Source organism: Desemzia incerta (assembly GCF_900115825.1).
Lineage (GTDB): Bacteria > Bacillota > Bacilli > Lactobacillales > Carnobacteriaceae > Desemzia > Desemzia incerta.
Genome location: NZ_FOXW01000003.1, coordinates 173,014 through 230,684 on the forward strand (window position 1 = coordinate 173,014; position 57,671 = coordinate 230,684).

At 38.3% G+C, this 57,671-nt stretch carries 57 protein-coding genes, 1 other RNA gene and 1 riboswitch (1 of these 59 running past the window's edge); of the genes, 9 read left to right on the forward strand and 49 right to left on the reverse strand.

What is annotated here, in order from left to right; all coding sequences use genetic code 11:
• Nucleotides 1-621, reverse strand: the 5' portion of a protein-coding gene (gene parE / locus BM137_RS05000; RefSeq protein ID WP_092480066.1) for a DNA topoisomerase IV subunit B. It extends 1,377 nt beyond the left edge of the window; the window shows 621 of its 1,998 coding nt (coding positions 1-621); the start codon lies at nt 619-621; its stop codon lies off the left edge, out of view.
• Nucleotides 622-1,142: 521 nt separating this feature from the next.
• Between parE and plsY the strand changes: the two genes are divergently transcribed.
• A complete protein-coding gene (plsY, locus tag BM137_RS05005; protein ID WP_223155976.1) occupies nt 1,143-1,745 on the forward strand; it encodes a glycerol-3-phosphate 1-O-acyltransferase PlsY in 603 nt (200 codons plus the stop codon).
• Nucleotides 1,746-1,939: 194 nt separating this feature from the next.
• Here plsY and BM137_RS05010 read toward each other — a convergent pair whose 3' ends face one another.
• The 21 genes from BM137_RS05010 to BM137_RS05110 form a co-directional block, all read right to left on the reverse strand.
• Nucleotides 1,940-2,818, reverse strand: a complete 879-nt coding sequence (locus BM137_RS05010) for an aldose 1-epimerase family protein (RefSeq protein ID WP_092480067.1) — start codon at nt 2,816-2,818, stop codon at nt 1,940-1,942.
• Between the two features lie 108 nt (nt 2,819-2,926).
• Complete coding sequence (codY, locus tag BM137_RS05015) at nt 2,927-3,730, reverse strand: GTP-sensing pleiotropic transcriptional regulator CodY (RefSeq protein ID WP_092480068.1); 804 nt, start codon at nt 3,728-3,730, stop codon at nt 2,927-2,929.
• Between the two features lie 18 nt (nt 3,731-3,748).
• Nucleotides 3,749-5,170: an ATP-dependent protease ATPase subunit HslU gene (gene hslU / locus BM137_RS05020; RefSeq protein ID WP_092480069.1), complete on the reverse strand. Its 1,422-nt coding sequence runs from the start codon at nt 5,168-5,170 to the stop codon at nt 3,749-3,751.
• 44 nt (nt 5,171-5,214) lie between these two features.
• Nucleotides 5,215-5,754 carry an ATP-dependent protease subunit HslV gene (gene hslV, locus BM137_RS05025; protein ID WP_092480070.1) on the reverse strand — a complete coding sequence of 180 codons (540 nt, stop codon included), beginning with the start codon at nt 5,752-5,754 and terminating at the stop codon, nt 5,215-5,217.
• Between the two features lie 35 nt (nt 5,755-5,789).
• Nucleotides 5,790-6,689, reverse strand: a complete 900-nt coding sequence (gene xerC, locus BM137_RS05030; RefSeq protein ID WP_244887653.1) for a tyrosine recombinase XerC — start codon at nt 6,687-6,689, stop codon at nt 5,790-5,792.
• Nucleotides 6,690-6,804: 115 nt separating this feature from the next.
• Entirely contained in the window at nt 6,805-8,883 is a 2,079-nt protein-coding gene (topA, locus tag BM137_RS05035) for a type I DNA topoisomerase (RefSeq protein WP_092480072.1), read from the reverse strand.
• A gap of 255 nt (nt 8,884-9,138) precedes the next feature.
• The gene (dprA, locus tag BM137_RS05040; protein ID WP_244887654.1) at nt 9,139-10,011 is read right to left on the reverse strand and encodes a DNA-processing protein DprA; all 873 of its coding nucleotides are present in this window, start codon (nt 10,009-10,011) and stop codon (nt 9,139-9,141) included.
• Between the two features lie 150 nt (nt 10,012-10,161).
• Nucleotides 10,162-10,947, reverse strand: a complete 786-nt coding sequence (locus BM137_RS05045) for a ribonuclease HII (protein ID WP_092480073.1) — start codon at nt 10,945-10,947, stop codon at nt 10,162-10,164.
• Nucleotides 10,940-11,812, reverse strand: a complete 873-nt coding sequence (gene ylqF / locus BM137_RS05050) for a ribosome biogenesis GTPase YlqF (protein WP_092480074.1) — start codon at nt 11,810-11,812, stop codon at nt 10,940-10,942. Before ylqF ends, BM137_RS05045 begins: the two co-directional genes overlap by 8 nt.
• A 130-nt stretch (nt 11,813-11,942) precedes the next feature.
• Nucleotides 11,943-12,614: a signal peptidase I gene (gene lepB, locus BM137_RS05055; protein WP_280521784.1), complete on the reverse strand. Its 672-nt coding sequence runs from the start codon at nt 12,612-12,614 to the stop codon at nt 11,943-11,945.
• Nucleotides 12,615-12,636: 22 nt separating this feature from the next.
• Entirely contained in the window at nt 12,637-13,179 is a 543-nt protein-coding gene (gene lepB, locus BM137_RS05060) for a signal peptidase I (protein WP_092480076.1), read from the reverse strand.
• A gap of 116 nt (nt 13,180-13,295) precedes the next feature.
• Nucleotides 13,296-14,789, reverse strand: coding sequence for a S41 family peptidase (locus tag BM137_RS05065; RefSeq protein WP_092480077.1), 1,494 nt, complete (start codon nt 14,787-14,789; stop codon nt 13,296-13,298).
• Between the two features lie 78 nt (nt 14,790-14,867).
• Entirely contained in the window at nt 14,868-15,581 is a 714-nt protein-coding gene (deoD, locus tag BM137_RS05070) for a purine-nucleoside phosphorylase (protein ID WP_092480078.1), read from the reverse strand.
• Nucleotides 15,582-15,602: 21 nt separating this feature from the next.
• Entirely contained in the window at nt 15,603-15,824 is a 222-nt protein-coding gene (locus BM137_RS05075) for a YozE family protein (RefSeq protein WP_092480079.1), read from the reverse strand.
• Nucleotides 15,824-16,345, reverse strand: a complete 522-nt coding sequence (gene msrA / locus BM137_RS05080) for a peptide-methionine (S)-S-oxide reductase MsrA (RefSeq protein ID WP_177192499.1) — start codon at nt 16,343-16,345, stop codon at nt 15,824-15,826. The genes BM137_RS05075 and msrA overlap by 1 nt, the downstream gene beginning before the upstream one ends.
• 23 nt (nt 16,346-16,368) lie before the next feature.
• Entirely contained in the window at nt 16,369-16,995 is a 627-nt protein-coding gene (locus tag BM137_RS05085; RefSeq protein WP_092480081.1) for a YpmS family protein, read from the reverse strand.
• 41 nt (nt 16,996-17,036) lie between these two features.
• Nucleotides 17,037-17,876, reverse strand: a complete 840-nt coding sequence (locus BM137_RS05090) for a GDSL-type esterase/lipase family protein (protein WP_092480082.1) — start codon at nt 17,874-17,876, stop codon at nt 17,037-17,039.
• Nucleotides 17,877-18,091: 215 nt separating this feature from the next.
• A complete protein-coding gene (locus tag BM137_RS05095) occupies nt 18,092-18,586 on the reverse strand; it encodes a dihydrofolate reductase (protein ID WP_092480083.1) in 495 nt (164 codons plus the stop codon).
• 49 nt (nt 18,587-18,635) lie between these two features.
• Nucleotides 18,636-19,583, reverse strand: coding sequence for a thymidylate synthase (locus BM137_RS05100; protein WP_092480084.1), 948 nt, complete (start codon nt 19,581-19,583; stop codon nt 18,636-18,638).
• 43 nt (nt 19,584-19,626) lie between these two features.
• The gene (locus BM137_RS05105) at nt 19,627-21,519 is read right to left on the reverse strand and encodes an ABC-F family ATP-binding cassette domain-containing protein (RefSeq protein ID WP_092480085.1); all 1,893 of its coding nucleotides are present in this window, start codon (nt 21,517-21,519) and stop codon (nt 19,627-19,629) included.
• 190 nt (nt 21,520-21,709) lie between these two features.
• The gene (locus tag BM137_RS05110) at nt 21,710-23,380 is read right to left on the reverse strand and encodes a formate--tetrahydrofolate ligase (protein WP_092480086.1); all 1,671 of its coding nucleotides are present in this window, start codon (nt 23,378-23,380) and stop codon (nt 21,710-21,712) included.
• A gap of 233 nt (nt 23,381-23,613) precedes the next feature.
• On the opposite strand from BM137_RS05110, the gene BM137_RS05115 reads away from it, so the two are divergent.
• Nucleotides 23,614-23,817: a cold-shock protein gene (locus BM137_RS05115; RefSeq protein WP_092480087.1), complete on the forward strand. Its 204-nt coding sequence runs from the start codon at nt 23,614-23,616 to the stop codon at nt 23,815-23,817.
• A gap of 138 nt (nt 23,818-23,955) precedes the next feature.
• Here the strand turns inward: BM137_RS05115 and BM137_RS05120 are convergent, their stop codons facing one another.
• Nucleotides 23,956-24,393 (reverse strand): EbsA family protein, encoded by a 438-nt coding sequence (locus BM137_RS05120; protein WP_143084237.1) that lies wholly within the window; start codon nt 24,391-24,393, stop codon nt 23,956-23,958.
• A 106-nt stretch (nt 24,394-24,499) separates the two neighbouring features.
• On the opposite strand from BM137_RS05120, the gene BM137_RS05125 reads away from it, so the two are divergent.
• On the forward strand, nt 24,500-24,910 hold the full coding sequence (locus tag BM137_RS05125) for a ribonuclease HI family protein (RefSeq protein ID WP_092480089.1): 411 nt from the start codon (nt 24,500-24,502) through the stop codon (nt 24,908-24,910).
• 306 nt (nt 24,911-25,216) lie between these two features.
• Here the strand turns inward: BM137_RS05125 and BM137_RS05130 are convergent, their stop codons facing one another.
• From BM137_RS05130 to BM137_RS05145, 4 genes are all read right to left on the reverse strand, one after another.
• Complete coding sequence (locus BM137_RS05130) at nt 25,217-26,374, reverse strand: THUMP domain-containing class I SAM-dependent RNA methyltransferase (RefSeq protein ID WP_092480090.1); 1,158 nt, start codon at nt 26,372-26,374, stop codon at nt 25,217-25,219.
• A gap of 107 nt (nt 26,375-26,481) precedes the next feature.
• Nucleotides 26,482-26,856: RNase P RNA component class B (gene rnpB / locus BM137_RS05135), an RNA gene on the reverse strand.
• Nucleotides 26,857-26,888: 32 nt separating this feature from the next.
• Nucleotides 26,889-27,227 carry a cell division regulator GpsB gene (gene gpsB / locus BM137_RS05140; RefSeq protein ID WP_092480091.1) on the reverse strand — a complete coding sequence of 113 codons (339 nt, stop codon included), beginning with the start codon at nt 27,225-27,227 and terminating at the stop codon, nt 26,889-26,891.
• Nucleotides 27,228-27,365: 138 nt separating this feature from the next.
• Nucleotides 27,366-27,908, reverse strand: a complete 543-nt coding sequence (locus BM137_RS05145) for an SLOG family protein (protein WP_092480092.1) — start codon at nt 27,906-27,908, stop codon at nt 27,366-27,368.
• Between the two features lie 68 nt (nt 27,909-27,976).
• On the opposite strand from BM137_RS05145, the gene recU reads away from it, so the two are divergent.
• Nucleotides 27,977-28,594 carry a Holliday junction resolvase RecU gene (gene recU, locus BM137_RS05150; RefSeq protein ID WP_092480093.1) on the forward strand — a complete coding sequence of 206 codons (618 nt, stop codon included), beginning with the start codon at nt 27,977-27,979 and terminating at the stop codon, nt 28,592-28,594.
• 74 nt (nt 28,595-28,668) lie between these two features.
• Nucleotides 28,669-31,272 carry a PBP1A family penicillin-binding protein gene (locus BM137_RS05155; RefSeq protein WP_092480094.1) on the forward strand — a complete coding sequence of 868 codons (2,604 nt, stop codon included), beginning with the start codon at nt 28,669-28,671 and terminating at the stop codon, nt 31,270-31,272.
• Between the two features lie 51 nt (nt 31,273-31,323).
• Here the strand turns inward: BM137_RS05155 and nth are convergent, their stop codons facing one another.
• The 9 genes from nth to BM137_RS05200 all read right to left on the reverse strand — a co-directional run bounded on the left by nth (nt 31,324) and on the right by BM137_RS05200 (nt 40,369).
• On the reverse strand, nt 31,324-31,956 hold the full coding sequence (nth, locus tag BM137_RS05160) for an endonuclease III (RefSeq protein WP_092480095.1): 633 nt from the start codon (nt 31,954-31,956) through the stop codon (nt 31,324-31,326).
• Between the two features lie 17 nt (nt 31,957-31,973).
• Nucleotides 31,974-32,690 (reverse strand): DnaD domain-containing protein, encoded by a 717-nt coding sequence (locus tag BM137_RS05165; protein ID WP_092480096.1) that lies wholly within the window; start codon nt 32,688-32,690, stop codon nt 31,974-31,976.
• Between the two features lie 143 nt (nt 32,691-32,833).
• Nucleotides 32,834-34,132: an asparagine--tRNA ligase gene (asnS, locus tag BM137_RS05170; protein ID WP_092480097.1), complete on the reverse strand. Its 1,299-nt coding sequence runs from the start codon at nt 34,130-34,132 to the stop codon at nt 32,834-32,836.
• A 93-nt stretch (nt 34,133-34,225) separates the two neighbouring features.
• On the reverse strand, nt 34,226-34,702 hold the full coding sequence (locus BM137_RS05175) for a cell wall elongation regulator TseB-like domain-containing protein (RefSeq protein ID WP_092480206.1): 477 nt from the start codon (nt 34,700-34,702) through the stop codon (nt 34,226-34,228).
• A gap of 79 nt (nt 34,703-34,781) precedes the next feature.
• Entirely contained in the window at nt 34,782-37,586 is a 2,805-nt protein-coding gene (dinG, locus tag BM137_RS05180; protein ID WP_092480098.1) for an ATP-dependent DNA helicase DinG, read from the reverse strand.
• Between the two features lie 104 nt (nt 37,587-37,690).
• Nucleotides 37,691-38,050, reverse strand: coding sequence for a thioesterase family protein (locus tag BM137_RS05185; RefSeq protein ID WP_092480099.1), 360 nt, complete (start codon nt 38,048-38,050; stop codon nt 37,691-37,693).
• A 12-nt stretch (nt 38,051-38,062) separates the two neighbouring features.
• Nucleotides 38,063-39,259: a CCA tRNA nucleotidyltransferase gene (locus tag BM137_RS05190; RefSeq protein ID WP_092480100.1), complete on the reverse strand. Its 1,197-nt coding sequence runs from the start codon at nt 39,257-39,259 to the stop codon at nt 38,063-38,065.
• Nucleotides 39,256-40,044, reverse strand: a complete 789-nt coding sequence (gene dapB, locus BM137_RS05195; RefSeq protein WP_092480101.1) for a 4-hydroxy-tetrahydrodipicolinate reductase — start codon at nt 40,042-40,044, stop codon at nt 39,256-39,258. Before dapB ends, BM137_RS05190 begins: the two co-directional genes overlap by 4 nt.
• Nucleotide 40,045: 1 nt before the next feature.
• The gene (locus tag BM137_RS05200) at nt 40,046-40,369 is read right to left on the reverse strand and encodes a nucleotide pyrophosphohydrolase (protein ID WP_092480102.1); all 324 of its coding nucleotides are present in this window, start codon (nt 40,367-40,369) and stop codon (nt 40,046-40,048) included.
• A 252-nt stretch (nt 40,370-40,621) separates the two neighbouring features.
• Between BM137_RS05200 and BM137_RS05205 the strand changes: the two genes are divergently transcribed.
• Both BM137_RS05205 and BM137_RS05210 read left to right on the forward strand, forming a co-directional pair.
• Complete coding sequence (locus BM137_RS05205) at nt 40,622-41,038, forward strand: hypothetical protein (protein WP_092480103.1); 417 nt, start codon at nt 40,622-40,624, stop codon at nt 41,036-41,038.
• A 203-nt stretch (nt 41,039-41,241) separates the two neighbouring features.
• Nucleotides 41,242-42,129, forward strand: coding sequence for a YitT family protein (locus BM137_RS05210; protein WP_092480104.1), 888 nt, complete (start codon nt 41,242-41,244; stop codon nt 42,127-42,129).
• Between the two features lie 54 nt (nt 42,130-42,183).
• On the opposite strand, the gene BM137_RS05215 is transcribed toward BM137_RS05210, so the two are convergent.
• Nucleotides 42,184-42,759, reverse strand: a complete 576-nt coding sequence (locus tag BM137_RS05215; protein WP_092480105.1) for a ReoY family proteolytic degradation factor — start codon at nt 42,757-42,759, stop codon at nt 42,184-42,186.
• Between the two features lie 46 nt (nt 42,760-42,805).
• Nucleotides 42,806-44,071 carry a tetratricopeptide repeat protein gene (locus BM137_RS05220; RefSeq protein WP_092480106.1) on the reverse strand — a complete coding sequence of 422 codons (1,266 nt, stop codon included), beginning with the start codon at nt 44,069-44,071 and terminating at the stop codon, nt 42,806-42,808.
• Nucleotides 44,072-44,380: 309 nt separating this feature from the next.
• On the opposite strand from BM137_RS05220, the gene BM137_RS05225 reads away from it, so the two are divergent.
• Both BM137_RS05225 and BM137_RS05230 read left to right on the forward strand, forming a co-directional pair.
• On the forward strand, nt 44,381-45,220 hold the full coding sequence (locus BM137_RS05225; RefSeq protein ID WP_092480107.1) for a ComEC/Rec2 family competence protein: 840 nt from the start codon (nt 44,381-44,383) through the stop codon (nt 45,218-45,220).
• On the forward strand, nt 45,221-45,439 hold the full coding sequence (locus BM137_RS05230) for a DUF3006 domain-containing protein (RefSeq protein ID WP_092480108.1): 219 nt from the start codon (nt 45,221-45,223) through the stop codon (nt 45,437-45,439).
• Nucleotides 45,440-45,629: 190 nt separating this feature from the next.
• On the opposite strand, the gene BM137_RS05235 is transcribed toward BM137_RS05230, so the two are convergent.
• The 11 genes from BM137_RS05235 to BM137_RS05285 form a co-directional block, all read right to left on the reverse strand.
• On the reverse strand, nt 45,630-45,905 hold the full coding sequence (locus BM137_RS05235) for an HU family DNA-binding protein (RefSeq protein ID WP_092480109.1): 276 nt from the start codon (nt 45,903-45,905) through the stop codon (nt 45,630-45,632).
• A gap of 256 nt (nt 45,906-46,161) precedes the next feature.
• Entirely contained in the window at nt 46,162-47,475 is a 1,314-nt protein-coding gene (gene der / locus BM137_RS05240; protein WP_092480110.1) for a ribosome biogenesis GTPase Der, read from the reverse strand.
• A 175-nt stretch (nt 47,476-47,650) separates the two neighbouring features.
• Entirely contained in the window at nt 47,651-48,877 is a 1,227-nt protein-coding gene (gene rpsA / locus BM137_RS05245) for a 30S ribosomal protein S1 (RefSeq protein ID WP_092480111.1), read from the reverse strand.
• A 103-nt stretch (nt 48,878-48,980) separates the two neighbouring features.
• Nucleotides 48,981-49,652 (reverse strand): (d)CMP kinase, encoded by a 672-nt coding sequence (gene cmk / locus BM137_RS05250; protein ID WP_092480112.1) that lies wholly within the window; start codon nt 49,650-49,652, stop codon nt 48,981-48,983.
• A gap of 147 nt (nt 49,653-49,799) precedes the next feature.
• Nucleotides 49,800-50,441, reverse strand: coding sequence for a LysM peptidoglycan-binding domain-containing protein (locus BM137_RS05255; RefSeq protein ID WP_092480113.1), 642 nt, complete (start codon nt 50,439-50,441; stop codon nt 49,800-49,802).
• 59 nt (nt 50,442-50,500) lie between these two features.
• The gene (locus BM137_RS05260) at nt 50,501-51,958 is read right to left on the reverse strand and encodes a RecQ family ATP-dependent DNA helicase (protein WP_092480114.1); all 1,458 of its coding nucleotides are present in this window, start codon (nt 51,956-51,958) and stop codon (nt 50,501-50,503) included.
• Complete coding sequence (locus BM137_RS05265) at nt 51,951-53,018, reverse strand: YpbB family protein (RefSeq protein WP_092480115.1); 1,068 nt, start codon at nt 53,016-53,018, stop codon at nt 51,951-51,953. Before BM137_RS05265 ends, BM137_RS05260 begins: the two co-directional genes overlap by 8 nt.
• A gap of 168 nt (nt 53,019-53,186) precedes the next feature.
• Nucleotides 53,187-53,780: an ECF transporter S component gene (locus tag BM137_RS05270; protein ID WP_092480116.1), complete on the reverse strand. Its 594-nt coding sequence runs from the start codon at nt 53,778-53,780 to the stop codon at nt 53,187-53,189.
• A 128-nt stretch (nt 53,781-53,908) separates the two neighbouring features.
• Nucleotides 53,909-54,031, reverse strand: a riboswitch (FMN riboswitch).
• A 72-nt stretch (nt 54,032-54,103) separates the two neighbouring features.
• Nucleotides 54,104-55,930 carry a sensor histidine kinase gene (locus tag BM137_RS05275; RefSeq protein ID WP_244887655.1) on the reverse strand — a complete coding sequence of 609 codons (1,827 nt, stop codon included), beginning with the start codon at nt 55,928-55,930 and terminating at the stop codon, nt 54,104-54,106.
• A 12-nt stretch (nt 55,931-55,942) separates the two neighbouring features.
• Entirely contained in the window at nt 55,943-56,665 is a 723-nt protein-coding gene (locus tag BM137_RS05280) for a response regulator transcription factor (protein ID WP_092480118.1), read from the reverse strand.
• Nucleotides 56,666-56,901: 236 nt separating this feature from the next.
• On the reverse strand, nt 56,902-57,621 hold the full coding sequence (locus BM137_RS05285; RefSeq protein WP_092480119.1) for a pseudouridine synthase: 720 nt from the start codon (nt 57,619-57,621) through the stop codon (nt 56,902-56,904).
• Between the last annotated feature and the right edge of the window lie 50 nt (nt 57,622-57,671).

Consider the following 57,671-nt stretch of genomic DNA (forward strand, 5'->3'; position numbering starts at 1 on the left):
CAATTCGATCCGGACATCTTTCAATAAGAAGGCCGATTCTCTTAACCGTTCCGATAACACATCATAAGAAAATGTTGTGGTTGAAAAAATTGTCGGGTCGGGTTTGAAGTGAACCATTGTACCATTCTTTTCAGTCGTGTTTTTCTTTTTAGTCAGCTTTCCTTTTGGTTTCCCGCCTTCAACAAATTCTTGAGTGTACTGGATGCCATCGCGGTAAACGGTAACTGACAATTTCTCTGAAAGAGCGTTTACTACACTGGCCCCTACACCGTGAAGACCACCTGAAGTTTTGTATCCGCCTTGTCCGAACTTCCCACCGGCATGCAAAACAGTAAAAATGACTTGGATAGTGGGGATTCCAGATGAATGCATTCCAATTGGCATTCCGCGTCCATTATCTCGAACAGAGATGCTTTCGTCTTTATGCAATGTCACGACGATCTTATCTCCGTACCCGGAAAGCACTTCATCTACAGAGTTGTCTACTATTTCATAAACCAGATGATGCAATCCTCTTGTATCCGTCGAACCAATATACATCCCTGGTCGCTTACGGACAGCTTCCAAACCTTCTAATACTTGGATGGAAGAATCATTGTATTCATAATTATTTTTTGCCATATCTTTCAAAACTCCCTATACCATGCAATTTCTTATCGTATGTTCATACGACTAATGTTGACCTTCATCCACTCATAGACCAAATCATTTTAACACACTTATTGCGATTACAACGTAAAAAATAACAATCGATGCTTTAAAACAGCTGTATTTTCTACGGTCAAGACAAACTTTTGCACAAAATGATTCACTGTTGCATTTCTTTGATTCCTGTATCCAATAGCGGATCATGCAGCTTTTTGCTCCTTAGATCTGAGCAAAAAAGAACATTCAAATCATACCTATTTTATGAATAGTAGTCAATATCTGTTCGAAACCGAATAAGTGTTCGTATTATTATACCAAAAATTTCACCAAAATGGCAGCTTCTATTCAATAAGTCCTTTTTTCAATAGGTTATTCTTCATGCTCTTTCCCTCTTTCTTCCATGAAGCCGTTATTTCTATGATAGTATTTTAAAAAAATAAGTGGTAAAATGGTCGTACGCGACAAATCAAGTTGGTAAGGAGAGAAATGGATCGATGACAACAATACTAATGTTTGTGCTATCGTACCTTCTAGGATCGATTCCCTCAGGTGTATGGATCGGGGAAAAAATATACAATATTGACATTCGACAACATGGTAGCGGAAACATGGGAACCACAAACACATTTCGTGTATTAGGTGTAAAAGCCGGAATAGCTGTTTTAGCGGCTGATTTGCTCAAAGGGACTTTGGGTGCCAGCTTGCCTTACTTTTTTGATTCAAATTTAAGCCCGATGGTCGTTGGGCTTGCGGCAGTCTTAGGACATACTTATCCGTTATTTGCGCAATTTAAAGGTGGGAAAGCTGTTGCTACGAGTGCAGGAGTAGTTCTAGCTTACAATCCGCCGTTTTTTATCTATTGTATCTTAGTATTTGGTATTCTGTTATACTTTACACGCATGGTCAGCTTAAGCAGTATGACAGCTCTAGTACTGATTACGATTTCTTCATTGTTTATCAATGATTGGATCTTAACGGCCATCGCTTTTGTATTGACGATTTTTATTACTTATCGTCACCGAGAAAACATTGTTCGGATCAAAAATGGTACAGAAAGTAAAATTCCTTTTGGCTTTCGTTACAAAAAGGAACAGTAACCTTGATGCAACATACGCAATAGAATAGGTACCAAAATGAAGAAATAACCGTCCTAAATAAATTGGACGGTTATTTTTTTCTTTAGAAACCTTCTGCCTGTCGAATGTAGGAAAGACGTTCTAAAAAATCAATAAAAGACGGAGCACCTTTAGCCAACAAGGTGTTCCGTCTTTATGTATACTGAATCGTTTTATCAAGTCAATTGGATCGTATAACTCGTAGTAAAGGTTTCTTTACCAGGCAATGAACGACTCCCTAATTTATCTTCTAAATCACCTGAGGCATCCACTGTATCGGCGATTCCATGCCAAGGTTCGATACACACAAACGGGGCTTCTTTTCCAGGTACAGACCAGATTCCGACATATGGATAGTTTTCAAACATCACAGAGACAGAACGCTCTGTTTTGTCGGAGAGAATACTAAATGTATTTTTCTCTTTCACTTCAAACACCAAAGCATCGTTCTCAAACAACTCTCTGCTTAATCTAAGCGTTGTATTGGTTTGAGCTAGAGTTGTTTGTGCAGGATCGGCAAATGGTCCGCTCAAAGGAATTTGTTTGCGCGATTTTCTAGGTAAGAAACTAAGGTAATAGTCTTCAAATGCGGTATCTTCTGTTAATGGAACATTAAATCCTGGATGTCCTCCGATAGAGAAATAAAGTACTTCTGATTCATTGGTGTTTTGGACGGCATATTCTACAGACACTTTGTCCTCCATTACTGTATAGGTAATACAAAGGGAGAAATCAAACGGATACGCTTTTTTTGTTTCTTCATTAGCTTTAAATTGCAATGTAACGCGGTTTTCAGTTTCTTCAAGGACAGTAAAAACGGCATCTCTGGCAAACCCATGTTGATTCATCGTATACGATTGACCTTTATACGTGTATTGATTGTCTTTCAATCGACCTACAATAGGAAACAATACGGGAGCTTTTCGATTCCAATAAGTTGGATCTCCTTGCCAAAGGTATTCCGCACCCGTATCCGTTTTTTGGATACTTTGAAGCTCAGCTCCTTTTGTTGAAACGACTACTGTTAATTGATTGCTTTTTAGGATGATGGACATAGTTTTTCACCTCATAAGATAATTGGTTTTCGATAGAACAATTTTAATATAAGAAAATAGCCTCCACTACAGAGGCTTTTTCTATGGGATAAAAGTTCAAGAATCGAATCAGACGATTTCTTTCTCCAACATTTGGAGCAGTTTTTCGTTTTTGATTCGAATGTATGTCCCTTTCATACCTAAAGACCGAGATTCAATGATCCCGCCAGATTCTAATTTTCTTAACGCATTAACGATCACAGAACGGGTAACACCAACTTCGTCTGCGATGTTTGCAGCCGTTACTCGCCCTTCTAATCCGTCTAATTGCTCAAATATAGCCTTTATAACCTTGTATTCGCTATAAGACAGGGTATTTAAAGCTAATTGGACTGTAGCATCGTCACGAGCCTCTTTTTCGATTCCTTGCTTTTTGATATTCAAGACTTCGATGCCTACGATGATTGCCGCATGCTCCCCAAGAATCAAATCGCTGTTTCCGAATTCAGGTGTTTCTCGAGCCAAGATCAATGTGCCTAATCGTTCGCCGCCAACAAAAATCGGAATGATCGTCGTTAATCCCGAAGTCACTATTTCCCGCGACTCAATCGGGAACACAGTATAGTCGCTCTCAATCCCTATATTCGACGTTGTGCGTGTAATCTCCAACATACTATTTGCGTAATTCGCCGGAAATTGTTTTTCGATCAACATTTGTTTTACGCGATCATTGTTGATGGCATGTTTTTCAAAAAAGCCCAACAATTTACCTTTTTCATCAATCAAATAGGTATTCGCTTCTAATATATTGCCCAAATTTTTGGTCAAATTTGTAAAAGGCAGCTGATCATCTGCACTTTCTGAATCCACGATTCCTCCAACGGTTTGAAGGATGCGATTCATTTTACGCATTTTTTCTAATAATTCTTCCATCTTTCATTCACCACCAAGTTACAGGATATAACGGCTCAAATCTTTGTCCGCCACGATATGTTGGAGTTTGTCATCGATATATTTTTCTGTGATCGTGATTTCTCCCATTTGCATATCTGGAGCCTCAAATAATAAGTCTTCCAATACTTTTTCCAAAATCGTATGCAATCTGCGGGCTCCGATATTGTCTGTCTCTGCATTTACTTGGTAAGCGATGTCTGCCATTCTTTCAATCGATTCGAAAGTGAATGTTACTGTAATATTTTCTGTTTTCAGCAATTCACGGTATTGTTTGATCAAAGCATTGTTTGGTTCCGTTAAAATTTTGACGAAATCTTCTTTGGTTAAATCGTCCAACTCTACACGAATCGGGAAGCGTCCTTGCAGTTCGGGAATCAAATCGCTTGGTCTGGCAACGTGGAAAGCTCCTGAAGCAATAAACAGAACGTGATCTGTATTCACAGTACCGTACTTCGTATTGACAGATGACCCTTCAACGATCGGCAAGATATCTCTTTGAACACCTTCTCTTGAAACTTGTCCATCATTTTTCCCTTTAGAGGTGATTTTGTCGATTTCATCAATAAAAATGATCCCTGAGTTTTCTGCCAATTTGACTGCTTCTGCATTGATGTCTTCAGCGTTAACCAATTTTTCAGATTCTTCTTGGATGAAAATATCGATTGCTTCTTTAACCGTTACTTTTCTCTCTACTTTTTTCTTAGGAGACAAAGCACCAAAAGTATCAGATAAATCGATCCCCATTTGTTCCAAACCAGCATTCATTGGTGAATTCATCGGTTTCTTTTGTTCGTCTACTTTGATGGTCACTTCACGGGTATCTAATAAACCGTCGCGAATTTGCTGTTGGATCTTCGTCCGATTAGTAGAGATCTCAGGTGTGACTTCTTCAGATTCTTCTTCAGGATTTAGATCATTCGGATTGATGCCCATATTTTGGAACATAGCTCCAAAGGGATTGTTGTTCATGTTATCTTGGCGTTGTTCTTTTTTGATTCCTGGTACCAAGATTTTAGAAATGCGTTCAATAGCTCTTTTCTCTGCTTGCACATATACATTCGAGTATTGTTGTTTTTTGACGATTTGGATAGACGATTCTACTAAATCGCGGACCATAGATTCAACATCACGGCCGATGTATCCAACCTCTGTAAATTTAGTCGCTTCGACTTTGACAAAAGGAGCTTTTACAATAGAAGCTAAACGTCTGGCGATTTCCGTTTTACCGACACCAGTAGCTCCGATCATTAAAATGTTTTTTGGAGTGATTTCTTGCTGCATGTCTTCATTCAAATGTAAACGACGGTAACGGTTGCGCAAAGCAACAGCTACTGATTTTTTCGCATTGTGCTGACCGACAATGTATTTGTCCAACTCAGTCACGACTTGTCTAGGTGTAATATTATCTAATTGATTCATTGATCTTCACGTCCTTGTTTCATATTATCCAACTGTTTTGGTTTTTACAGCTCTTCAACGATGATGTTATGGTTGGTAAACACGCAAATGTCTGCAGCTGTTTCAAGAGCTTCTCGTGCAATCTCAACAGCAGAAAGATCTGCTCCATGTTTCTTCAAAGCTCTTCCTGCGGCCAAAGCGAAATTTCCGCCTGATCCGATAGCCAGTATGCCATCATCAGGTTGAATCACTTCGCCATTTCCTGAAACCAGCAGCATTTCATCTTTATTCATCACAATCAATAACGCTTCTAATTTTTGCAATGTTCTGTCTGTGCGCCATTCTTGTGCCAGCTCAACAGCTGCACGCGTCAGGTTTCCTTTATATTCATTTAACTTGCTTTCAAATTTCTCTTCCAAAGTGAACGCGTCTGCTACACTGCCGGCGAAACCCGTAACCACTTCATCGTTGTATAAGCGTCTTACTTTGCGAGCTGTTCCTTTCATGATGACTTGCTCGCCCATTGTGACTTGACCGTCACCAGCCATAGCACTTTTTCCGTTATGTTGGATCGCAAATATAGTTGTAGAATGAAACTCTGTCATGTTAAATTCCTCCATTTACTTTAACCAAGAGGTTCTTACGCTCTTGGATGAAATTGACGATAATTTTTTTGTAGTTTTTCTTTGGTCACATGAGCATAAATTTGAGTAGATGATAAACTCGAATGTCCTAACAATTCTTGAACCGTACGCATGTCTGCACCGTTGTTCAATAAGTGAGTTGCAAATGTGTGACGAAGCATGTGTGGGTGTATATCTGAAGTAAGACTGCTTTTTTTGATGACTTGGTTCAGCACGTATTCGATCCCTGTTGAAGTGATCCCATCTCCGTGGTGGTTCACAAATAAAACAGAATGTCCTTTTTGATATTTTTTCATTAATGGGTCACGCGCTTTTTTGATGTATTGTTGAATAGCAACTGCAGCGTAATGACCAAATGGAACATATCGTTCTTTGTTTCCTTTTCCACGAATCAATAAGACATTCAATTCAAAATCAATGTCTTTCATCTCAATCCCTGCACATTCACTGACTCGAATTCCAGTGCCGTACAACACTTCTAAAATCGCTTCGTTTCTATAATCTAATGGGTTTTCTCCTTTGACTACTTGGAATAAAACGTCCATCTCTTTTTCGTAAAAAAAACGAGGCAACCGTAAATTCTTCTTTTTTAAATGCACATAGGAAAAAGGATTATCTTCCGCTAGGTTATTTCGCAGTAAAAATTGATAAAAAGCACGTAAACTGGATATTTTTCGTGAAACACTATTTCGGCTTAATTTATTTTCGTTTAATTCGCCTAAGTAAATCCTGACATCTTGGATCGTCACTTTACTAAAGTCCGAATCTCCTGTCTGTTGCAAGAAAACATTGAATTGCTCAATATCTTCTTGATAGGCTTTCTTAGTGAGGACGGAATAATCACGCTCTGAAATCAAATAATTTAAGAAAAGCTCAATCAACTTTTGATTGCTCAAAAAAATCCCTCCACTCGTATGACAAAGTAACTTTATCATACCAGAAAAGGGATTACAATCGATTGAGGATTCTTTAAACGAAACTTAATAGCAGATTTTATCCTCATTTATCCAATTATTTTTGAAGTTCTTCTTTATAATCACAGTTGCTGCAAATGACTTGTTTGCCCTTAGCGACTTTCTTTTCTTCTAAGTGATGCTCACACTTAGGACAGTTTCGGCCAACTGGTTTATTCCAAGAGATGAACTCGCAGTCTGGGTAACGGTCGCAGCCATAGAAAATACGGTTTTTCTTCGATTTTCTTTCGATGACGTTTCCTTTATTACACGTTGGACAAGTCACTCCAATATCTTTAACGATAGCTTTCGTATTTCGACATTCAGGGAAATTACTGCATGCATAGAATTTTCCATATCGACCCATTTTGATCACCATCGGATGACCACAAACTTCACAGTCAAAACCAGCCGGTTCATCTTTGATTTGAATTTTTTCCATTTGTTCTTCTGCTACTTCAACTGTTTTTTTAAACGGTTTGTAGAATTGGTCAATAACGTTTTTCCATTCTTCTTCTCCAATTTCCACTTGGTCCAGATTTTTTTCCATTTCTGCAGTGAAGTGGACGTCTACAATTTGAGGGAAGAATTCTGCGATCATGCCATTGACGATAGTTCCTAATTCAGTAGGTTCAAATCGTTTAGCAGCTAACTTAACGTAATATCTTCTTTGGATCGTATCCAATGTGGGCGCATAAGTTGAAGGACGACCTACACCGTTTTCTTCCAGCGTTTTGATCAACGTAGCTTCTGAGAAACGAGCGGGTGGTTGAGTAAAATGTTGTTTTGGCTCGATATCCACTGTTGTAGCTATTTCCCCTTCTTCTAAAGGCGGTAAAACATTATCTTTTTCTGCTTTTCCGCTATCCGTTGATTCGATATAGACTTTTTGATATCCAGGGAACTTCATTTTTTGACCATTAGCTCTAAACAGAACATCATTGCGTTCCAAGTCTACTGTCATCGTATCAAAAATAGCCGGTTTCATTTGGCTCGCTACAAAGCGAGACCAGATCAAGTTGTATAATTTGTATTGGTCTTTTGAGAGATATTTTTGAATCTCTTCAGGAGTTCTCATAACACTAGAAGGTCGAATAGCCTCATGTGCGTCTTGAGAACTTTCCGCTTTTTTCCCTACACGTGCTTTTGAATTCGTATACTCATCACCATAAGTCTTTTGAATGAACTCATGCACTTCATTTTTAGCGGTATCTGAAATACGAGTAGAATCTGTACGCATGTAAGTGATCAATCCGACAGCTCCACCGCGTCCTAGAGAAATTCCTTCATATAGTTGTTGAGCGATCATCATCGTTTTACGTGTTTTGAAATTGATTTTACGCGCAGCATCTTGTTGCATGCTGCTGGTAGTAAATGGAAGGGATGGGTTACGTTTTCGTTCTTTTTTCACTACTTTAGTGATTTCAAATTCATCGCCATCCATTTGTTTGATGATTTTTTGAGCATCTTTGGAATCAGACAATTTAGTCTTTTTACCATTCACTCCATAAAAGGCTGCTTTAAATTTCTTTGTTCCTTTTTTGAAGTTACCATCGATCGTCCAATACTCTTCAGGTTCAAACTGATTGATTTCCTCTTCACGGTCGCAAATCAATTTCAAGGCTACTGATTGAACTCTTCCCGCACTTAAACCCTTTTTGATTTTTTTCCATAAAATAGGACTGATCGTATATCCAACTAAACGGTCTAGTACACGTCTAGCTTGTTGAGAGTCTACTAAATCCATATTGATGGAGCGCGGTTCTTTAAAAGCACCTTTTACAGCGTCTTTTGTGATCTCATTAAAGACAACACGATTTTTATCTTCTATATCTAAGCCTAATAAATGGCATAAATGCCATGCAATAGCTTCTCCTTCTCTATCCGGATCGGCTGCGAGATAGACTTTATCAGCTTTTTTTGCAAATTTTTTCAATTCTTTGATCAAAGGGCCTTTTCCTCTGATAGAAATGTATTCGGGTTCATAGTTGTTTTCGGTATCAATTGCCATACGACTTTTAGGAAGATCTCTGATATGACCTAAACTTGCCACCACTTTGTAATTTTTTCCTAAATACTTTTCAATTGTTTTTGCTTTAGCAGGCGACTCAACGATCACCAAATATTTATAGGCCAAATAAAAACTCCTCTCATTTGAACAGTTTGTTTATACTTATCTAATCGATTAATAATAGCTAACTGAAATCGTAAATCATCTTATGCTATTCACTAGTCGTTTGTCAACTATTCAAATGAAAGACTTTCAACTAAACAGGAAAATATCCTTATTTCAAAAGTCTATTTAAAAAGGGTCTAAAGTCAATCTGCACCAACGTTTCTTCCCTTATTCTCTCCTCTCTTGTTAAACCCATTATAAAATATAAAAGTTTTTTTATTTCAAGTAGTTTTCGACCAGCATTTCTCCACTCAATACACATGTCGCTCCTTGAACGATCAAGTCGTTTGTCCCACCGCTGAATGGACTCGTAATATTTCCCGGAACGGCAAAAACTTCCCGCCCTTCTTTCAATGCGATATTAGCCGTAATCAAACTGCCGCTGCGGTATTTAGCCTCTATCACCAAAGTCCCTAAACTGATTCCAGCAATGATCCGATTCCTCATCGGGAAATGGTGTCTAAGCGGTTTAGTGCCCGCTGGGTATTCAGACAACAGCAAATGTTCTTTTGCAATTACTTCTTGTAAGACTTTATTTTCATAAGGATAGCATTGATCCAATCCGCAGCCGATAACCGCTACGGTCTTTCCGGAATGCTTGATCGTCAATTGATGAGTCAATGTGTCGACCCCTTTAGCTAATCCGCTGACTAATACAAAATCATTGCCGATAAGCCTTGGAACAAAAGCTTCCAAAACTTCTGCAGCATATCGGCTGTGTGCTCTTGAACCAACAACAGACAATAAATTCTCTTTTAACAAATCAATATTTCCTTTATAGAATAACAATGATGGCGGGTCATAAATGTGTCTCAGATAATGTGGAAAAGAAGCATCAAAAAAAGACACCCACTGAATTCCCAACTTCTTGTAGTCTTCTATGATTTGCTCTAAATCTATAGCAGCATAACTAGCGTAAAACAATGCTTTTTGCTTTTCTTTCATCCCAACTCTGTCAGCGAGTTCTGCTAACGTCACATTAGGTTCTTCCATTAAAATGACGCCCATCATAATGCGTTGAGTCGCATCAAGTCCTTTGCACAATGAAAAATGCAGCATGACTTGATTTATATTATCTATTTCCAACATGCTCTTTCACACTCCTTTACCTAAAAGATACGTAAACAAAGAGGAAGTACGTGAAAGATAAAAAAAACCAAAAAAACACCCATAAAAAGGTTTAAAAACCTCAGTTTATGGGTGTTTAACTTGTTTATATTTGCAATAATGGAATATACCTTAGTTGAGTAAGGCTTCTCTCACTGGAGCAAAACTTCTGCGGTGAATAGGAGTAACCCCTAAGTCTTCTAAGGCAGTCAGGTGTTCTTTTGTGCCGTATCCCGCATTGTTTGGAAAACCGTATCCCGGATACATAACATCATATTCTTCCATCATTCGGTCACGAGTGACTTTAGCAATGATACTAGCAGCGGCGATCGAGACACTTTTGGCGTCTCCTTTAATGATGCTTTCTTGAGAGATCGGTAGTGGCAACGTCATAGCATCTACCAGCAAGTGATCAGGCTGAATCGGCATCTGTTCGATCGCTTCCAGCATAGCTAATTTTGAGGCTTCATAAATATTGACTTGATCAATAACTGCAGCGTCTTTGATGCCAACTCCAACAGCCAATGCTTTTTCTTGGATGATATCAAATAACTCATTTCGTTTAGCTAATGAAAGTTGTTTCGAGTCATTGATACCTACGATATTGAAATCTTCCGGAAAAATAACAGCCGCAGAAACAACAGGACCAGCCAATGGTCCACGGCCTACTTCATCTACTCCGGCAATAAACTCTTTACCATGAGCCCATGCTCGTCTTTCGTACGCCAGCATTTCCTGGAGTTTTTCTTGTGCCAATTGCTGTTTTTCTGCTTTTTTGTCCCAGCTTCTTACAGCCGCAATAACGCCTTTACGCGCGTCTAAGCGAAATTCCTTTAAGCGTTCATCATGAGGATCAACAATCGTTTGCAAAATGTTTTTAACTTCCGTTATACTCAGCGGCTTTTGTGCATCAGTCATTCTCGCTATCTCCTTCAGACAGACTGACCGGCACTACGTCTAAGGTGAAAGGACTTATTTTACCGCTGCGGATCTCATGTAAGACCATTTCAGCTGCTCGTTCGTAATCGTCTCTAAAGTTTCTTTTTTCACTGATCAGCATCAATAATTCAGCATCACTCAAGTTCAAGTCTTCGTTGTCTAAATTGTATCTCTTAGCCAATGCATCTGGATGATTTTCTTTCAAAAAGTTTAATCCATATAGTACAATGTCGTCTATATTCAGTAAGGTATCTTTGATAGCTCCTGTCAATGCTAATTTTTTTCCAATGGCAGGATCTTCGAATTTTGGCCATAGAATACCTGGTGTGTCTAATAATTCGATTTCCTTTCCTAATTTCAACCATTGCTGTGCTTTAGTAACACCTGGCTTGTTTCCAGTCTTAGCAATATTTTTCTTCACTAGTCGGTTGATCAGTGTAGATTTTCCTACGTTTGGAATACCAATGCTCATTGCACGAATCGGACGCGGCTTCATTCCTTTTTCAGCCATACGATCAAATTTAGGCTTCATTAACTCTTGAGCTTTTGCGGTGATTTCTTTCATTCCTTTTCCTTCTTGAGCTACGATAGGAATAGCCGGAATACCTTGTTTTGCGTAATAACTGATCCACTGTTGAGTTGCTCGTCTGTCCGCCAGATCGCTTTTGTTTAAAATCAATATACGCGGTTTGTGTTGAATGATCTCATCCAACACAGGGTTTCGACTAGATTCTGGAAGTCGTGCATCAACCAATTCAAAAACAACATCTACCAATTTCAATTTTTCTGCTACTTGTCTCTTTGCTTTTGCCATATGACCTGGATACCATTGTATTGTCGCCATAAGTCTCACGTCCTTTATTTCTTTTTTATTCCAAAAATAAAAACTAATCACAACTTGACCTCAAAGCGCTAGGTCAAAGTTTCTTGATTAGTCTTATCCTATTGTGTATTCACCTTGTTTTGTTTCCTGATTACTCGTTAGCTTGATTGACGTCTCCAAAATCTTTCAACGGCCAGATTCTCAAATCCGTCGTTCCAGTAATGTGACTGTCTTTTACGAACCCAAAATAGCGGCTGTCTTTTGAATTGATCCGGTTATCTCCCATCAAGAAATAGTGCCCTTCCGGAACAACATCTTGACCTGTTAGAATAGCCAGATTAAAATCTTCCGTAAATTGATCTGTCTCGTCAATTGTGAAATATTCGCTGTTTAAATACTCTTCAGGGACTTCTTCTCCATTGACATACAACCGATCGTCTCTCATTTCCACCATGTCTCCAGGAACACCGATGACTCGTTTGATGTATTGTTTGCCAGGCTCGTCGGGAGCGTCAAAAACCACAATGTCAAACCGGTCGATATCCGCTACCTTGTTTAAGATCAACCGATCATTGTCATGCAACGTCGGCACCATAGAATCTCCTTCAACACTTACCGGAGCAAACAGAAAATGTCTCACTAGTAAAAAGATGGCTAAAGCCACTACCACATATAACAGCGTGCTGATAAATTCTCTTACTTTACTCACAGGTTCTTTATCAGGTGTCTTAGACCCTTTCTTTTTCTGGGAAGGGTATTTAGTTTTTCTTGGTTCAAACGATGAATTCTCTTGCTTATTAGTTGAGTCATGATTGTTTTGCACTTCTATCTCCTACCTTCATCATTTAATTGACCACAGATATTCTTGGTAATGGATAGTATACCATAATGGCTTCTCCTACGATCATCTCTGCAGGAATAGGCCCGTAATATCGGCTGTCATGGCTAAGCCGTCGATTATCGCCTAAAACAAAATAATGGCCTTCTGGAATCACGGCTTCTCCGGTCAAACTTTCTAGAGTAAAATTAGAAGTCCAAACTCCGCCTGCTTTTTCGACATAATCATTGTTCAAAAAAGACTCCTTTACTGGTTGGTCATTCACAAATAATTGATCATTTTCATACCGAATACTCTCACCAGGAAGACCGATCACACGTTTGACAAATGTCCGATTGACATCATCTCGAAAAACAATGACATCAAACCGTTCGATTTGATGGATCGTTCCCACGATGATTTGATCGTTTTGTTGAAACGTTGGAAACATCGATGATCCTTCAATAGCAACAGGAAGAAAAAGAAAGCTTTTCATAATGGCTACTGCCACAGAGGCAAATAAAGCTGCTTTCAGCCAACCTTTCAAATTTTCCTTCCAATATTTTTTCATCTTATTCCCGCTCCAAACTTCATTTATCTTTATCATACTAAAAATTTGCTGAAATAACTATGTTTTTGTTGGTTTCCAGAAAAAAAAGAAGACACTGGGTCTTCTTTTTTCATTAATTATTGTTTAAGGTATTCAACTGCTTCCTCGTATTGTGTATCATTTGCATCGATCAGTTCGCGCAACTCCGTAATTAACGCCAATGCGGTATCTCCAGTGACAACGCCATTCACTTCTAGATCTTGATCCGCTTGAAACTCTTCTACTGCTTTAGTAGTGTCCTCATCAAAGTAACCGTCAGCAGAACCAACTTCATATTCTAAAGCTTCGATCACTTTTTCTAAGTTCTCCACTTCCGCTGAAGTGTCACCTTGTTGGTAAGTTTCTGATGAATTGATCATCAACAAGTAGGCATAGTCAGGCAGCTCAACAACAACATCCGGTTCTAATCCTTTATCGTGGACCCAGTTGCCTTCAGGCGTCAACCATTTCCCAATCGTTAGTTTCAGTTCGCTTTCATCTGCATAAGGAATAACAGACTGGACAGTCCCTTTACCAAATGTTTTTGATCCGATGATCGGCAATTCAGCTGATTCTTGCAAGGCCCCTGCTAAAATCTCAGAGGCACTGGCACTTCCTTCATCAACCAATAAAACAGAAGGCTCTGTGATTTGGAATTCGCCATAGGAAGCATCATCAGCTACTACAGGCACAGGTTCTTGATTCCGTTCTTCTGTCTGCAGAATCACTTCTCCATCTTCTAAGAACATATTTGAAATAGTGATAGCGCCATCTAATAGACCACCTGGGTTTTGTCGAACATCAAAGACAAATGATTTCGCTCCTTGCGATCTCAAGTCTTCAACAGCCGCTACTAATTCCTCATAAGTTGGTGTCGAAAAGCTGGTAATACTTACATATCCTATCGTAGGGTCTTCTTTATCAAGATTGTAAATAACCGTCTCTACAGGAATCGTATCTCTTGTGATGGTTACTTCAAAAGTACTATCTCCTCTTTGGATCGTCAGTACGACTTGTGTGCCTTTTTCTCCACGAATGTAAGAAACGGCTTCGTTTAACGACAGACCATTCAATTCTTGATCATCCACTTTGAGAATAATATCATTTGGCAACAATCCTGCTTTTTCAGCCGGAGAGCCGGCGATAGGAGAAACAATCATGATATTATCGCCTTGTTTTTGAACTTCTGCTCCAATACCTTCAAACGAAGCATCAATACTTTCATTCAAATTAGCTGAATCGGATAAGTCCAAGTATTCGGTATAAGGATCTCCGACAGCTTCTGTCATGCCTGAAAGGGCGCCCTCCATCAAAGCCTCACCATCAACTTCTTCATAATAAGTCGTCATCAATGTATTATAAACCGATTCAAATTTAGTGTAATCAATTCCGCTGCTGCTGATTGCAGCAGATTCAGATTGACTGGAAGCTGCTGAGCTGGAAGATTCTGCAGTTGGAACATCCGGTCCAGCAGCATGTGTCGCCAACAGTGTCATGCCAACGGATAGCAATGCTACTACCACTAAAGAAGCGCCGAAAGCTGCAGGATGAACACGTTTTAACTTTTTCTTGTTTTGATCGTCATTTTTCATGAAGTGCTCCTTTCTGATCACCATAAGTTGGCAAGTTGTTTACTTGATAAAAAGTGTATCACTTTTCTTTCTCTAAGACTATTTTTTAACTTTCAAAGCTGCATCTAATGCGATAACGATCATGTCATTGAAAGTAGTTTGGCGTTCTTGAGCAGATGTTTCTTCACCAGTTATCAAATGGTCACTGATCGTTAAAATAGCCAATGCTTTACGATTGTATTTAGCAGCCAATGTATAAAGACCCGCAGCTTCCATTTCAACGGCCATTACCCCATAATCAGCCAATTTTTTCTTGTCCAGTTCTTCGTTGTAGAAGCGGTCCGCTGACAATACATTTCCTACACGCATATTTAAGCCTTTTTCGATCCCTGAATCATACGCTGCTTTCAATAAGTCAAAGTCAGCAATAGGGGCAAAATGTACTTGTCCGTTAAAGGTATTGGCTACTGCACTTGAATCAGTTGTAGCTGCTTGAGCAATCACAACGTCACGTACTTTGATGTCTTCCTTCATTCCGCCGGCAGTTCCTACACGAATCAAGTTTTGAACATTGTATTGTGTGATCAATTCTTCTGCATAAATCATGATTGAAGGCAACCCCATGCCGGTTCCTTGAACAGAGATGCGTTCCCCTTTATAGGTGCCTGTATAACCAAACATATTTCTGACAGAATTGTATTGTTCTACATCTTCTAAAAACGTTTCTGCGATATATTTTGCACGTAATGGGTCTCCAGGTAATAAAATCGTTTCTGCAATTTGTCCTTCTTTAGCCTCAATATGTACACTCATGTCTAATTCCTCCAATAATTTTTATTTTTTTGTTGATTGGTATCTTTCCCATGCGTCATCAAAAATAGTCATCGAATCTAAATAGGTGCCATACATTTCTAAATAATGGCTGATTTCATGATAATCTTTTGATTGTTTTGGAAAATCAGTGTCTCGAAAAGCAGCGTTGGCAAAAACTGTTATCGGGTCTTTCATGTTGCCATCTCTTTCGGTCATTAAATAATGGTAAAACGATCTAGTCATCAAATTTGCCCCATTTTTTGTTTATTTGTATACTCTTTTCGTTCTTCCTTTTCTTGCTGGTAGCGCTCTGGATTTTTACGGTAAAACTCTTGGTGCTCTTCTTCGGCTTCGTAGAATGGACAACTATCTTCTATAGTAGTGACGATCGGTTTAGTGTATTTGCCGCTTGCCGCTAACATTTCTTTAGAAGCCGTTGCAACTGCACGTTGTTCTTCATTTTCTACAAAAATCACCGGTCGATAACTGCTGCCGCGATCCATAAATTGCCCCATTGCATCTGTCGGATCAGTTTGGTTCCAGTAAATTTCGACCAATTCTCCATAAGAGATCACTTTAGGGTCAAAAGTAATCTTTACGGCTTCTGTGTGACCGGTCAATTGTGTTTTTACTTCTTCGTAAGTTGGATCAACTGTGTGGCCTCCTGTATATCCAGAGACAACAGACTTGATTCCTGGTTGTTGATCAAAAGGAGAGACCATACACCAAAAGCATCCCCCTGCAAAAACAGCTGTTTCAAACATCTTCATTTCCTCTTTTCTTTATATTATTCATTTGTAGAAGCAGGCACGTGTACGTTGACTAAAATGTCATTTTCCACCAAATCGATTCGTTCAGCAGAGAAAAACATCCCGCTTTCCAGTTGAAATTCATTTAAATTAAAAGTGATCGTTTCATTCTCTCCATTGATCACTACCCAATCCGGAATAGATAATTGACTGCCTATTTGGTTCATCGCAAATGAAATCGGCAAATTCAATCGGCCTAATGATAATTCGTTTGCTTTCAACTGGATATTGCCATTTTCAGTCACATAAGGATCCATGAATAAATTGAAGGGCACTTCAAACCCAAACAATTGAAAACTTCCCGCTAACTGGAACGTTTCATCCAGAAGAACTTCATAGTTCACGTTACTTCCCGCAACTTCTTCTTCAATATATTGATTCATCAATTGTGTGACTTCTTCTTTTCGTGCGGACACACTAAATGTCATCACATCTGAAGTATCAACTGCCGTTTCATTGACGATTTCTTGACTAGCCGGTTGAACTTGTAGCTGTTGGACCAGCCAAATGCCCGTACCCAACAAAACGGCTGCTAACGTTAAAAAAGCCCACTTCCAATAATTGATTGGAGCTTTAGTTTGTTTCTTTGCTCGTTTCTCTTCCATAGGCTCTCCTTTTTAGCTGCATTATATCAATTCTTGCTTCATTAATCCAAAAGGTCTTCATATTTTTTCATTTCATTGAACAAGATGCCAGCCATTTTACTATAGCCTGCATCGTTTGGATGAAATAAATCATCTTCGTATAAATAAGGATTCTCAATCACTTGAGTATTTTCCGGCGATGATTGCGCAGCTTTGACGTCTGTCAAATTGCTTTCAACAACAAAAGCTTCATCGATCGGCACATAATGTGTATTGTCGTATTGCTGAGCGAGGGAACTCGTTTTTTTATTCCATTCATCAAGAATCACTTGCATCTCTTCAATCTCTGAAAAGTAAAGTGCATAAGGATTATACACGCCAAACAAATAAATCTCTGTATCGGGATTCCATTGTTGAACCATCTCGATCATTTTTTTGACATTTTTTTCATACATGTTTAAAGGTTCCTTAAAACTCTCCAATTGGACATTCAGCAATTCATTTTTAAAGGTCTTGATGATGTCATTTCCTCCAACCGTAAAAACCACCATATCCGCTTCTTTTACAGCTGCTTCAATTTCAGGATCGGTTTCCATACGGGATAGGATTTGGTCGCTGCGTTTGCCGCTTACACCAAAATTATGGGTAATAACTTCAGATACAGGCTTTGTTTCTTCCATCAGCTCAGCTACTCTTGGAACGTATCCTCCACTGCCTAAACTATCTCCAACACCTTCTGTTAAAGAATCTCCAATAGCGACTAATTCAACTTTCTGGGGAGTTTCTTTTGCCTGTTCTTCTTTTTCCGGCTGATTCAGTACGGTATTTAAGACAAACACTACCAGTAAACTCACTAATACGAGAAACAGCAAACTAGTCAGTAATGAACGTATCGTTTTCATGATAATGACACTTGCTTCCTTTCTTTTCTCTTCAAATGATATTCAAAAATAACTTTCTTCAACCAGCTTTTTTCCCAGCTGGTTGAATCCCACCCATTTTACCATCTTTTCTCACAAAAAATAAGTTCTAGACCCATATATCTCAAAAATTTATAAAAAAATAAAACATGCTTGAACTTTACCCCTATAAAGCAGTAAAGTTCAGTGCTGTTTCGTTAACGAGTTTTCCGTTTGTACAATTCAAAACGATGAGGATACTTATTTTTTTCATCTAATTCGCCTGCTTCAGATCGAACTAAAGTCCATTCATCCCAGTTCATGGGAACCATATAAGTATCTCCTTCAAATTCCTGCTCAATAACGGTCCGATGCAACATATCTACATCGTCTAAGAAATGTTGGAATACTCCTGAACCGCCAATGATCATAGTATCTTTTTCATATCCTTCGGCAAATTTCAATACTTCTTCTCGGCTGTGCATGACTTCGACACCTTCAGCATGGTAATCTTTATCAGTTGTCAAAATAATATTGATTCGATTCGGAAGAGGCTTTTTGCCCATCCCTTCAAAAGTTTTCCGTCCCATGACTACTGCTTGCCCAATGGTAGCCTGTTTAAAATACTTCAGATCATTTGGTAAATACCAAGGTAATGTCCCATTTTTTCCGATCAACCCTTTTTGGTCTTCTGCCCATAAAAATGCTATCATCTGTTATTCCCCCTGCTTTTTCTTCCTATCTGTCTCCAATTGAGCTGTCCTAAACAGCTATTGGAGCTTTGATTCTTGGATGCGGATGGTAATCGCTGATTTCAATATCTTCCATCTCAAAATCAAAGATACTTTTTTTGTCTGTATTTAATTTAAGTGTTGGAAAAGCACGAGGTTCTCTAGCTAATTGCTCTTTCATCTGCTCAATATGGTTCACATACAAATGAGCATCTCCAAAAGTATGGACAAACTCTCCAACTTCCAGTCCCGTTTCATGAGCAATCAAATGAGTCAGTAAAGCATAGCTGGCAATATTGAAAGGAACACCTAAAAAGACATCTGCACTGCGTTGGTACAATTGACAATTCAATTTCCCTTCTGCAACGTAGAATTGAAATAGCGTATGACACGGCGGCAACGCCATGTTAGGCACATCTTCCGGATTCCATGCAGAGACGATCAATCTTCTAGAATCAGGAGTTTTTTGGATCATTTCAATCACATCTTTTAGCTGATCAATGGTTTCTCCTTGAGAGGTCTTCCAATTTCTCCACTGAGATCCGTACACATTCCCTAATTCTCCATATTGTGCTGCAAATGCTTCATCCTGCAATATCTGATCCGTAAACTTTGCCATTTCAACTTGATAACGCTCATTAAATTCTTCATCGACCAAAGCTCGTCTACCGAAATCTGTCATGTCTGGCCCTTTATACTCGGCACTTTTTACGTAACGTTCAAACGCCCATTCATCCCAAATATGGTTGTTTTGCTCCAACAAGTAACGAATGTTTGTATCACCTTTGATGAACCAAAGCAGTTCGCTTTTGATCAATCGAAATGGAATTCTTTTTGTCGTCAACAAAGGAAATCCTTTTTGCAAGTCAAAACGCATCTGGTGACCAAATATGCTTTTGGTTCCTGTACCTGTGCGATCCCCTTTATTGACACCTTCTTCAAGTATTGTTTTCCCTAACGCTAAATAAGCTTCTTCCACTTAATATCCCTCCACATTTTCAGCCTAAAAAATCCCGTTTGCCTTATAATTCGGTAAAGGAAGCTAAATATTCCCACCGTTCCATTTTATTTTCCAATTCTGTTTCCTTAACGGTCAACTTCGCTTGTAATTCTTGCAAGAGAGCAAAGTCATTTCCGGTTTGATTCATTTCTTCTTGAATAGAATCAATTGTTTCTTCTAGTTCTGCAATGTCATTTTCAATGGTATCCCATTCTTTTTGCTCCATATAAGTTAATTTCACTTTTTCTTTCGGTTTCGCTTCTTCCGTTTCTTTTGCTGGAGCTTTTGTCTTAGTCGATTTAGTTGACTGATCAGCAGATTGTTCTTTTTCTAAATAAGAAGTCGAGCTGCCGTAATGAATATGGATATTTCCCTCACCCTCAAAAATCAACATTTTGTCGCCGATCTTATCTAAGAAATAACGGTCATGCGAAACAGCAATCACAGCGCCTGGGAAAGTTTCAATGTAATCTTCCAAAACGGTTAATGTTGCAATATCCAAATCATTAGTTGGCTCATCCAACAATAAGACATTTGGTTGCTGCATCAACAATTTCAATAGGTACAAACGTTTCTTTTCTCCGCCTGAAAGTTTTCCGATTTGGGTTCCGTGAGTGTATCGTTCGAACAGAAATTGCTCTAATAAATTGGTCACACTGATCCGTTCTCCAGCACTGGTCGAAACTTCTTCTCCCACTTCCTGCAAATAAGCGATCACCCGTTTAGTCGGATCCATATCTTCGATTTCTTGAGTGAAGTAAGCCATTCTGACAGTTTCACCGACAGTGCACACTCCAGAATCTATTTCTCTTCTTCCTGCCAAAATGTTCAACAACGATGATTTTCCGGTTCCATTTTTCCCCATGATTCCAATACGGTCATTACTTTGAACCAGTAAGTTAAAGTCTTTTAAGATTGTTTTATGTTCAATGGTCAGGTTGGCATCTTTCAGCTCATAAACTCGTTTTCCTAAACGAGATCCTTCTAAATTGACTTCTACTTGTCCATCTAACTTCACTTGATTTAAGTTGTCTTCCAAGTCTTGAAAACGATCAATACGAGCTTGTTGTTTCGTCGTTCTCGCTTTAGCCCCTGTACGCATCCACGCCAATTCTTTTTTATACAACTGATTCCGTTTGTGCTCAGCTTGAACAGCTGCTTCTTGGCGAATCGCACGTTCTTCTACATATTGCATATAATTTCCTTTATAGAAATGCAAATCTCCATGTGACAACTCGATGATACGATTGACCACTCGGTCTAAGAAATAACGATCATGGGTAACTAACAGCAAAGCGCCTTTGTATTGACTAAGGTAGTTCTCTAACCAACTGATCGTTTCGAAGTCCAAATGGTTGGTCGGCTCATCTAGAATCAATAGATCTGGTGCTTGAATCAACACTTGAGCTAACCCAACTCGTTTACGCTGCCCACCAGAAAGAGTAGAAACCAGCTGGTTCAATTGAGTAACACCAAGTTGAGTCAAAATAATTTTTGCGTTGGTATCAGCAATCCAAGCGTCTTCTTGAGTCATGACTTGCTCAGCTTTAGAGAATTGGTGTTGGTAAGTTTCATTCATCGGATCTTTGTTCAGCTGTTCTAAAGCTTTTTCGTATTCACGGACAGCTTTTAAGATGGGAGTTTCTCCTTGGAAAACAGCATCAAAAACCGATTTATCTCCGTCTAATTCGGGATCTTGCATCAAGTAACCGATCCGATAGTCTTTTGGTTTTTGAATAGACCCTTTTTCAGCTTTGTCTCTACCTGTCAGTGTGTTCAATAAACTGGTCTTTCCAGAACCGTTGACACCGATCAATCCAATACGATCGCCTTCCATAATGGAAAAATTCACTTCATTCAAAAGTACTTTTTCTCCATACGTACGAGTCAAATTTTCTACTTTCAATTCTTTCATAATCCGATCTCAACTCTTTCATTTATATATATTTGGATGCTATTTTAATTGCCAGGTTAAAATGGTCTTTCTTATTTTAACATTCTTATATCAAATTGAAACCCTTTAAGTTACTTTAGAATAATCTGCTAAAACAGAACCCGTCTTGACCGTTTTTCAGTGCCAAGGCGGGTTCTATTTTTATTGTTTATTAAAAGAGTCCGGTGATCTCTCCATTTTCTTTAATGTCCATATTCAAGGCTGCCGGTTTTTTCGGCAGACCAGGCATCGTCAATACATCCCCTGTCAAAGCCACAATAAATCCAGCACCTAATTTAGGGATAAATTCTCTTACAGTAATCGAAAAATCTTCAGGACGACCTAATTTTTTCGGATCATCTGAAAGTGAATACTGGGTTTTCGCCATACAGACTGGCAAATGACCCCATCCTCTGCGTTCGAATAATTTCATTTGGGCCGCAGCTTTTTTAGTGAAAGAAACTTCTTTTCCTCCATAAATATCTGTGACAACTCGCTGCACTTTCTCTGCTAACGTACTAGAGTCATCATAAAGAGGCACAAAGGTTTCACGTTTTTGATCGGAGATTTCAATAACTTTTTGAGCTAATTCAACTCCGCCTTCTGAGCCATTTGCCCAAACAGAAGCATTGGCGTAAGGGATATTCTTTTGTTCCAGTAATTCAGCTAATCCGTTGATTTCAGAAGGAGTGTCTTTACTGAATTCATTGATAGCAACGACAACTGGCAATTCATACCGTTGGATATTTTCAATGTGTTTTTCTAGATTGCTGAATCCTTTACGAATAGCTTCTACATTTTCTTCTTCTAATTGGTCTTTCAAAACCCCACCATGCATTTTTAAGGCGCGAATCGTCGCTACGATAACCACCACATCAGGAGATTTTTCCAAATTAGGAACTTTGATGTCTAAGAACTTTTCTGCGCCTAAGTCTGCACCAAATCCAGCTTCGGTTACCGTGTAATCCGCTAACTTCATCGCTGTGCTTGTGGCTAAAACGCTGTTGCAGCCATGAGCAATATTGGCAAATGGACCACCATGAACTAAAGCAGGAGTATGTTCCAATGTTTGGACAAGGTTCGGCTTGATTGCGTCTTTCAATAACAATGCTAAAGCCCCTTCAACTTGTAAATCTGCTACAGTAACTGGTTTTTTGTCGTATGTTTCGGCTACCACGATTCGTTTTAGACGCTCTTTTAGATCATTCAATCCAGTTGTCAAACAAAGAATGGCCATCAACTCGCTGGCGACTGTAATATCAAATCCATCTTCCCTAGGTACGCCGTTTATTCTTCCGCCTAAACCAACGACCACTTGGCGTAACGCACGGTCATTCAAATCCACCGCTCTTTTCCAAGAAACAGTCGTTGGATTGATGTTGCATTCGTTTCCTTGATAAATATGATTATCGATAAAAGCAGACAATGCATTGTTAGCTGACGTCAATGCATGAAGATCTCCTGTAAAATGCAAATTAATATCTTCCATAGGAATGACTTGCGCATACCCGCCTCCAGCTGCTCCACCTTTAATTCCCATCGTAGGACCCAGAGAAGGCTCTCTTAAAGCAAGAATAGTAGATTCTCCAACTCTTGATAAAGCATCTGCTAAACCGACAGATATAGTCGATTTTCCTTCCCCGGCAGGAGTCGGGTTGATAGACGTGACTAACACCAATTTTCCATTTGGCTTATCTTTCAACTGTTGGATCGTCTCCAACTTTATTTTAGCTTTATCGTCTCCGTACAGTTCTAAATCTTCTTCTGTTAATTGGATCGTTTGAGCAATCTCTTTGATTTTCTTTTTCTTTGATTGCTGTGCAATTTGGATATCTGATAACATACAAGCGTTCATCCTTCCTATATTGGATCTCTTTATTCCTTCTTTTCTAGTATACCGTATTATTTAAACGAACAAAACTTCTCTTAAACATTTTGATCAAAGAATCTCAACCAAATTGAATCAGTTTTTCGTTGACGGATTATTTGTTTATCCATATAATGATTTAAAGCCCTGCATTTTGGCTTGTAATACCATCGCATTCAAAATATCCCCTACTTAGGAGGAACCCTATCATGGAAAATGGTGTTGTGAAATGGTTCAATAATGACAAAGGCTATGGCTTCATAGAATACAATGATTCAGAAGACATATTCGTACATTTTACAGGTATTGAAGCAGAGGGGTATAAATCTCTTTCAGATGGACAAAAAGTAACTTTTACAATCGCTGAAGGAAGCCGCGGCTCTCAAGCCACCAGTGTTAGAGTCGTTGAATAATATCTGCAGTCCACTAAAAGACAGCAGAGACATATGAGAAATAACAGATAAAACGAGTTTAGTGCAAGAAAAAAAGAGTGGGCTTAATCCCCGCTCTTTTTTCTTATTTTCCACTTTTTTATCCTACTACTATATTACTCAATATTCTGAAAAAATTTCTTGCTGCTCTTCTAACAGTATTCCCGGATAAGAAACTTTTACATAGGATAAAAATCGTTGTTTGTTTTTTTGATTCAAATAAAACCGATATGGTTCAACATCATCATTATTAAACAAAATCAAGCCTCTAGTACTGGAGAACATGATTTTAGTGATCGATTCTGCAGAGATGATTTTTTTCTTTCTAAAGTAAGCAAAAATAAATTGCTGATTTTCGATACTTAGCTGAAGAGCTCTAGCCAAAACGATCAACCCAACCGCAAGAATTCCAAATAATACACTGATCCAATTAAAAGTAGTGTATTCCAAAGCTGCTATAACAGCTATAAAAAAAGTCAGCCAACAAACAGACCAATAAATGATCTGATAAGCAGGTTCAAAAGAAAGGATCACTTTAAACATTTTATTGCGCTTCACACAATTCCCTCACATTCATCCTATGTAAAACAATACATAAAGATTTCTATCTATGTCATCATTATTAAAAAAGAAATTAACTCATTCGCTAAAGGAGTCTATATACATGTTGAAACTTTATACTGATGCAGCTACTAAAGGAAATCCTGGTCCTAGTGGAATAGGGTTCGTCATAGTTGGCGAGAATCAGCACGAACAAGTCGCGGTCCCTCTTAAAGGTATTTATAGCAATCACGAAGCTGAATTTATCGCTTTAATTAAAGGGCTGTCTTATGTTATTGAACATAACATGGAAAGTGAATTATTACAAATATTCTCTGACAGCAAGATAGCGGTATCAGCCGTTGAGAAAAAATACGTCAAAAACGAAAGTTTTAAACCTTATCTAAAAGATTTACTCTCTCTATTGAAACATTTTGAAGTCTATTTGATTCACTGGATCCCAGACGCTCAAAACAAAGGAGCTGATAATTTAGCTCGACAAGCATTGCGAAAAATAAACCTTTCAGATTCTTAAAGATGATGAATCATTTCACTATTGTATCATTGTCTCATTGAATGGTATACGGAAATTTATATTCCAGCCTTGTTTATACAACATCTTTAGAAAAAATTAACCTTTGTCAGATAAGTCTTTCGTTGGTTGGTTGTATACAGAAACTACATTTTTCTGCTCTGTAATTTTCGTTTCCCCACTAGTTGTATCAAGAAACTAACTGCTGGAAACGCCATAATGAAAGCAATCATTAATGCTTAATAGTCACAAACGGATAGCAATAAAAAAATCCGCAGGCGAGAAATTCCCTGCGGATTTTTTTACTCTTTATTCGTTTTCTTTTTTCACACGAGGTGGACGTTTTCCCCAATATTGGAACAAGTCCGTACGTAAAGCTCCATTATACAATTTACGTTTTTTAGTCGCTTTTTCTCCGTATTCTTTCTCAAAGGTCAAATCACTTGTTAAAATGTATTTGCTCCAAGTATCTAATGGGCGGAAAACTTTCCCCATTTCACGATAGAGTTGGCGCACTTCTTCTTCTTCTCCCAAACGTTGTCCGTAAGGCGGATTAGCTACCATAACTCCATACTCTTTTTCAGTCGTAAAATCAGCTACTTGCATTTGTTTGAATGTGATGCTGTCTAATACTCCTGCTTCAGCAGCATTGCGCTTAGCGATCTCAATCAATTTGCCATCGATATCTGATGCTTGGATGTCCAACTCTACATTATAGTCTGCTTCTTTTTCAGCTTGTTCACGTGCGCTATCCCAAACTTCTTTGTCAAACCAGTCCCACTCTTCACAAACAAAAGAACGATTGAAACCAGGTGCCATATTGTGACCAATCAACGCAGCTTCAATAGCAATTGTACCTGAACCGCACATAGGATCTAAAAAGGGTTTGTCTTTTCTCCACGTAGTTAACATCACTAAGGCAGCGGCCATATTTTCTTTCAAAGGTGCTCCACCTTTTTCAGTACGATAGCCACGTTTGAATAAACTTGAACCTGTCGTATCTAAAGTGATGGTTACTTTGTCTTTCAGTAAAGCTACTTCCAAAGGAAACAATGCTCCGCTTTCAGGCAAACGAGTTGTGCGATGGTAAACATCGCTTAATCGGTTTACGATGGCTTTTTTTACGATCGCTTGACAATCTGACACACTATACAATTTAGATTTGATTGATTTTCCAGCCACAGGAAATTCTCCATCCATTGGAATAAGGTCTTCCCATGCCACTGCTTTTGTTTTTTCAAATAATTCATCAAACGTAAAAGCCTCAAATTCAGCTACAACGATTTTGATACGGTCTGCTGTACGCAACCAAAGATTCGTGCGGGCGATGTCTTCCAAACCGCCTTCAAAATAAACTTTTCCGTTTTCAACTTCGCAGTCATAGCCGAGTTGACGCAATTCTTTTCCTACTAAAGCTTCAATACCGCTAGCTGCAGTAGCAACCAATTTAAATTTTTTTGAATTCATATAGAGTACTCCATTCTTTTTCTACTATACTAATGCCTATTGATAAAAAAGCAAAAAATATGTACAAAACCCTCCTTAAAAAAGGAGGGTTTCCCTGATTTGTAAATTTCTGTAAGCCATGTTCTGTCTCGGATAATCTTCAGGCTCGAATTATCCGGAGGCAATCATCTGTCTGCAAAAAATTGCCTCTTTCATCTGTTCATTTCCATAGAAAGAGTGCCCCTACCAAAGTTTGGGTTGCTCGCTCGAGGGGTTTACCCGTTCCACCAATATTGTTTCCAATATTGCTTCGTCACTGTGGCACTTTCAAGAATACTCAGGCATAGCGTTTCCGCCTTAGCCTTTTTTTCTGCCGTCACTCCAACATAAGTTGGAGGCCTTAGCTTATGATTTCGCTAAGCACGAACACTACAAACATCTCAGTTTGTGCGAGCATGGACTTTCCTCAGCCTAGTCAAGCTAGACCGCGATTGCCCGAAATTTACAAATATTAGTGTAACACATTATCTAAAGATTATTCAAAATCATTTGAGTGATCCGCATCTAATTTAGAACCGAATACATGTCTTTCTAGATTAGAAAGTCGCTTCAAAATGTCAAAATTAGTAACTGTATTCGCTGATTGACCAGATTGACTTGGTTTTTGCAACGAAACTTGTTTTGTTAATTCATCTACCTTGCTATGTAGACGTTCATTTTCAGCTTTCAACTGACTGATTTCTTTATTGTAGGATTCATAATCACGAATGACTTCATCCAAATACTCATCTACTTCTGCTGGGTTGTAACCGCGCATCCCTGTTTTAAATTCTTTTTGAAGGATGTCTTTAGTCGTTAAAGTTCTATCTGCCATAATTACACCTCATTCGTCTCATCTTTTATATCTTAATAGAAACTCTCTTATACATTCCTATTATAACAAAGATACCGTCAAAAAAAAACAGCAAACTGAACTTTTAATATTTTATCCTCTTTTTCATTTTTTGCCGATTTATTCCATCCCAAATTCAATTGTATTTTGCAACTGATCGAAATCAATTAAGCGACATTCATAAGGGGTCTTTTCTTGTTTCTTTTGGATCGCTTGGTAGACAAACGACGTTTTCCCTTCATGTTCAGGATCATAAACCAATAAAGCGGCGTCCGTATGGTCTAACATGAACTGTTGATGATTTTTTAATTGTGATGGATCTTTATAAGGTTGATGAGAAGTTGACTCTGTATAGTCAGCCATTTGTTGAAGTTCCATCAATTTTGTTTTGCTTTCTTCTTTCCAATTTGAACCGAATTCGAGAAAAGGAAATACAATGGCTTGTTTAACTTCAGGATAGTCTTTCTTTAATTCGTCGACCACTTCGACAGCCCATTGTTCTACTCCTAATTGGCCGCTCGTCAGAATCCAGTCGACTCCACTTTCGATAAATTGGCTAATTTCATTTTTTAAAGTTTTTTTGATTACGTTGATTTTAGGATCTTTACCAGTAAATACTCCTAATTCATAGGTTCGATAGCCGCTGATATATAAGTTTGTCATAAAGTCACTGAATCTCCTTTTCTTTCAAGTATTATATTTGGTATAATGCACATTAGGAAGTGATGCAAATGGTAGTTAATTATCCAAATGGCAAGCAATATACAAAGCCTGTTGTTGCTAAAACCCAACAAAATAGACAGCGTAAAAAAACTGTCTTCAGCAACCGAGGAATGTCGTTAGAGGATGATATCAATGATAGCAATATAACCTATCTAATACAAGAACGGGCTGTGATCCATAAAAAACCCACACCTATTCAAATTGTTAACGTTGATTATCCTAAACGAAGTGCTGCAGTTATTAAAGAGGCTTATTTCAAGCAAGCTTCTACTACTGACTACAATGGAGTCTATAAAGGATTTTATTTAGACTTTGAAGCAAAAGAAACCAAAAACAAACAGTCTTTTCCTTTAAAGAATTTTCATCAACATCAAATTACTCATATGCGTCAGTGTTTACGTCATGAGGGTATTTGTTTTGTCATTTTAAAGTTTTCGTCATTAAACCGTTTGTTTCTCTTGGAAGCTCGTCACTTATTGGATTTTTGGGATAAACAAGCTCGTGGCAGGAAATCTATTCCGCTAACTGAGCTTGAAAAAAAGGCTTATGAGATGTATTATAGTTTTTCGCCACGCATTCCTTATTTAGATGTGGTAGATCAAATCATAGAGAAATTCCGTATGTAATGAAGATATAGGAAATCAGATTTAAATGTCAAAGCACATAGTTTATGTGGAAATTAGTTAAGGAGAATTAAGATATGCCAGAAAATAATGAAATGTCTCGTGTTTCTCAGAAGAAGAATCAAAAGAAGAAAAATGGTACTCGAAAAAAAGTTCCAAAGAAGAAGAAATCCAATAAATCGTTGTTCAAAAAGATTTTAATAGGGTTAGCTGCTCTTATAATTCTAGCCTTAGTAAGCGGTGCAGGTCTATTCGCTTATTACGCCTCTAGTGCTCCTGAGATCTCAGTGGAAGATATCGTAGACAGCCCTAATACAGTCTATTATGATCCAGATGGTAATGAAATTTATTCCAGTGGTGAGGAACGTGAACTCATTGAAGCAAGTGAGATTCCGCAAGTATTAGTAGATGCGGTTCTCTCTATTGAAGACCAACGATTCTACAATCATATCGGAGTAGATCCGATTCGTATCGCGGGGGCTGTTCTAGCTAACGTCACCGACGGATTTGGTTCTGAAGGCGGTAGTACAATTACGCAACAATTGATCAAACTGTCCAAATTTTCTACCAAAAAAGAAGACCAAACCATTAAACGTAAAGCTCAAGAAGCTTGGTTGGCACTAAAACTAGAACAAGAATTTTCAAAAGAACAAATCTTGACTTTTTACATCAATAAAGTTTATATGTCTGATAACCAATATGGTATGGGTACTGCCAGCAAACATTATTTTGATAAACCAGCGAGTGAATTAGAACTGCATGAAGCTGCATTATTAGCTGGTATGTCACAAGCACCAAATGCTTACAATCCCTACACTAATCCAGAGCGAGCAAAAGAGCGACGCGATACAGTACTTTACATGATGTTCGAGAACGAAAAAATCTCTGAAGAAGAAATGAAAACGGCACGCGAGATTCCTATTACGGAAGGTTTAGCTGAAAAAGATGACAAATCTGCTGACGTGATGGTAATTGACAATTATTTAGAAACAGTTATAGAAGAAGTTAGAGAAAAAACCGGTTTAGATCCTCAGACAGCTGGTCTGAAAATTTATACAAACATTGATATGGATGCACAAAAACAAGTCTATGAGGTTTTAAATTCTGATGAATACAATATTTTCCCTAATGACGAGATGCAGACAGCTGTAACAGTCGTAGATCCTAAGACTGGTCAATTGAAAGCAATCGGCGGTTCTCGTAAAGCCGAAGGTCAATTAAGCTTTAACCATGCTAGTGACCCTAAACAAATCGGTTCTACTATCAAACCTTTGACGACATATGGTCCAGCCATCGAATATTTGAAATATTCTACTCATCATCAAGTAGTTGACGAACCGACAAATTACAGTACTGGTAAAAAAATCAATAACTGGGACAGAGATTACGAGGGACAAATCAGCATGCGTCGTGCTCTAGTGGATTCTCGTAATGTTCCGACATACAAAATTTTCAAAGATGTAGGTAAACAAAACACGCAACAATTTATGGAAAACATTGGTCTTGGAAACTATCGTGGAAAAGCCAACGGTGAAGGAATCAACGAATCTGATTCGATCAGTGGTGAATTAACGCCAATTGAACTTGCAGGATCTTACGCTGCATTTGCTAATGGTGGAGAGTACACTGAACCATACACTGTTTCTAAAATCGTTACAGCTGATGGAGAAGAAATCGATCTGACGCCTTCTACTAATAAAGCTATGAGCGATTATACAGCTTATATGGTCACAGATATGTTAAAAGATGTTGTCAATGTAGAGTTCACTTCTCAAACAGTTAATATTCCTGGATTGATCCAAGCCGGTAAAACAGGAACGTCTAATTATAGTGCTGATGAAATAGCACAAAACAATATTCCAGATGGAGCTGTTCCTGATTCTACTTTCGTTGGTTATACAACGAATTACTCCGTAGCTGTCTGGACAGGTTACGTTAATCGGACTCAAGAAGGTCATTGGTTATCATTTGATGATGGTACTCGTGAAATTCCTAGATTGGTTTATCGCGAAGTGATGGCTTATCTTGCTGAATCTGTTGAAAATAGAGATTGGTCCAAACCTAATTCTGTAGTTGAGGTAGCTGTAGAAAAAGGATCAAATCCAGCTGCTTTACCAGGTCCTAGCACTCCAAGTTCTGAAAAAGTAACGGAATTGTTTGTTCGAGGCACTGAACCGACAAAAGTTTCAACTACTTTTGATAAAGATTTGACTGCTCCGACTGGTTTAACTGCCTCTTATGATGCAGAAGCAGATGAAGTCATTATCAATTGGGATGCCTACTCTCTAGAGGGAGACGGAGATGTCACTTATGAACTGAAAATAGGTGATCAAACTGCTACAACTGGTGACTTAGGTTATGTTGTACAAGATCCACCAGAAGGAACCATGAACATCACCTTGAAAGTTAAAGCACGTGGTAAAACTAGTCCAGGAGCTTCTGCCAGCGTAACCGTTCCTCCTTCAGGGGAAGACGAAGAAAGCAGTGAAGAAGAATCAGATGGCGATGAAAGCGAAAGCTCGTCAGAAGAATCTAGTTCTTCCGAATCTGAAAGCTCGCAAAGTTCCTCAAGTCAGTCACAAGAAAGCAGTTCGAGTTCTTCTGAATCATCAGCATCAGAAGCTCAATCAAGCAGCAGTTCTGCTTCAGAAACTGAAGATGAAGATGACGAAGACGAATAAGAGCACAAAAAAAGAATGGGATGAAAATTCCCATTCTTTTTTTGTGCTCTTTTAGATTTCTGTCATATGGCTTTCCAGTAAAGCCAAGCACTTTTCGTGATCGTGTTTGCGCGCAGAGCATTGATATCTGCCAAAAAAGATCAACCGGTGATGAGCTTTTCCCCATAATTCTGGCGGCAATTTTTTCATCAAAACCTCTTCTACTTCTCTTACATTAGCTTTTTGAGGAACGATTCTCAATCGTTTCGTTACTCGTTCAACATGAGTATCTACCGCTATTGCCGGCACTCCAAAAGCTACACTGAGAACAACATTAGCAGATTTTCTTCCAACGCCAGGCAACGACTGAAGTTCTTCTAACGTTTCAGGAACTTGTCCATTGAACTCAGTTACTAACTTGTGGCAGCAACCTTTTATATATTTGGCTTTGTTTCGGTATAAGCCGATTGATTTGATGTGTTCTTGAACCTCTTCTACTGTCGCATGTTCAAAAGCCTCAGGAGTAGGAAATGCAGCAAACAATTGAGGCGTGATGCGATTGACCGAGACATCTGTTGTTTGGGCACTCAACATAACGGCGATCAATAATTCAAAAGCATTCCGATGAATCAATTCGCATTCTGCTTCAGGAAAAATCTCTCCCATTGCTTCAATAATTTGGACAGTTTTCTTTTTTGACAACAAGAAACCACTCCTTCAGTCTAATCTTGATTTTCCAACCAATTGTATAAGGGCACTTTTGGTTTAGAACTTGTATCGTTTTGAATCGGGGCAGCTGGTGCAGAGGCTTGTTGTTGACGTCTTCTTTTAGACTCTTGTACCACTTGAGCTTTAGTCTTAATGTTTTTCTTCTCCCAATTCAATAATATCCGGTCTACATATTTCAAATTATATACTTGACTCAGTACAGCTTCTCTCAAAGCCATCTCAATCAATTCAATAGCGTATTTATCATCATCCAGCCACATTCCGATTGTCTGCATTTCCATCGGAGACAACGGTCGACCAAATTCAGATTCAAATCGGTTAAACAACTCTTTTTCAGAGAATTGCTCCGCTTTTATTTTTACAGAACGGTCTTCTTGATCTAACAATGTCGCTAGGCGTTCCCATAACAAGTCCAACTGGTAGCTATCGTTTGTTTTTCCGTCTTTATCGATACTCGTTTGAATACTTAAATATTTTTGCTGAATCAAATCGTGTATGGCATTAAACACTTTAGCTGTTGGCAATTGCATTCTTCCTGCAATAATTTCAATATCCGGAAAATCGCTTCCGCTATCCAATAATGATTTCAACTGTATGATCAATATCAGCTGTTCATGACTTAAACCTAACTGACGGTAATGAGCTAATAACAAATTAGAAATGGTTGTATCACCATATTTGAGCCATTTTTGCAGCGGCGAAAGATTCATTCATACCATTCCCTTCTTAATCTTGTATTCTTAAACATGTCTATTGATCTAAATTTTTAATGCATGTTGTTTCAACAATCATCAAAAAGGAGCCAGGATTAATGTCCCAGCTCCCGTTCGGGTTCGTTCTTTTTAGAAATTTCTTATGGGTAAATACGGTTCAACAAGCGTGGGAATGGAATCGTCTCACGTACATGTTCCGTACCTGAAATCCATGCTACCGTTCTCTCAAGACCTAATCCGAATCCTGAGTGAGGAACACTTCCGTATTTACGCAAGTCTAAATACCAATCGTAATCTTCTTCTTTCAATCCAAACTCATGAATACGAGTTTTTAAAAGCTCATAATTTTCTTCACGTTCACTACCGCCGATGATTTCTCCGTAACCTTCAGGAGCAATCATATCTGCACACAATACAACATCTTCTCTTTCTGGGTGTTGTTTCATGTAGAAGGCTTTGATAGCTTTTGGATAGTTTACGATAAATACAGGTGTTTCATATTGACTCGCAATAAACGTCTCGTGAGGAGAACCAAAATCTATTCCCCATTCTAAATCTTCGAAGCCATTCTCTTGCAGCAAAGTAACTGCATCATCATAGCTGATTCTTGGGTAAGGCAATTGAGTGTATTTGCGCAATGTTTCTACGTCTCTGTCTAATGTATGCAAAGCTTGTTCGCAGTTGTCGATAACTTGTTGAACAATGTAAGCAACGTAGTTTTCTTGAACAACTAGACTTTCTTCATGGTTCGTAAATGCCATTTCAGGTTCCATCATCCAGAACTCAATCAAATGTCTTCTCGTTTTAGATTTTTCAGCTCTGAACGTTGGTCCAAATGAAAATACTTTTCCAAAAGCCATTACTGCTGCTTCCATGTATAATTGTCCACTTTGAGATAGGAACGCATCTTGATCAAAATATTCAGTATGGAATAATTCTGTTGTATCTTCCGCAGCACTTCCAGTCAAAATTGGCGGGTCGATCTTCATGAAACCTTCTTTATTAAAGAATTCATACGTAGCACGAATAATTTCGTTACGTACTTGCATAATGGCATGCTGTTTAGATGAACGCAACCATAAATGACGGTTGTCCATCAAGAATTCAACTCCATGTTCTTTAGGAGTGATCGGGTAATCATGGCTTTCACCGATTAATTGAATATCTTTTACAAGGATCTCGTAACCGAATTTTGAACGGCTGTCTTCTTGAATGATCCCTGTGATCATAACAGATGATTCTTGATTGATACTTTTTGCCAGTTGGAACACTTCTTCTTCTACATCACTTTTCACAATAACGCCTTGGAAGAAAGCTGATCCATCTCTTAATTCTAGAAATGCAATTTTTCCGCTAGAACGTTTATTAGCGATCCAAGCACCAATCTGTACTTCTTCGCCAACGTGATTTTTAGAGTCAATAATTCTAATACGATTCAACTTAGTAATCCCCTTTTGCCTATAAAATTTTCTTTTGTCTCTTTCTTTCACTTACTTCATTGTACTACAGGAATCTCTTTTGAAAAAGGACTTTTAAATATTCTCGATTCCTTTGATCCATTCGCCCGTCTCTAATGACAGGACATAGTAGCCCAATCGTCCATTTTCTTGCTTATACGCAACTTCCCATACAGCTACATCTTTTTCGATTCCGATTCTGGCTTCAAGGACCTCTTTTGCATTGGTTTCTTTTTTAGCTAATTGAATCGCTTGTTTTTCCGTCACCAAATCTTTTTTATTCAATACAGTCGTTGCACCACCATCTTGAGCAACGATGGCCACGATTTCTTCGTTTTCTTCATTTAATCCGGTAACTGTGAAATAAGTTTGTGTCCCATTATACCAATAAAAGTCTGTCACTTCAGTCAAACCCGCCGCATCTTTAGCAACCGCGAAAGCTTCCTTTTCGGCTCTTCTTAGAGGTGCATTAGCTGTTCGATACACTGAAATAGAAAAAACAATTACTACGATCATTAAAATAATCGAAACGATTAAAACTTTTTTTTTCATTTTTGACAATCCCGTCTGTCTCTTAGTAAAATAAATCTTGCTTTAATTAACTCAGTATAGCAGATATAAAAGCCATTTTCTATATCTCATCAATTAAGAATTTTCTTAATTCCTCTTCCATTTGGTTCTCCGCAATTTCTTCGATTCTCACACCATTTGGTAAAGATCGTTGCATTTGTTTCCCAAAATTGGAATGAACCAAGCGCTCATCCAAGACAATAAAAACCCCTTTATCTGTTTCAGAACGTACCAGACGGCCTAATCCTTGTTTCAATCGCAGTGTCGCTTTAGGCAACGTATCTACATAAAAAGGATTCAAATGATTCTTTTTCATCCAATAATGCTTAGCCTTGACGAAGGGACGATCCGGCGATTCAAACGGCAACCTGGTCACCACGATAACACTCAAGGATTTCCCCGGCAAATCGACGCCTTCCCAGAAACTGTCCGCGCCCAGCAAAATACCTCCTTGAGACCTGAAAAAGCGTTTCAAGATACGTTCTCGACTTCCAGAAAGCCCTTGTGCCAGAATCTCTCTTCCAAAAAATTCCGGTTTTTTCTGCAATTCGGCATATACTTCATGAAGCGGTTCATAGGAAGTAAACAGCACTAACATATTCTCTTGAGAATTTCTGCAAATACTGCTTAAGTAACGGACAATCATTTGAGCATACCGTTTTTTTGTCATAGATTTTATAGGTGTGACTTCTTTTGGTATCCAGAATCTGACTTGTTTTTCGTAGTCATAAGGAGAATTTAACTTCAATGTCTTTAGAGCCGTTTCCCCAATCTGTTTTTGAAAATAATCGAAACTGCCATCTACCTCTAACGTCGCTCCTGTATAGATGATCGTCGGTACTTTAGTGATCAACCGTTCTTTTAAAAATTGATCGTTGGTTACATAGGACTGTTGCGCAGTAAAACTATTTTTTGGACTTTTTTCAGTATAAGAAAACCAAGTCACTTCTTGCTCATTAGGGTTTTGGAATACCGTTATAAAAATGTCTTTTTGGTTTTCCAAGTCCGTCAAGCAGTCATAAAAATCAGTGATCAAATGCAATTCAGTTTGAGTAAATCGTTCTCTCTCTTTTAATAACGCATGAACGACTTCAAATCCTTGGAAACACACCTCATTCATCAATTGAATGACCTGTTTTGACGTTTTTTTAAATAAAAGACCGTCTTTCTCTCTGTCATAAGGAATATCGTACCGGTCTTTTCTAAACTCCTCGTTCAGCTCTGCTTCTGCACAGAATTGCAGCAACTCATCCACTAATTGAGACAATGTATCCATCAAAAAGTACACACTCATCTCAATATTTTCGACTTGTTGAGTAATCGATTGTGTCGGCTTATCGAGTAAGTCTGTCAACTGACCGATCAAGCTGCTTTTATCGTCTTTCTTACCCAACCGTTTGCCCATTTTCTGCAAATAATAATACCGAAAAACCTGGCTTGTGGAGCTTTGCGCAACTTCACTTAAATGATGTGCCTCATCAACGATCAAGCTCGTGAAATTGGACAATGTCTTGTCTTCTTTTTGAAGGTCATGACATAAATACGCATGATTCGTCACAATGATGCCAGCATGTTGAACCAATTTTTTTGCATGAAGATAAAAATCTTCTTCATACCACTCATCTTCTGTTTCGTTGCCCAGCCAACCGCGATGACGAACCTTGTTCCAAAAAGGTTGGTCGTAACTCGTCAAGTTTAATTCGTCTAGGTCTCCAGTTTCCGTTTGAGTCAACCATACCAGTACTTTCATTTGGTAAATGGCTTCCAGTTTTTGGGTAACAGGTTTCTGCAACAAACTGTCAAATTTAGACAAATGGATATAATGACTTTTGCCTTTCAACATCGCTGCTTGAATGGGAAAAGGAATGATCTTTTGCAATTGGACGATATCTTTATAAAAGAGCTGCTGTTGCAGCAAAGTCGTATACGTACTCACTACGATTGGTTTCTCGCTGGACGCGTGAAAAACAGCCGGAAACAAGTAACCGAAAGTTTTCCCAATTCCGGTCGGGGCTTCTATAGCGATATGCTCCGTTTTTTCTCCAGTAAGTGTTTCTTGTATCGTATCCATCATTCGAATCTGAGTATCCCTCAATTCAAAATGAGGTGTAAACAAGGCGGCTTTTTTATCGGAGGTATACGGGTAATCAAATCGTTCACGATGGTTTTTCTGCTCAAAAGATACATTTTTTTTGCGTAATGCCAACCCTTTTTTAATCATCAACTGCTCGGGAAGTTCAGCAATGTTGTCTTTCATTTCTGCTAGATTGGTTTGGAAAAAGAACTGCGTGTCCATCGTACAATGAGCAGCAATAGACGTGATCTTTTCTACCGTTACCAACGGCAATTCCAGAAGTTTTTGTTTCATCAATAAAAACAGTTCTGCTGTTGCATACGCATCACTGTCAGCTTGATGAGGATTGGTATGTACAATACCTCGAGCGTTCATTAAGTCATTCAACGTAAAACTGGGTTCTGTAGGAAATAAAATTTGCGCTAATTCAACAGTATCTATCCCTTTCAACGTCAAAGGAGGCAACCCGCAACGAACCATCTCCTCAGATAGAAAAGAGTAGTCGAATTGAATATTGTGCGCCACAAAGACACACCCTTCCAACAAATTGAAGATGGTTGCTGCCACATCTTCAAAATAAGGAGCAGTAGCTACTGTTTTATTGGATATCCCTGTTAAATGTTCAATCTCTTTAGGGATATTTCTCAACGGGTTCACATCAGTCGCAAATTGATGGACGATTTGATCATTTTCGATCAACACACATCCAAATTGAATTATCCGGTCTCCACTTTGCACATTTCCACCTGTTGTTTCTATATCGACAACAGCATATGTGGTTTTCTCATCCATTATTGTCACCTAATTCTTTTATCGATTTCATCTCTCACATCATACCACAGTTTTGATTCTATAGAGCTGTCTTTCGTGATCTATCTACCACATCAACGGCATGATCATTCGCTCATAAACTTTTCTGTCTCAACGATCGCACGTTTATGAATGCCTGAAGCAATCAGCTGGTCTTCTACCATTGCTTTAAATTGAAAAACCAGCACTCGTTTTTCTTGCTGAACCAGTTTTACTTTGCACAACACCTTTTTCCCTAACGCTGTAGCAGCTGAATGATTCATCTGTATCTCGATCCCGACTGTTGTTTGTCCGGGATTTACAAGGTTTTGGATGCTCTCTTTAGCTGTGTTCTCGACCATCGCTACTAGAGCCGGAGTGGCTAAAACTGCTAAATCACCCGATCCCATAGCAGCAGCTGTATGTTTTTCTTCCACAACAAACAGTTTACTGGCATAGTCTTTCACCCTTTGCTCCCCTCACTGGTATTTATTTTTCACCCAATTTAAGATAGCTTCCTTCGTATTTTCTAACTGTTCTGTCACGATCAGTTGCTCAATTTCATTTAATACTTCGCCTAACCATCTTCCTGGTTTAATAGCCAAAACCGCTAAAATATCATTCCCTGTAACGGCAATATCGCTTTTTCCTTTGATCGCTAATTGCTCGTAACGCGTTTTTACAGATTCCAGGTCAGCTGGTACTTGCAACTTAGAGACCATTTCTTCCACTTCCAGCGCAATCTCCAAACCTGCGTGGTACAGCTCTAAAGAAGTCAACGGATGATTTATTCTAGTTCTCAATGTACCAACGGCAAGCGTTACCGCCTGCATTTCTTTATTCGAGCACTTCCATCCTTTTAAAAAGGCCGTTGTTTTTTCGGTCGGGATACCTAAATGGTACAGCAATAGTGTCCATGCAGATAAACGAGTAGGAAGCTCTCCTTCAAATTGAGCGAACTGCACCAATTGTGATCGGTAAGCGGCTAATCCGGGACAATATTGATAGAGTCCAGTGTCGATAAACAGCGTCAATCCTTTACTACATCCTTTTCCTTGCAGTAATTTCATAAACTCTATGGCAATACGTTCTACTGAGATTTTTTCCAATAATGCCTGATGCTGATTAATGGCTTCTTGAGTGTCGTGTTCCATAGTGAAACCTAGTTGACTTACAAAACGAACAGCCCGCATCATACGTAAAGCATCTTCATGAAATCGTTCTTGAGGAGACCCTACTGCTTTAATGATCCCTTGTTTCAAATCCTCTTGTCCATTAAAGTAGTCCATGATCTGCCCATTTTTATCCATTGCTAAAGCGTTCACGGTAAAATCTCTTCTTTTCAGGTCTTCTTCTAATGAGCGAACAAACTCAACTTTATCTGGACGTCTAAAATCCTGATACGTCGATTCTGTCCTAAAAGTCGTGATTTCATAAGCCTCTCCATCCCATAACACCATGACTGTTCCATGCTCTATTCCAACATCGATCGTTTTAGGAAAAATCTGCTTAATTTCAGCAGGAAAAGCACTAGTCGCGATGTCGACATCATTGATTTCTTTGCCTAACAGGGCATCTCTGACACTGCCCCCTACGAAATAAGCTTCAAAACCTACCGCTTCGATTTGTTCGATCAAGGGTAATGCTTGCACAAAAGTTTGATGGATTAATTTCATAGCAGATTTTCCAATCCATAGACCAATTGTTCATTTTCCATCACTTTAGTACACGCTAATGCTACACCTGTCATAAAAGAAGAGCGGTCATAAGAATCGTGGCGAATGGTCAGTCCTTCACCTGTGCTCCCGAATTGGACTTGTTGGTGAGCCACTAATCCCGGAAGTCGAACACTGTGGATCTTCATTCCTTGATAATCCGCTCCACGTGCTCCTGCAAGACTTTCTTTTTCATCTGGGTGTCCTTGTTGATGGGCTCCTCTTTCTTCAACGATCATTTCAGCGGTTTTGATCGCTGTACCGCTTGGAGCGTCTAATTTATTGTCATGGTGCAATTCGATGATTTCTACATCTGGAAAGTATTTCGCTGCTTGAGCTGCAAACTGCATCATCAAGATAGCTCCAATAGCGAAATTAGGCGCTATAAGGCCTCCTATACGCTTTTGATCTGCCAGTCTTTGCAATTCCTTAACGTCTTCTTCGTCTAACCCTGTTGTCCCTACTACGGGGCGAATACTATTCTCTAAAGCAAATCGTGTATTTTCATACGCTACTTCAGGAATCGTAAAATCGATCCATACGTCTACTGAAGTTTCCGCTAGTACGTCTTCTTTGCGATGAAAGACAGGAATATCTTCTGTATACTCGCTCAATTCATTTAAATTACTTTCATCAGCGTGAGGATCCAATACACCTACCAGTTCGAATCCAGGCGTATCTAAGACCATTTTGGTCGCTGTGCTGCCCATTTTCCCTTTAAATCCAGCAACGATTATTTTTATCATGTCATTCTTTCCTTTCAAAACGATCGGCATCTCGTTCATTGAATTTTTTCATGATCGTATCAAACGATTCTGTTAAGTCAATATCTAAAGAATTGGCTAACGAAATCAACACGAACAATGTATCTCCTATTTCTTCTTTCACTTCTTTTGTTTCTTCTGAGGGTTTCTTTTGTTTTTCGCCATAATAGTGATTGATTTCTCTGGCCAATTCTCCCACTTCTTCTGTGAGTCGCGCCAATTGACCTAATGGAGAAAAATACCCTGTCTTGAATTGTTGGATATACTCATCCACTTCTTTTTGGATAGCTGAGAGACTTTTTTCCATTTCTTCTTCCTCGATTCTGTCAGTATTTAAATTAAACCCGCAACCATTATGCTGTGCTTTTTGTTACCAGTTTCAGTTTCTTCAAAATGGCGAACCTTTCCATTTTTATACTAGTCTATTTTCTCTTTTATTAACAGAAAAATCAAGAAGTTAACGTATATCTCTTTTGTCCCTCATAAAAGTACATGGTAGCTTCCAAAATCGTTTCATTATATAATAATAAATAATTTTATTTTATTGAGGAGGAACACTATGGAAGAAAAAGAAATTTTGTCGGCATTATCAGATAAAGGTTATCAAGCAGCCATCGGCCAAACCGTTATGGGAACTCTTCAACCTAAAGGGGCTTTGTTATCTCCGATGGCCAGAGCTACTAAAGTAAAAGTTCACTATTTAACCTTTAATGACGAACAAGAAATGATTGTATTGCCTTTATCCTTTTGGGGAAAGTTGGTTCCAGAAGAAATTTATGCTATTCCCCTGTCAGATGTTGCAAGTATCGCAATTAAAAATAGAGGCCTTTATTGTAAAATGGTCATCAAATATCACAATCACGCCTATAGAAAAAAAGATGTTTACCAAGTCAACAAATGGATTGCAAAACACCCGTGGCAAAAAACGAATGTTGCTGCAATTGTTGAAAGACTGCAAAAACAACTGGCTGTCTAGTGGTTTTTACATAACGCGAACTCACATTATATGGAGTTCGCTTTTCTTATATTCCGTTTTTTATATGAGAAAACACTTTTGAACTCGTATTGCTTCTTATAAAAAAAGAAGGTATTATCTTAAGGGTATCTATAAATTAACTGAAGAATCATCTATTTGGATACCCTAAGGAAAAATGATTTTCAGAAATAAGGAATGATAAAATGCAAATAAATAAGTTACATATACTAAAGAACCTCTTTTTAATCACTTTCGGGTGTGCTTTATTTGGATTTAGTTTAGTAAATATCAACATAGCTAATGACTTGGCAGAAGGCGGTTTTACGGGGATCACGTTGATTCTCAATAGTTTATTCGGAATCAATCCGGCCTATTCTACATTGATTTTAAACATCCCCATGATTTTTATCGGATGGAAATTATTGGGCAATCAGTCTTTGATTTACACTCTTTATGGAACAGTTATGTTGTCCTTTTTCTTAGATGTTTGGCAACGAGTCCCAGTAACGATTCCTATTGGAGATGACTTGCTGATTGCAGCTATACTTGCCGGATTAGGCGGCGGTATCGGAAGTGGGTTGATTTACCGAGCTGGAGGCACTACTGGAGGTTCTGATATCATTGCGCGTATTGCAGAAAAGAAATACGGTATTGCGATGGGGAAAACTTTATTGGCCTTTGATGTATTGGTTTTGGTGTTGTCTTTAACTTATATTGATTTACCTCACATGATGTATACTTTATTGAACTCATTTGTTTTTACTCGAATGGTAGATTTCATCCAAGATGGATCTTATTCTGGTCGAGGTGTGTTAGTGATTTCTGATAAAAGCAGCGCTATTGCCGATAATCTTCTAGCTGAATTGAATCGCGGTGTAACTTATATCAAAGCAGAAGGTGCTTATTCTAAAGAAGAAAAGAATATTTTGTATTGTGTGATGGGTGCTCATGAAATCGTACTAGCTAAAAATATCATCAATCAAACAGATCCCAATGCATTCATTTCGATTCTTTCAGTCCACGAAGTTTTAGGTGAAGGTTTTTCTTATGACCCGAAACCTAAGAATCGCTTGCTGAAAGCTAAAAAATAACTGCATAGCCAAAAAAGGTGCCGATTCTCGAAAAGAGAGTCGGCACCTTTTTGATTATAAATTAGTTTTCTTTTGATGGTTCAATAATTCTTTATCGATTTCTTTCAGCTTCGTAGAAAATTCAATAAACTCTTGACGGTTGCCGGATTCCAATGCTTCATCGATCAATTTCAGCATCACTTGTTTCTTTTCGCTTAAATTTAAATGGATGATGGCATGTTCAGCGTCTTTCTTCACGTCTTTAGGGATAGTATCATTCCATCTGTGGTAAGGGTTGTCTTCTAAAATAGCTAAATATTCCTCTGTTTTCCAGGGTTCTCTGAATACTAATTCGAGATACATATCTTCATGCCAATTGAGTCTGACTTCATGAAAAGCTTGCTCAGGGTCACTAAAAGACTTTCCGTCTTTGTAAAATAGAAAAGGTTCATTGTCCATTCCAACAGTCGACATCATGATCCCTCTAGGAGTAGTTTCCACATCCTCAACAAAATGAACCTTGTTCAACACAATATCGTGATTCAACAAGTAATTCAAAATCCACATAGATTCTCTTCTTTTTAGTTGATGACGATCTAAAAACCAGCCAATGAAGGATTTTTTTTCTTCTAAAGAAACTTGGATGTTCATAGGAAAACCCCCTTATACTCCCTTTAGCTTATTATACCCCAGGATGTTAATAGTTGCTATTTATTGACTCGTAGAAACTCAACATTTCTTCATCACTTGGTTCAATGAGCAAGTAGTCGCGCAAGACTTCTTTAATGAATACGCGGTCTCCTTCTTCTCTCAAATAGGAAATATAGTTCTTCAAGAACGAAGCATTCTGTTTGAAAGAAGGATAAGCTTTGGCAAAAGAGTTCCCTGCTGCTTCATATTCTTCCAGCCCTTCGTTAGCGATAGCCATATTCCAATAGAATTGTGGATCAACTTCATCTTCTGTTAAAGCATGTTGAATGATCTCAACAGTTTCTGAGAAACGTTCTTGCTTGTTCAATAAGTTGGTATACGCCAACAAGTAAGCTGCATTATCAGGGTCTAATTCGAGCGCTTTTTGATAATAACCTTCTGCGGCTTCTTCATCTTCTAGTTTAAGATAAATGTTTGCTCCTTGAACATACAGTTCAGGATTGAATTCATCATACTGTAATCCTTCCTGGATGACTTCTTGTGCTTTATCCAACCGAAGCTCTTCTTCCAACCCTTTAGCCAAATAAGGGTACACAGACGTATAACTCGGGTCCAATTCTTTTAATTTAAAGAATGCTTCATTCGCTCGTTGGTATTCTTTTTGCTGCATGTACGTGAAACCTAACTGGAATAGCGTGTCTACGTGCTCGCTTTCTTCTAAGCTTTGCTTCAAGTAGTTGATCGCTTCTTCAAAATCTCCCATGGCACTGTAAGCTCCGCCACATCGTGCAGACAAATTGATACCCGATAACTCATCGTATCCCTGTACCATTAAATCTTCATAACCTTTAATAGCTTGAGCGTATTTTCCCATCGAAAAGTGCAATTCTGCTAAAGCGAAAATAACAGCCGGTTCGTCTCCTACTACTTCTTTAGCTTGCAGCAATTTTTGCTCGCTGACTTCATACAGCCCTTGAACATAGTACAAGTCTGCCGACACCAATAGTGCTTGAGGATAAGCTTCACTTGTCTCTTCGATTTTTGCCAGCCAATCCATTGCTGATTCCATATCGCCTTCTTCAATAGCAATCTCTGCCAACCCAACTTTTAGTTCATCGTTTTCTGGATAAACTTCTAATAATTGCAAGTTGATTGCTTTCGTCTCTTCAATAAAACCTAGTTCATACAAGCTATCGCTTAAAAGATACAATTCTTCATCAGAATCGTGTTCCAAAGCTTGAGCAAATAAGAGATTGGCTTCTTCTAAATTTCCATCTTTTAAAGATTGAATCATTTTTTCTCCATATGACATCACAAAAAACCTCTTTCGCAGTACTACACAATTTTGTTAGTTCCCAGTTTAACACAGTTTAACAGAGAAAAACAGCTATCGCACCATGCGTCTGTATTTTTATTTGAGTTTAAAATAGCCCTTTTCCACATAAACGAGTCTGGTTCTAGAATTTGTTTTATTGATTTACTCTTATAGATAAATTTTGTTATTTTTTTAAATTAAAAACGGAAAATCCATCTATTTGCGTATATACTCACCTCAAAAAAAGGAGTATCTCAAAATGAAATAAATCAATTGGTATAGCACATAGTATTGGAGGAAGCATATATGAAGAAGTTAAAAGTTTTTTCTCTTGTTTTATTGTTTGCACTGTTTTTTATAGGGGTTAAGGATGTTAATGCAGCCAGCTCAGTCAAAGTTCATTTTCTAAATGTTGGTCAAGGTGACGCAATACTGGTTCAAACACCCAATGAGAATATTCTGATTGACGGTGGAGGAAAAAGCAAAGGACCAGATGTCGTTAAGTACTTGAAGAAAAACAAAGTCAATTCTCTTACTGCTGTAGTTGCAACTCACCCTGACGACGATCACATGGATGGTCTAACTCACGTGATTAAGAATATGAAAGTTGGTAAAGTGTATGCTCCAAATGTCAGTCATACTACCCAAGCATATAAAGACTTTTTAACAGCTGTTAAAAACAAAAAATTAAAAATTACTGCAGTCAAACAAGGTCTAGAGATTCCAACAAAAGCAAAAGATATTACCTTGAAATTCCTAGGTCCAGTCAAGTCGTATGCTAAAAGCGATTTAAACAACTGGAGTGCTGTGTTACATCTGAAACACAATAAAAAATCCTTCCTATTCACGGGAGATGCTGAAACAAAATCTGAAAATGATCTGTTGGCTAAAAAATTGATTTCTAAAGTAGATGTCCTAAAGGTTGCCCATCACGGTTCTAAATACTCTACGTCTGCTAAATTGTTAGATAAAGCAAAACCTACATATTCTGTCATCTCTGTAGGTAAAAATGGATACAAGCACCCTACTTCTGATGTTTTAAATCGTTTGAAAAAAGTGAAGTCAACCGTTTACCGTACGGATAAATCTGGCAACGTTATCTTCACTTCTAATGGTTCAAAAATAACAGTAAAGACGGTGAAATAAATGGAAAAAGGAATTATTGATCGCTTTGAAGACAACCTAGCTGTTGTAGAATTTGGCGAGGAAATGCGGGATATTCCTAGAAATGAGTTGCCTAAAAACGCTGAAGTTGGCGATATGCTGATTTTTGATGGTAAGTCGATTACTATTGATAAAGCCGGTACCGAGAAACTACGCGCTGAGATCGAAGAATTGATGAATGAACTGTTTGAAGAAGAATGAAAAAAATCCCTTGCTGAATTCCAGCAGGGGATTTTTTGCTCTATTAGTTAACTCTATGCAATCCAACTTTATTGAACAGCTAGAAAAAAGTTGTTTGTAAAAGAAGTGCTATATTTTTGCTATATTTAAATTTTAAACCACCCTATACATGACAAAAACCCCTGACGTATCAGGGGTTTTTAAGTACAGATTATTTAACTGCATCTTTAAGCGCTTTACCTGGTTTGAATGCAGGTACTTTGCTTGCATCGATTTGGATTTCTTCCCCTGTTTGAGGGTTACGTCCTTTACGAGCTGCGCGGTCACGTACTTCGAAGTTACCAAATCCGATGATTTGAACTTTTTCACCATCGCTTAGTAATTCTTGGATAGATCCGAAAACAGCGTCAACTGCTACAGTTGCTTGTTTTTTGTTAAGATCTGTTTTAGATACTACACTCTCGATTAATTGTGCTTTATTAGCCATTTATAATTTCACCTCCTCGAAAAGAAGAATCGATGTTCGTTTTTTATAAACATCCTAAGTCATTTTTGAGTGGTCCAAAAACAACAAGTAGTGAAATGAAAATTAGTTGATCTAAATGACATTTCATCTAAAAAGATATCACACAAATATTGATACTGCAATGTTTTTTAGTGATATTCAGCAATTTTCCCAAAGGTTTAATCAAAACTTGGGAAAAAGTTGAACTTCCATATCAACTGTGGTAAAATACCGAATTTTACTTTCTACGGCGCGTAATCAAGCGTATTGGAGTCCCTTCAAAACTAAAGGTATCTCGCAAACGATTTTCTAAATAACGAGCGTAAGAGAAATGCATCATTTCTGGTTCATTAACGAACACTACAAATGTAGGTGGTTTGGTAGCCACTTGAGTTGCATAGTAAATCTTCAGACGTTTTCCTTTGTCTGTAGGCGTCGGGTTCATAGCTACTGCATCCAAGATCACTTCGTTTAACGTAGATGATTGGATTCGCAATCTTTGGTTTTGGCTTACTCTGCTGATCAATTCTGGTAATTGGTGCAAGCGTTGTTTCGTTAAAGCAGAAACATAAATGATCGGAGCATAGCTCAAGTACGCGAATTCTTCACGGATATTATCCTCAAAAGTCTTCATCGTCTTTGTATCTTTCTCGATCGCATCCCACTTGTTCACTAAAATAATGATTCCTTTACCAGCTTCATGCGCGTATCCTGCAACCTTCTTATCTTGCTCTCTAATGCCTTCTTCAGCATTCAACACGCAAAGGACAACATCTGACCGTTCGATCGCTCTAAGGGCTCTTAAAACACTATATTTCTCTGTATTCTCATAGACCTTCCCTTTTTTACGAATCCCGGCAGTATCGATCATCACAAATTCTTCTCCGTCTTTAGACGTGAAAGAGGTATCGATCGCATCTCTTGTTGTTCCAGCTACATTAGAAACAATCACTCGTTCTTCTCCAAGAATGGCATTGACCAATGAAGATTTCCCAACATTCGGTCTTCCGATCAAGCTGAATTTAATGACTGAATCGTCGTATTCCTCTTCGCCTTCTTCTGGAAAATGCGTGATAGCTGCATCTAATAAGTCTCCCAATCCAATTCCATGACTTCCTGAAACTGGATACGGTTCTCCTAGTCCTAATGAATAGAAATCAAAAATATCCGATCTCATCTCTGGATTATCCACTTTGTTCACCGCTAATAACACCGGCTTATTGCTGCGGTATAAAATTTGAGCTACATTTTCATCAGCATCTGTGACACCTTCTCTTGCACTCGTAAGAAAAATGATCACGTCTGCTTCTTCAATAGCGATTTCTGCTTGCTGTCTAATCTGTTCTAAAAAGGGTTCGTCCCCTATATCAATTCCACCTGTATCAATCACATTAAATTCTTTTCCTAACCACTCTGCTGGAGAATATATCCGGTCACGGGTAACTCCTGCAATGTCTTCGACAATAGAAACACGTTCTCCGACAATACGGTTAAAAATTGTTGATTTTCCTACATTTGGACGACCAACAATGGCGATTACTGGTTTTGCCATGTTCTAGCCTCCTCTTTTTCTACTTTTGTACTCTTACTAGTTTAGTTTAATTTGTGCAAAGTTGCAAACAACATTTGCAATTTAACGCGTTGTTTACGTTTTTATTTTGTTTTTAGCCACAAAAAAGCATGTGGTCTCCATGGAAACCACATGCTCCTGTTGTTTATATGCTTGATTACTCTTTTGAATCTTCCTCTTCAGTTGAGATATCTGCCAATTGGTCTCCAATCAAGTCTCCTAAAGTAAAGCCTGTTTCCTCTTCAACTTCGGGAACTTCTTCAGCTCTTGGTTCTTGATGGATACGTTCAGGTTTCTCTTCTAGAGCTTTGATACTTAGTGATAAGCGTTGTTCTTCAGGGCTGACAGACAACACTTTCACTTTGATTTTTTCTCCAACTGTTAATACTTCATGCGGAGTCGCAATGTGATTGTGGGAAATTTGAGAAATGTGAACCAAACCTTCAACACCTGGGAATACTTCAATGAAAGCTCCAAAGCTTGTTAAACGTTTAACTTCACCTTCCAAGATCGCGCCTGCTGTAGCACGTTCTTCAATGTCATCCCATGGTCCAGGCAATGTTTCTTTGATAGATAAAGAAATACGGCCTTCTTCTTTATTTACAGAAAGAATTTTGACTTGTACTTCTTCTCCAACAGTCAATTCATCGCTAGGCTCATTGACATGGCCATATGAAATTTCAGAAATGTGAACCAAACCGTCCACTCCGCCAAGATCGATGAAAGCACCAAAGTTAGTCAAACGAGCTACTGTACCTGTAACCGTTTCTCCTTCAACTAAGTTAGCCAACACTTCTTCTTTCTTCGCTTCATTTTCTGCTTCTGCGACTGCTTTATGAGATAAAATCAAACGATTTTCGCTTGGTTCAATCTCAATGATCTTAAAGGTCATGGTTTTTCCTTTGTATTCTGAAAAGTCATCTACAAAGAAAACTTCTACCATAGAAGCTGGCACAAAACCGCGTACTCCAACATCTACAACAAGTCCGCCTTTAACAACGTTCGTTACTGGAGCCTCAATAATATTACCTTCTTCGTAATCTTTTTGGATTTTTTCCCAAACTTTTTTTGCCTCGATACGGCGTTTAGATAACAAATAGCTGCCGTTTTCTTTGTCTTTGCTCTCTTTGATCACGACAAGATCCATTTTATCGCCAACTTTGATCACGTCTGAAACATTTTCAAAAGGTGACGCTGACAATTCGTTGTGGGGAATAACGCCTTCTAATCCGCCGCCTAATCCCACGATTGCCTGTTTGTTTTCATCAATCGCTAAAACTTCACCTTCAACGATATCTCCAATGCTGATTTCCTCAACGTCTTTCATAACATCTGACATAGATTGTTGTTCTTCAACTTCATGTACATTCTCATTTTCTGTCATGTGGCATCCTCCTAATAACGAAATAAATCCTACACATATTATTTTACCTAATCATTAGTAAGAATGCCAATAAAAGAACTGTAATTTTGAAAAAAGATTACAATTAGATTAATTTTTGAATAATTTCTTTCATTCTACCTACTACTTCATCAATCGATAAACTGGTAGTATCCAGCAAAACTGCATCATCTGCTTGGACTAGAGGCGATACCTCACGATGAGAATCTTTATAATCGCGATCTTCGATTTCTTTTTGCAAGACTTCTAAAGGAGTTTCGATTCCTTTGCTGATATTTTCTTTGTATCTTCTTTCTGCTCTTTCTTTTGCACTAGCTACAAGGAAAATCTTTACCTCAGCATCCGGCAATACAGCCGTTCCAATATCTCTTCCATCCATAACGATGCCGCCTGCTTCTGCGATCACTTGTTGGCGGCGCACTAATTCTTCGCGAACGCCTTTATGAGCTGATACAGCTGAAACCGCATTTGTTACATCTGGTTGTCTGATGTCAGTCGTTACATTTTCACCATTTAAGAATACTTTTTGCTGATTTCCATCTGGTTCAAAAGTAATGTCCGTATCTTTTAAAAGAGCTACCAGTTTACTCTCGTCTTCTACATCTACGTCGTGTCTTAACGCTTGCAGTGTCAGAACTCTGTACATGGCTCCCGTATCACAGTAAATGTAATTTAAATCACTTGCTAAAATTTTTGCTACTGTACTTTTACCAGCGGAAGCCGGTCCATCTATCGCTATTCTCAACTTTTTATCCACTTAAGTTCCTTCTTTCTTCCAAAAAATGTCCTTGATCAGCAGTATAGCTGCCAAGCTGTTTTCTTTACTGAGCTTTGTACAGACCATTAGGTTGATTTGCACAAAAATAAAGAGCTGAGACGATGATCTCAACTCTTTAATGCTTCACTATTTTACCATTAGAACGGTACCTACTGCAACTTCATCTGTTGTCAAACCGTTTAAAGTTTTTAATTGATCTGTTGACATTCCATGATTTAACGCAATTCGGTATAAATTATCTCCTGGTTTTACAGTGTACGTCTTTGATGCGTCAGCAGGTTTAGATTCCGCAGCTTGAGAAGATTCAGTTGCTTCACTTTCTTCAACTGGTTTGGATTCGCTCTCCACTGCTTGAGAAGATTCTATTTCTTTAGAAGATTCGCTGGAAGCAGCTTGTGAACTTTCACTTTTTTCTTCAGCAGCTTCTGTTTCTTTGGATTCAGATTTAGATTCGCTGGATTCTTTTTCCGGTTGTTTTTCTTCACTGTTGTCGGCTTCATTTTCTTTTACGATTAAAGTTTCAGATTCAGATTCGGCTGCCGTAGTATCTTGGTCGTTATAGGTATACCATAAATAAACACCCGTTGGTAATATAATAAAAAGGGCTAAAAATATCCATAATGATTTCAATACAGGCGATATTGCTTTATCAGCTTTTTTTCTTTCAGTTCTAGAATAATTGCCGTTTGTATATCCCTCATCTTCGTCAAATTTGCGAGACCATAACTCATCCGCATCATTTGAATGACCTTTTTTCTTTCTGGCCATGTACATCCCTCTCCTTTCTAATTTCATGATTATTATAGCATAGGATCTCTGTCATTTCCTTATAAATTTTCCAACAAAAATAGGTCATTTAGCGTATTTTGCCACTCTTTTTTGAACTCTTTATGACTATTTACTTGATTTTCTTCACTGGTTTGATATTTTTCCAAGTCTAATCCGCACGAAGAACAGCAGATTTCCGGTTTCTGCGTTAACGTTTCTTCAAAATAATGCAGCAGCAACTCACGCTTGCACTCAGGAGACTGGATGTAATGAATCATAAAGTACAATTGATTCTGTTTTACTTTTCGCTGCAGCTCCATTTGCCTTTTGACCTCTTGCAGCGGCCGCTTCAATTCTATAAACGAACTCAATAATTGCTTGTGGCTATCTTCATTCGGAAACAAATCCAATTTAGACGGATCTCGATAAACCATTTCAATCACATCTTCACTCGGCAAAGCTTCCTCTTGAAAACGTTGATGGATATAGTGGTCTCCTTGCTCATAGAACAATAAAGCCACACTAGGCTGGCCATCTCGACCTGCTCTCCCGATTTCCTGCAAGTAAGCTTCAGGGCTGGCTGGCAAGTGATAATGGAATACAAATCGAATATTGTTTTTATTGATCCCCATACCAAACGCACTAGTTGCACAAATAACATCTATTGCCCCTTGGATAAATTGGTGCTGGATCTTGATTTTGTCTCCTGTTTCTAAACTAGAATGGTAGCTTTCTGCCGCCAACGAGGTCTGAGAACGAATCAATAAAGCAATCTCATCCGCCATTTTCTTACTCGAGAAATAAATGATCCCTGGTTTGCTGATTTTTTGCACCATTTCAATCACTAACTCATTCTTATGCGCATGATTCTCGCACTGGATCGTCCCCAACGAAATATTTGGCCGGTTCACCGAGTAAAGGATTTGGTGCGTATCATCCGGCAACAACTGTAAGCTCGTGAGAATCTCTTCTCTGACTCGCGGAGTTGCAGTAGCCGTCAACGCCATAGTCAAAGGATTTCCTAAAGCTTTTCTGATTTGACCTAAACTGGAATACTCTGGTCTGAAATCCATCCCCCATTGAGAAATACAATGCGCTTCATCGATCACGAACAAACTGATTGAAATGGTTTTTAAAGCTTCCAATACTTGAGGCTGCAACAACATCTCAGGCGACAAATAAATGAATTTGAATTGATGCAACTGTCTGAGTACTTGACGTTTATGATTTGGAGAGAGCAAACTGTTTAAAGCCACGACTCTTTTTTCTCCATTCATTTTCAATTGTTCTACTTGGTCTTGCATCAATGAAATCAAAGGAGAAACAATGATAGCCGTTCCATTGGTAGCATAGCCAGTCAGCTGATAACAGATGGATTTTCCAGTACCTGTCGGCAGCATAACTAGGGTATTCTTGCCAGATAAGGCAGCTCTTATCGTTTCTTCTTGCCCTTCTCTAAAGGTGTCATATCCAAATTTGAGCTTCAGCAACTCATGAATATCCACTTTACTATCCATTTTTTCTCCTCCTTTCAATCTGGATCAATCGAAACCACAAAAATTCCATTGCCGGAATTTTTTCCTGCATGTCTTTAAATGTGTATGCAGGATTTTCATTCATCAGGTCTTCTGCTATTTGGTAAATTTCTTTTGGAATAAAAGGTTTGATGTCTACCTTGGGAAACAGTATAACCCACTCAATAAGGTGTTCAGAGACCGTACTTTTTTTCAAGTTGCGCAAATTCGTAACTTGTTCCAATGAATACCCTTTTTGAATCAGCTGAATCGTTTCTTTAGCGCTTTTAGACAGACTGTTGTCATTTTGTTCCATGATTTCTTTCAGAATCGAATAGAACAAAGGAACTTCCGTTTGTTGTTTTGCTGTCAATTCCACCAGTTTGCTGAAGGTATCTGCTTCCCTCATACTAATTTCTAGTGCTTCTACAGACATCCGTTCCGCAAGCTGTTTTTTGGTCAATCCGACAATTTGATGCCCGGACATCGACTGAGCAATGACGATTGCATTCTCGCTTTCTAATTGAGACAGCAGCAATTTCCATTCTTGTCCAAATTTCACAGCAGATTCCTGCACATCAGAACGTTGCTGCTTTAACCACTGTTTGGCCCACTGCTGGATAGCGCCGTTTTTTTCTAACGGAATATACCGTGAGTTGTTGTGTCGGATTTCTGAAAAGATTTGCGTTAAAAAATAAACTTTTTTCTGAAATTCTTGGACTGCACGCCCATGAGTCATCCAACGCACTTTTGTGGGATAATAATGATGGGAAAAATACCGTTCTGCAGCCTCTTTGCCTTCAACAGTCTGTCGGTATTCGTCAATATCAGAATTAAAAGTTACATACCCGACAGACACTAATTGATCTAATCTTTGAAAAAAAGCGTGCCGCACGATAGTTGGAAAAAAGCCAAAAAAACAGTCCAAACTATAGTCTGCTGCACGATATAAAATAGAAGCTGTTTTTTTACCTTGTAATATATGAAAGACAGTAGACCCCTTTTTAGGCTGCTCAGTAGAAAACAGAGTCAGTATAAAATAATCTGTGTATGTAAGTGCCATATTTTTTTCCAGCCTTTACGTATTAAAAATTTCTGTTGCATGAACTTATAATTTTCTGTTCTTTACACTACTATACCAAAATTACAGATAAAATAGGCTTTTAAACAAAAAAAAACTAAAAACCGCTAAAAGCGATCTTTAGTTTCTCGTATGTTAAAAGTCTATTTGTTATTTTGCAGTGTTTAGTTTATATAACCCATTGCGTAAAAGCCAAGGTTTTAATTTTCCGAAAAGAACAATAAATACCACACTGATCAAAAACCCTTTAGCTAAATTGAACGGCAGTACCCCATATAGCACGTATTGCATCATTGGTCCTAAATCAAAGTTTAACACCCACATATAAAGTGGTGCAACAACGTAATAGTTCAGAACAGACAATACTGCAGTCAACGTCAGCGTACCAGCCACGCTGCCTAGGATCAAATTGTTTAAAGATGTTCCTTTCTTACGTACGACCCAGTAGAGCGGAAGCAAATAAGAGACTGACGCGACAAAACTTGTAAGGTCTCCGATTGGAAATCCAGCATCTCCACCCGTTTGTACATAATGTAAAAGACTTCGGATAAAGGCGATGGCGATACCACCAACCGGTCCATATAAGAACATGCCAATGATACTTGGCATATCACTAAAGTCTACTTTCAAAAAAGAGACTCCTGGTACGATGGGAAAAGAGAAATTAATCAATATAAAAGACATAGCGCCTAATATAGCGATCCCCACCATTTTCTTCGTGTTACTTGTAGATCTTGTTTGCATAAAAATCCTCCTAAAAGGATTCATCAGCATGAGCATCTTGCGGTTAAAGAGAATAGAAATAAAAAATGCTCCGTCTGCTTTTCTTCAGAATAGCAAACAGAGCATTGAATATATCACAATTCAAATAACCCCATCTTCTTTATCCAGACTTTACTGTCGGTACTGGAATTACACCAGTTCAACCAAACAAGACATTTGGCTCGTGGACTTTACCACCGGTCGGGAATTACACCCTGCCCCTGAAGACGAATCAATATTTTATTTTTTTATTCACTTATGATTATACGACAGTCGTCATTAAAAAACAAGCTTTTACTTACTTTTTATTCGTTTAAAAAATCATTGTCCATAATTTGTTCTTTTTCATCAATATACGGCATGTGCACAATGAAACTAGTACCTACATCCATTTCACTTTTCACTTCGACGTAACCACTGTGAGCTTCAACAATATTTTTCACGAGCGATAATCCTATCCCCGTTCCAATTCGATTGTCTCTTTGAGAAGCTCTGGACTTGTCTGCTTTATAGAAACGCTCAAAAACAAATGGCACATCTTCTTCTGGAATCCCAGTCCCGTTGTCTTGCACTTCCATCAACACTTCGTCAACGATAGTGTCCAAATAGACACTAATTTTCACTTGACCTTCTTCTCTGTCAGCCATAATAGTATGACGAATAGCGTTGTTGATCAGATTAACAAAGACTTGGTCCATTTTATCTCTATCCATAAAGTAATTTTCCAGTGTGGGCTGTATTTCTAAACTCAATGTTACATTCCCATTGGAAGCCATAGTACTGAAGCGTGAAAATAATTGGTTGAAAAACTTCGATAAGCTCACCTTAGTTTTTTCAAGAGTAATATACCCAGACTCTACACGAGATAAATCCAACATTTCATTTACCATGCGGTTCATTCGACGTGATTCTTCTCCAATAATTTTAGCCATTTCATGTTTTTCTTCCACTGTTTCTGCAACATCATCTACGATTGCTTCACTATACCCTTGGATCATAACTAATGGTGTTCTCAGCTCATGAGATACATTATTGATAAAGTCGACTCTCATCGTATCTAATCGTCTCTCTTGAGTCACATCTTGCACAGAAACCAGAACTCCACGCACATTCTCAATCGTTTCATCAAATAAAGGAATGATATAAACTTCATAATAAAAGTCGTTGGCAGAATGCTTGAAATGAATCTTTTCTGAATTGGAAATCACTTCTTGGATTTTTTCCTCTAAGAATTGAGGAACACGTACATCTTCTGGAAGATACCCTTGCTCAGAATTTTCTAAAAATTCTTCTCCGCTCGGATTCGACATCAGCAAGGTTTTATCTTGATTGTAGTACAAGATTCCTGTGGTGATATTTGTAACGATGTTTTCCAACAATTCTTTCTCTTGACGTGTTGCAGCACCGCTGGTTTCAAGTGAACGAGCCATTTTGTTCATTGCTAGTCCTAATTGCGATAACTCATCTTTATGTCGGACTTGAGCTTTACGACTAAAATCATTTGTTGCATAATCAAAAGCAATATCTCGCAGCTCTGTGATAGGTTCGCCTAAGCGTTTTTTCAAAAAATAAAACAACCAGACACCCACTATCAAATAAAGGATGACGATGATGATGATCCAATCTCTAAAATTGCTTTGCAGCTCATTCAAGAAAAGCAGGTCCCCAAATGATATCAGCAACATTCCCTCTCCGGCTGCTTCAAATTTGAACAACCGCATAATAAAGGGTGTGAATATTTGATTTTCTTGACGGATCGTCTTCACCACTTGAGCATTCTCTCTAGCTTGTAAACTAGACAATACATCTGGATCCTTGATTACTTTTGTTTGAAAAGATGTTAAATCTTCCTCTAAGTCTACTTGACTGGCCAAATCTTCATCTAAAAAAACTCTGTATTCTATATGATTTGTGGCAATATTTATACTATCCAGCTGCTCTAAAAAAGATTCTGAATCGGTTTCTGCATAACCCTCAACTTGTTGGATTGTTTTTTCAAATTCACGAATATAACTTTGCTCTAGGTCCTGATTATATAAGGAACGGAAAGCCAAAATACAAGTGAAGAAAAACAATCCAATGATCCCCATAATGATCATCCATATTTTTGCAGATATGTTAGTGACTTTCATTGACTGATCGACCTACTTTTCTGATTCCTCAGGATAAGCATTGAATTTATACCCTAATCCCCAAACAGTTACGATATTTTTAGAGGCTTCTTTAGATTGTTTAGCCAATTTTTCTCTTAAACGCTTGATATGGGTATCAACTGTTCTTAAATCCCAAAAGAATTCGTATTTCCACACTTCTCGTAATAACTGTTCTCTACCAAAGATTTGATTTGGAGACTTCATTAAGAATAGCAAGAGGTCGTATTCTTTTGGTGTAAGACTGATGACTGATTTGTCTACAAAAACAGTATGGGAACGGTTATCTACTTCAATATGAGGAGTCGATATAACGTCCGCATCTTCTTCCCCTTTTTTCTCTGTGTGAGTTCGTTTTAGAACTGCACTTACTCTCAGTACAACTTCTCTAGGGCTAAAAGGCTTCACAATATAATCATCTGCTCCGATCTCGAACCCTTGAATACGATTCGTTTCTTCTCCCTTAGCAGTTATCATCATGATAGGTGTGGTTTTTTCTTCCCTTAACTTTTCTGCTACTTCGATACCATCCATTTTAGGCATCATCAAATCCAATAGAATCAAATCATAATCCTCTTCTAAAGCCATCTTTAATGCTTCTTCTCCATCATTTGCTTCAGAAACAATGTAATCCTCACGTTCAAGGTACATTTTCAATAATCTTCGGATACGGTCTTCGTCATCAACTACAAGTATATTTACTGTTTCGTTCTTCATTATTCATTACACCCTTTCACATCACAAGTGTATACTTTACTGATTTTATTATACAAAACACTTTGTCTTTTAAGCAACTTATCCGCTTTCTTCCCATGTCGTACACACTTTTCCATATTGTCAGATTATTCTGTTTTTATAGCATAAAATTATCATAACATAACTTCGACACAATATGTTCAAAAAAAGCACCCCTTTTTTGAATAAGCTCAAAAAAAAGGTACTATGATATTTTTCTAATCTTTAGCTAACTGCTTTAATTGCTGAATCTCAAAATGTTTTAATTCGCGCCATTCTCCTGAAGCTAACCCAGCAATGGTCAAATTCCCATAAACTTCGCGAGTTAGTTTTTGAACCGGATGTCCAACAGCTTCAAACATTTTCTTTACTTGTCGATTTCTACCCTCATGAAGAGTGATTTGCACAATAGACGTTCCTTTTTCTGCGTTAACAGACAGCAATTTTGTTTTTGCCGGAGCTGTTTTACGGCCTTCAATAACGATTCCTTTTTCTAAAAGACGCAACGTTTTTTTCAAGACAACACCTTTGACTTTAGCCACATATACTTTTTCGATCTCGTGTTTAGGGTGCATCAGCAATTGTGAAAGTTCCCCATCATTGGTTAAGATAAGTGCTCCTGTTGTGTCATAATCTAATCTGCCTACAGGGTAGATTCTTTGTTCAATTCCCATAAATAGATCCGTGACTACAGGTCTGCCTTTATCATCTGAAACAGCTGTAATCATATTTCTTGGTTTGTTCAGTAAGAAATAAACCGGTTCTTCGCGGTCTATCGGAATATTATCGACCTCGATACGATCATTTGAGTTTACTTGAACGCCTAACTCTGTCACTACTTTACCATTAACCTTAACACGACCTTGAGTAATTAACGTTTCACATTTACGTCTCGAATCTACTCCAGCATGAGCCATGACTTTTTGTAATCTTTCCATACTTATCCACTCCTTATTTATCTGCATCTCGCCAAAGCGAGCACTGTTGT

Excerpts from the sequence above, each read along its gene's own strand:
- BM137_RS05010 (WP_092480067.1), bottom strand. The coding sequence starts at position 2,818 with ATGTCCATCATCCTAAAAAGCAATCAATTAACAGTAGTCGTTTCAACA.
- BM137_RS05065 (WP_092480077.1), bottom strand. The coding sequence starts at position 14,789 with ATGAAAAATGACGATCAAAACAAGAAAAAGTTAAAACGTGTTCATCCT.
- BM137_RS05110 (WP_092480086.1), bottom strand. The coding sequence starts at position 23,380 with ATGTTATCAGATATCCAAATTGCACAGCAATCAAAGAAAAAGAAAATC.
- BM137_RS05190 (WP_092480100.1), bottom strand. The coding sequence starts at position 39,259 with ATGAAATTAATCCATCAAACTTTTGTGCAAGCATTACCCTTGATCGAA.
- BM137_RS05275 (WP_244887655.1), bottom strand. The coding sequence starts at position 55,930 with ATGAAAGTCACTAACATATCTGCAAAAATATGGATGATCATTATGGGG.
- BM137_RS05175 (WP_092480206.1), bottom strand. The coding sequence starts at position 34,702 with ATGAAAAAAAAAGTTTTAATCGTTTCGATTATTTTAATGATCGTAGTA.
- BM137_RS05130 (WP_092480090.1), bottom strand. The coding sequence starts at position 26,374 with ATGAATTCAAAAAAATTTAAATTGGTTGCTACTGCAGCTAGCGGTATT.
- der (WP_092480110.1), bottom strand. The coding sequence starts at position 47,475 with ATGGCAAAACCAGTAATCGCCATTGTTGGTCGTCCAAATGTAGGAAAA.
- BM137_RS05155 (WP_092480094.1), top strand. The coding sequence starts at position 28,669 with ATGCCAGAAAATAATGAAATGTCTCGTGTTTCTCAGAAGAAGAATCAA.
- BM137_RS05255 (WP_092480113.1), bottom strand. The coding sequence starts at position 50,441 with ATGGCCAGAAAGAAAAAAGGTCATTCAAATGATGCGGATGAGTTATGG.
- BM137_RS05265 (WP_092480115.1), bottom strand. The coding sequence starts at position 53,018 with ATGGCACTTACATACACAGATTATTTTATACTGACTCTGTTTTCTACT.
- plsY (WP_223155976.1), top strand. The coding sequence starts at position 1,143 with ATGACAACAATACTAATGTTTGTGCTATCGTACCTTCTAGGATCGATT.
- dinG (WP_092480098.1), bottom strand. The coding sequence starts at position 37,586 with ATGGATGAGAAAACCACATATGCTGTTGTCGATATAGAAACAACAGGT.
- BM137_RS05225 (WP_092480107.1), top strand. The coding sequence starts at position 44,381 with ATGAAGAAGTTAAAAGTTTTTTCTCTTGTTTTATTGTTTGCACTGTTT.
- BM137_RS05145 (WP_092480092.1), bottom strand. The coding sequence starts at position 27,908 with ATGACAAACTTATATATCAGCGGCTATCGAACCTATGAATTAGGAGTA.
- BM137_RS05285 (WP_092480119.1), bottom strand. The coding sequence starts at position 57,621 with ATGGAAAGATTACAAAAAGTCATGGCTCATGCTGGAGTAGATTCGAGA.
- BM137_RS05200 (WP_092480102.1), bottom strand. The coding sequence starts at position 40,369 with ATGGAAAAAAGTCTCTCAGCTATCCAAAAAGAAGTGGATGAGTATATC.
- BM137_RS05215 (WP_092480105.1), bottom strand. The coding sequence starts at position 42,759 with ATGAACATCCAAGTTTCTTTAGAAGAAAAAAAATCCTTCATTGGCTGG.
- BM137_RS05235 (WP_092480109.1), bottom strand. The coding sequence starts at position 45,905 with ATGGCTAATAAAGCACAATTAATCGAGAGTGTAGTATCTAAAACAGAT.
- recU (WP_092480093.1), top strand. The coding sequence starts at position 27,977 with ATGGTAGTTAATTATCCAAATGGCAAGCAATATACAAAGCCTGTTGTT.
- lepB (WP_092480076.1), bottom strand. The coding sequence starts at position 13,179 with ATGAAAAAATATTGGAAGGAAAATTTGAAAGGTTGGCTGAAAGCAGCT.
- hslV (WP_092480070.1), bottom strand. The coding sequence starts at position 5,754 with ATGACAGAGTTTCATTCTACAACTATATTTGCGATCCAACATAACGGA.
- BM137_RS05210 (WP_092480104.1), top strand. The coding sequence starts at position 41,242 with ATGCAAATAAATAAGTTACATATACTAAAGAACCTCTTTTTAATCACT.
- BM137_RS05085 (WP_092480081.1), bottom strand. The coding sequence starts at position 16,995 with ATGGAAGAGAAACGAGCAAAGAAACAAACTAAAGCTCCAATCAATTAT.
- hslU (WP_092480069.1), bottom strand. The coding sequence starts at position 5,170 with ATGAATCAATTAGATAATATTACACCTAGACAAGTCGTGACTGAGTTG.
- dapB (WP_092480101.1), bottom strand. The coding sequence starts at position 40,044 with ATGATAAAAATAATCGTTGCTGGATTTAAAGGGAAAATGGGCAGCACA.
- BM137_RS05165 (WP_092480096.1), bottom strand. The coding sequence starts at position 32,690 with ATGAATCTTTCGCCGCTGCAAAAATGGCTCAAATATGGTGATACAACC.
- codY (WP_092480068.1), bottom strand. The coding sequence starts at position 3,730 with ATGGAAGAATTATTAGAAAAAATGCGTAAAATGAATCGCATCCTTCAA.
- BM137_RS05125 (WP_092480089.1), top strand. The coding sequence starts at position 24,500 with ATGTTGAAACTTTATACTGATGCAGCTACTAAAGGAAATCCTGGTCCT.
- ylqF (WP_092480074.1), bottom strand. The coding sequence starts at position 11,812 with ATGGCGACAATACAATGGTATCCAGGTCATATGGCAAAAGCAAAGAGA.
- BM137_RS05090 (WP_092480082.1), bottom strand. The coding sequence starts at position 17,876 with ATGAAAACGATACGTTCATTACTGACTAGTTTGCTGTTTCTCGTATTA.
- dprA (WP_244887654.1), bottom strand. The coding sequence starts at position 10,011 with ATGTTGGAAATAGATAATATAAATCAAGTCATGCTGCATTTTTCATTG.
- BM137_RS05220 (WP_092480106.1), bottom strand. The coding sequence starts at position 44,071 with ATGTCATATGGAGAAAAAATGATTCAATCTTTAAAAGATGGAAATTTA.
- BM137_RS05260 (WP_092480114.1), bottom strand. The coding sequence starts at position 51,958 with ATGGATAGTAAAGTGGATATTCATGAGTTGCTGAAGCTCAAATTTGGA.
- gpsB (WP_092480091.1), bottom strand. The coding sequence starts at position 27,227 with ATGGCAGATAGAACTTTAACGACTAAAGACATCCTTCAAAAAGAATTT.
- rpsA (WP_092480111.1), bottom strand. The coding sequence starts at position 48,877 with ATGACAGAAAATGAGAATGTACATGAAGTTGAAGAACAACAATCTATG.
- BM137_RS05075 (WP_092480079.1), bottom strand. The coding sequence starts at position 15,824 with ATGACTAGATCGTTTTACCATTATTTAATGACCGAAAGAGATGGCAAC.
- msrA (WP_177192499.1), bottom strand. The coding sequence starts at position 16,345 with ATGTTTGAAACAGCTGTTTTTGCAGGGGGATGCTTTTGGTGTATGGTC.
- BM137_RS05095 (WP_092480083.1), bottom strand. The coding sequence starts at position 18,586 with ATGATAGCATTTTTATGGGCAGAAGACCAAAAAGGGTTGATCGGAAAA.
- BM137_RS05270 (WP_092480116.1), bottom strand. The coding sequence starts at position 53,780 with ATGCAAACAAGATCTACAAGTAACACGAAGAAAATGGTGGGGATCGCT.
- BM137_RS05280 (WP_092480118.1), bottom strand. The coding sequence starts at position 56,665 with ATGAAGAACGAAACAGTAAATATACTTGTAGTTGATGACGAAGACCGT.
- deoD (WP_092480078.1), bottom strand. The coding sequence starts at position 15,581 with ATGAGTGTACATATTGAGGCTAAAGAAGGACAAATTGCAGAAACGATT.
- BM137_RS05105 (WP_092480085.1), bottom strand. The coding sequence starts at position 21,519 with ATGAAAGAATTGAAAGTAGAAAATTTGACTCGTACGTATGGAGAAAAA.
- BM137_RS05230 (WP_092480108.1), top strand. The coding sequence starts at position 45,221 with ATGGAAAAAGGAATTATTGATCGCTTTGAAGACAACCTAGCTGTTGTA.
- BM137_RS05115 (WP_092480087.1), top strand. The coding sequence starts at position 23,614 with ATGGAAAATGGTGTTGTGAAATGGTTCAATAATGACAAAGGCTATGGC.
- BM137_RS05205 (WP_092480103.1), top strand. The coding sequence starts at position 40,622 with ATGGAAGAAAAAGAAATTTTGTCGGCATTATCAGATAAAGGTTATCAA.
- BM137_RS05045 (WP_092480073.1), bottom strand. The coding sequence starts at position 10,947 with ATGACTGATGCACAAAAGCCGCTGAGTATAACGGAAGTTAAAAACATT.